Source organism: Kitasatospora sp. NPDC004614, assembly GCF_042873675.1.
Taxonomy (GTDB): Bacteria; Actinomycetota; Actinomycetes; order Streptomycetales; family Streptomycetaceae; genus Kitasatospora.
The window spans coordinates 246,277-302,874 of sequence record NZ_JBIALR010000004.1 but is presented as its reverse complement, the minus strand read 5'-3'; the positions used below and the strand labels follow the sequence as shown (position 1 = coordinate 302,874).

The window sequence follows — 56,598 nt, the reverse complement described above, 5'->3', positions numbered from 1 at the left end:
GTGATGGCCCGGATGGTGGTGGTCTTGCCCGCACCGTTCGGCCCGAGCAGCCCGAACACCTCGCCGGCCCGCACCGTCAGGTCGATGCCGTCGACCGCCCGGGTGCCGCCGCCCTTCTTCCGGCCGCGCTCGAAGGTGCACGTCAACTCCCAGGAGGTGCGCGGCAGGCAAGATCCTGGTCGGCAACGGGCAACGGGCCGACCTCCCCGAAGGGTGGCCGGCCCGTCGAAAACGGGTTCCGCTGCTGGTCGGTGGGAGATCAGCAGTCCTTGAAGGCGGTGCAGACCGGCTTGGCGATCGCGCTCAGCACGGCGCTGTCGGCGGGCGCGGACCAGGCGGTCTTCGGGTGCCCGCCCTTGGCTGCCTGCGCGTGCAGGGTGAGTTCGACGAGCGCGCCGCCGGAGGTGGTCAGGTACTCGTGCACCGTCACGGTGCCGCCGTCGGCCTGCGGCACCGTGACGGTCGCGACCAGGTGCTCGCTCTCGTCCACGGTGATCTCGGCCTTGGCGCCGGGCGCGGTGGTGGCGCAGTGCTTCACCTCGTCCTTGACGGCGCCGAGCAGGCCGAACGCGGACTGCACGGCCGCGCTGCTCTTGTTGGCGTCGCCGAAGGTGACGATGCTCTGGTCGGCCTTCCAGTCGTCGGGCGCGCCGCCCAGCGAGGCGGTGTCCACGCCGGGCACGGTGTCCGCCCAGTCGGCGGAGCGCTTGCTGTGGCAGAGCTGCTCGATCTGGAACTGGCCCTTGGCGCCCAGGCTCTTCGCCGCGGGCGCCGTCCAGTGCAGCGCCGCGTTCAGCGGCACCTGCTGCGGGTTGATCCAGGCCGCCGCCGGAACGGTCGAGGCCTTCCCGCCACCGGCGGACTGCGCCGCGCTCGGGTCGGTCTTCGGGCTGCCGGACTCGGTCCCGCCCGCGGACGGCGCCCCGCTGGCGGCGGGCGGCGCGGCGGCCGTCTTCCCGGCGTCGCCCCCGTCCGTGTTGTCGGGGTCGCAGGCGGTCAGAACGGCGACGGCGGTCAGGCAGGCCACCGCGGTGGCGGCGAGGCGGAACGGACGCACGTGGATCCTCGGATTCGAGAAGGAAGAGAAGGGTGAACGGTGGATCGTTCGGACCCCGCGCGCCGCCGCCGGCCGTGAACGGGCGGGCGCGGCGCGCGGGTTGACGACGATCAGTAACCGCGGTGCGGACGGTTCGGGTCGGCCTGCTGCACCTTGGACGCCAGGTCGTGGCCGTCCGGCGAGACGTGGTACCGGTCGCGGATGTAGTTCATCGAGGCCGCGACGTTCGCCACCGGGTCGTAGATGTCGGTGGAGGTGCCCTTGACGTGGTACGCCGCGAAGGTGGACGGAATGGTCTGCCAGCCGCCGCGCGAGCTGTTCAGCGGCGCGCCGTCGGCCTGCTTCGCACCGTGCGCGTTGGTGTCCCACAGGTTCACCTGCGAGGTGGGCGCGTTGAACGACGACTCGCGGTCGGCGATGGTCAGCATGCCCTTCGTCCACGCCGCGCGGGCCGCCGGGTCGGTCACGCCCATCGCGTCCAGCGCCTGCGCGATGTACTCGCGGCAGGCGGCCTCGCCGCTCTTGTACTGGCCCTTGCCGCCGTACGTGACCTCGCCGGTCTTGATCGCTCCGGCATGCGAGATCTCGACCTTCGGGTCGTTGCCGTGCCCGCTGCCGCCGCCGTGGTTGCCGCCGCCGTGGTCGCCGCCCTTGTTCGGGCTCTTCGGCATCGGCGCGCTGGGCTTCTTCGGCGCGGGCTTCTCCGTCGGCTTGTGGTCGCCGCCCTGGCCCGGGCTCTTCGGCATGGGCTGCGTGGGGGCCGGCTTGCGAACGCCCTCGTGGGCGCGCCTCTCGGCCTCCTCGTACCGCTTGATCACGATGCCGATCTTCTTGGTGTCCTCGGCGAGCTCCTTGGTGAGCTTCGCCTTGGTCGCCTCCAGCGCCGCGACCTGCTGGTTGATCGCGTTCACCTGCTGGCGGACCTGCGAGACCACCTCGGCGAACCCGAGGATGCTGCCCATCGCGCCGGCGGCCAGGTCGGTGCTCACCGCCTTCGCGATCGTGCCCTGGATCCGGCCGGTCTGCTGCGTCATCTCGTTCATGCGCTGCTGAATCATCGCGAAATCCCGCTGGATCTTCGCGAGCTCGCCCGCCTTGAAACCGAAACCTGCTGCCATGTCGTGTCTACTCCCCCGTCGAACCTGACGCCCGTTCAGTCGTTTATCCCACCACAAGGCGTCTCGCGGCAATCACCGGCCCCCACCGCGTGCGCGACTACCCACGGGGCCCGCCGGGCAAACCACCCGCCGGGGGTATTGCCTCGACGCTCGGCTGCCGAGATGCCGGAGTGCGACCGGCGCGCGACCATGGCAGGCGTGGACCGTCCGCGTGCGGTCCACCTCCGATCCGCCTCCGACCGCACCACCGCGACTCACTGCCGAGAGCCGCAGCCGACCGGCCGGTGTCCTACCGGAAAGGCTGGGATTCGATGTTCCAACTCCTCTGGATTCTGCTGATCGGCTTCGTGCTGGGCGTGCTGGCCAAGCTGATCCTGCGCGGACCGCAGGCCATCCCGTGGTGGCTCACCATGCTGCTCGGCGCGGCCGGCGCCCTGCTGGGCAACGCGGTGGCCGGCTGGATCGGCGTCCGCCACACCTCCGGCATCGACTGGATCCGCCACCTGCTCCAGCTCGGCTTCGCGGTCGCACTGGTCGCCTTCGCGTCCCCCGCGTGGGCCAAGTCCCACCCCAACAGATGACACACCGCCCCCGCCGGTCGCCGCTGCCACCGCCGCCGCCCGTCGACCACTGCGCTCGGCGGGCGGCGGCGTGTTTCGGCGAGTGGCGTCACGAGCTGTGCACCGGGCGGGACGAACGGATCCGGTCACGGCTACCCGGCTGCCCAGGCCACGACGACGCGAGCGCCAACGCCGCAGCAGGCGAAACCACGCAAGCGCCGGCGCCGCGTCAGGCGAACCACGCAAGCGCCAGCGCCGCGTCAGGCGAAGCGGGAGCTGCGCACCGGGCCCGATGAGCGGATCCGGTCGCGGTTGCCGATCGCCCAGGTCGTGGTGGCGCGGGTGGCGAAGGCTGCGAGGGCCTCGTCCGGGTCGGGTGGGGTCTGGCCGTCGCCCTCGTCCGGGGCGGCGGTGGCGGTGCGGATCCGGTCTGCGAGTTCCGCCGCCGGGGCGTCGTCGGCGGGCCCCTGCTCGACCTGGCCGTCCTCGTCGACCCGCAGGCGCGGCTCCCATGGCGCGGCCACGTGCTGCACCAGCAGGCCCGAGATGTCCGCCGAGACGGCTGGCGAGTCCGTCCAGCACGTCGCGTGCTCGTACAGCAGCTCGCCGGGCGCCCGCTCGTACAGCGCCTCGACGAGCTCCTGGTCGCATTCGTTCAGGTCGTACGCCACCACCAGCGCGTCCGCCGTCGCCGCGCCCGGCCGGTACGGGGCCGCGGGCAGTCCGAGCAGCGCTGCGGCTGCCAGGCCCAGCGCCTCGCTGCCCCGATCCGGCAGCAGCGCCACCGAGGACGGGCGGCGGCCGGTCGCGGCCAGCACGGTGCGCAGCCGCTCCAGGCTGTGGCGGCAGTTCTCGTAGCTGTCGCCGAGCATCGCCCAGCGGCCCGTCATGCCGGCCTGGAATCCGTGGGTCGAGAGCGTGGCCAGCAGGCCGCCGGTCAGCGTGTAGTGCCAACCCCGCAGGTCCGTCGGCCCGGCGGGCGGGACGGCCGCGGCACGGGCCAGCGAACGGCGGATCCGGTCGGCGGCGGGCGCCCAGGTGTCGCCGTCCGGCGCCTCCAGCGCCTCGAACACCTCACGGGCCAGCTCGACCCGGCCGTCCATCAGCGCGTTGTGCGCCAGCAGGTACCCGTCCGGCCAGTCTCCGGTGATCGCCCGGTGCTCCTGCAGCACGGCGACGGCCTCGGCGTGCCGCTCACCGTCCTCCAGCGCGACGGCCAGCTCCAGCAGTACCTGACGCGGGTTGACCTGCCGCCCGCCACCCCGCCCGAACAGTTTCCGCTTCGCCGGCACCGCACCCGCCCGCAACGCCTCGCGCAGCGCCGGGACGGCCAACTCCGAGAGCCCGTGCTCGATGCACGCGTACCCGTACGCGTACAGCGCGCCCGCGTCCGCCGGACGACCCGTGAGGGCGCCGGCCGCGTCCGCCAGCTCGTCGATGCCGACGGACTCCGCCAACTTCCTTACCACCGGCGCGAGTTCGGCGGCCGGAAGATTGTCGGCCACCCTCCGGAGCTCCCGCGCAGCACCCTGCGGGTCACCGGCATCGAGCAACTCCCACGCCTTGGCGAGGTCGGAACGCAAAACAGTCTCCTCGTGAACGGACGGGCGCCCCCGGACCACCCGGTTCGCACACCCGCCCGATCATCGCTTTCGCGCCGCCGCCCCGCCAACCCGATTTCGCCTCCGGCCGTACGAGGATCACCGCCGTGAACCACACCGGCGGATCGGGCACGGACGACCTCCTCGCCCTGGTCCGCGAGGCTCCCACGAGGCAGGCCCGCCCCGGGGCGTGTCCGCCCTCACCGCATAGAAACAGCGAAGCCCCCGGCGAAGCCGTCGGGGGCTCAACTGCGGGGTGTTGCGGTCACACGTTGCCGAAGCGGCCGGCCTTCACGGCGTCGATGAAGGCGTCGAAGCTTGCAGGGCTAAATCGGAGGTGCGCCCCCTCCGGGTCCTTACTGTCCCGAACAGGAACGATGCCCTCGGCGGCAACCAGGTTCCGCGCCACCTCCACGCACTCCCCGCCGTTGCTGCTGTACGACGACTTGAACCACACGGGCTCGGTCACGGCACTTCCCTCCTTAGCTGGCCGATCAGGGCCACAGACTCAGCCTGTGAGAGTGCTGTGGTCTGTAGCTGATAGTAGGCCGTCAGCACCGGTAGGACTGCACCGGTTTCTCGCTCAAGATGACCTTGTTGCGCGGACTCTGCGTAGGACATGAGGGACCTGTCCGGCAGGGTGAGCACATACACAGGAAGATCGAAGGCCCGGTCCTCGCCTATGGCGAGAGGGGCAATCTGCAACACGGTGTGCGGCATCCCGGCGAAAGTCAGCAAAGCATCCAACTGATCGGCCATGACCGCTGGCCCGCCGACCGGGCGGCGGATACAACTCTCATCCAGAACCGCATGGATCTGTGGTGGCGGTTCCCGGCGCAGGGCCGCTTGCCGACGTGCGAGGTAGGCCACCCGTTCATCGGCCTGGCCCTGCGTGATGCTGCCTCGACGGACTGCCCCTGCGGCGATGGCTCGTGCGTAGTCGATGGTCTGGAGTACTCCGGGCACGATGCCCAGGGTGAACAGGCGCAGTTCCACGGCACGAGACTCGTGCGCGACGTACTCAGGGAAGCCTTCAAGCAGTACCGAGCTGTGCAGATCCTGCGCTCGACGCTGGAATACGTTTTCGGTACCCAAAGCCTTGTCAAGTTCCCGAGAAAACCTGGGAGTTGGGGGGCGCCTGCCATTCTCCACGGCAGACACGTGCGTCCCCGAGTAGCCGGTGTGTTCGCCCAACTCCTCCTGAGTCCACTTCCTTGCCTCGCGTGAGCTGCGCAGGAATGCGCCGAACGCTGCTTCGGGCGACTCGGCGGGGTCCAGCTCAGACCGGTTCACCGTCTCAACTCCTTACTCTCCGAGCAACTTTGACAAGTTGAACACTTTGCGGCGCTGGGCCACAGTGAAGCCCCTCGGTAGTGGCTCGACTACGGAAGGGCACGACGTGATGGACGTGGACTCTAGACCCGAACCGCCGTTGGCGAAGGCCATTCGTCAGCAGCGAGCAGAGGCGCGCGCGGCGTGTGACGCCCTGGCCGAAGTTGCCGATGCATTCGACATTGAGTTGCCGGAACTCGGCGTCGACCGGTCCGAGCCCTACACGGGCGAAGTGCTGGTCGAGGTGGGCCGGGTGCCGGTGGAGTCGGTGCGGTTGCTGGCCGAACACCTGCAACTCCTCAACCTTCACTGGGACACGATTGCTGCCGCCGTCGCCGAGCCCGTCACGCCCGCCGTCCCGCTGTTCCGCCCGAACGTCGGGGACCTGGTGGTGGACACGGCGACGGGCCGAGCCGGCGAGTTCCGCGGCGAGGATGGCGACACGTGGTGTCTCGCCCCGGTGTCCGGTGACAGCGAGCCGTGGACGGCCGACCCGCTCACGGTGCGAACGGCGACCGTCAACGAGCTGGTGCGGGTAGGCATGACGGCGAGGGTCAACCGTCAGCCGAAGGCGGGGTGAGCCGTGACGCGCGTGACGCTGGTGACGGGCGTGCTGGTGTTCGGCGTCGGGGCTGTGGAGAAGCCCCGATGACCGACCCGGCAACGGGCCCCGTGCACGTGAACTACACCCGGGCCGACGGATACCTGTTGGAGATCGAGGGGACCGTCGAGAACCCGTTCGTCATGGAGTCCGACGCGATCACGCACACGAAGTCGTGCGCCGAAGACGCGGTGCGCAAGGTGCTGGGCATCCTCGCGGACGAGCCGGTCACTCTCCGCATCACCACCGATGACGACTGGCTGTTCGCACGAACGGATGCGGTGGAGCTGGCCGACGACTGACGTTCCACCAGACCCCGCCGATGCCACTCGGCGGAAGGGCGCGTTCTCTCCTGCACGCGCCGCAGTCCCGGTCCGTCCCGACGGCACCGGGCCGGGGCTGCACCTCTCGACTCCCGGCGGGGCCTGTGCCCCGTCGGGCACCAAGACCCCACCCGGTCCCACGCGCCCGGGGCGGGCACCACGAACCGATCCAGTGGAGGAACCTTGGGCGCCGCGCCCGGCCACCCGGTCACGTCGTACGTCTTGTGCACCGGTCCCGGTGACCGTCTGCTGATCGTTCAGGCTGCAGGTCTCGGAGCGTGGCACCTGCCTGGCGGTGTGGTGGAGGCGGGCGAATCTCCGCTTGACGCGGTTCGCCGCGAGGCTCGCGAGGAGCTCGGCCTGGCGCTCGATCTGTTGCCGGACGACCTGATCGGGACGGTGTGGGTGCAGGCCCGCCGCGAGGGCGCCCGGGACCGCATCGTGTTCCTGTGGGCGGGACCGATGCTCAGTGCCGCCGACACCGACCGAATCGCCTTGCAGGAACGGGAGTTGTCGGCGTGGCGCTGGGCGGGCGCGGACGACGCCCACCGGCTGTTGCACCCTGCCGTGGCTGCTCGAATCCGGACGCCTCTCCAGTGGCCCGGACGCGTTACCTATCAAGAGACCCGAAACGGAAGGACAGACCCCAATGACGGCCGAGTTCCCCGCCAGGACCCTGCGCATCGGCACGCGTAGTTCGCCGCTCGCCCTGGCCCAGACGGACATGGTGATCGCCGCCCTGCGCGCGCACGTCCCCGAGCTGGTGACCGAGATCGTGCCGGTGACCACCGAGGCCGACCTGTGGCAGGGCGACCTGGCGCAGCTCGGCGGCAAGGGCCTGTACACCAAGCAGATCGACGCGATGCTGCAAGCGGGCAAGGTGGACATGGCCGTCCACTGCGTGAAGGACGTGCCCGGCGACGTGCCCTTGCCCCGCGGGTTGGTGTTCGCCGCGTACATGGAACGTCCGGACGTGCGGGACGTGCTGCTGTTCCCCGAGGGTTCCGAGTGCCGCACGCTCACCGACCTGCCGCCGGGCGCGATCATCCTGTCGTCGGCGGTCCGCCGGAAGGCACAGATCCTGCGCGCCCGGCCGGACTTGAAGGTCGTCCGGGTTCGCGGGGCCGTCGGGAGCCGGTTGGAGAAGCTGGACGGCACGAGGAAGATCGACGTCCAGGCGCACGGCATGATCCTCGCCACCGCGGGGCTCGCCCGGCTCGGCATCGAACGGCCCGGCCACGTGCTCGGCCTCGACGAGATGCTCCCGGCCGTCGGCGCGGGTGTCCTCGGGCTGGAGTGCCGCCAGGAGGACCATGCCGTCGCCGCGCTGCTGGAGAAGGTCAACCACCCGCGCACACAGCGCGAGGTGACGGCGGAACGCGTCATGCTGCACGGGCTCCGCGGCCACTGCAACAGCCCCATCGCCGGACACTGCACCACCGAGGCCGACGGGCAACTCTCCCTGCGCGGCATGGTGTTCGACCGCGAGGGCAGCAAGTTCGCCAACGCGATGCTGTGGGACGAACACCAGGGCGACCCGGCCGTCCTCGGTGCCCGCGTCGCCGCCGAACTCCTCCGCCAGGGCGCACGAGAAATCATCTCGGGAATCCCGCACTGACCTGACGCCGCCTGGCCCCGTCCGCATGAGCAGTAGCGGACGGGGCCTCGCCGCGCAGCAGCGCCGACTACCGCCCCCACCTACACGTTCACCACCGGCCGCACCGCCGACGCCACCCCCGCGGCCACCGCCAGCGGGTCCCGTAGCGGGCGGCCCAGCAGCTTCGCCAGGGCGGGCGAAGTCCCGGCGAGGAAGCCGTGGCGGATGGTGGTGGCGAGGGAGCTGAGCATGGGGGGTTGGAAGGGGAGCAGGGCGGGGGTGGCGAGCAGGCGGGTGCGGTAGGTGGCGAGGGGGAGGGTGTGGTGGGGGACGCCGAGGGTGGTGGCGACGGCGGGCGCGGTGAGGGGGGTGCCGGTGAGGTCGTGGATGAGGCCGGTGTGGGGGGTGGGGTCGGCGGCGACCTTTGCGGCGGCATCGGCGAGGTCGGCGCGGGCGACGGCGGCCAACGCGCCGTCACCGAAGGGGGATTCGAGGCCGGAGGAGGTCCAGGTGAGGAGGCCGCCGAAGAGTTCGGCGTAGAGGCCGTTGCGGAGGATGGTCCAGGGAAGGCCGCTGTCGCGGATCAGGAGTTCGGTGGCGCGGTGGGCGGCGGCGAAGGCGAGGTGGTCACCGGCGGTGGTGAGGCTGGTGTAGACGACGTGGCCGACACCGTCGCGGACGGCCGCGTCGAGGACGGCGGTGTGCCGGGCGATGACGACGTCGTCCTCCGCGTAGCCGGCGGAGATGAGCAGGAGGGTGGTGACGCCGCGCAGGTCGAGCGTGGCGGGGTCGTCGAAGTCGAGGTGTCGCATGCCCTCGCGAGGGGTGCGGCTGCCGCCGAGTGAAGGCACGCCGGCCAGGCGCAGTGCGGCGAGCGTGGCCGCGCCGAGGTTTCCGTTCGCTCCGGTCACCAGGATCATGATCAGTCACAGCCTTTCGCGCCGTCGGCCCTGGTTCTCTTCGGTAACCAGTCGTTACGGTGATCCTCGGCCGCGCGACGACCGTCCACAAGGAGGCAGTTCGATGTCACTGACGCACACCGCGGTAACCACCCCCGCCGAGCTCGAATCCTGCGGGCGGCAGGATCATCCGGACTGCGGGATCCGGGACGTGCTGGACCGGATCGGCGACAAGTGGTCGGTCCTGGTGATCGTCGAACTCTCGGGCGGGCCAAGAAGGTTCAGGGATTTGCAGCGCGCCGTCGAGGGCATCTCGCAGCGGATGCTGACGCTGACCGTCCGGCGGCTGGAGCGCGACGGGCTGGTGCTGCGCACGGTGTATCCGACCGTCCCGGCGCAGGTGGACTACCGGCTGACGGAGACCGGCGCGGGCCTGACGCACCTGGTGAAGGCGCTCGCCGACTGGTCGCTGGCGCACCGCGCGGTGATCGCCGAGGCCCGGCACGCGTACGACCTGGAGCACCCGGAGAACGAGATCCGGTGACCCGGAAGGGCAGCGACAAGCCCTCCCGGGCGGTCGGTCAACCGGAGGTCGGGCGGTCCCGCGCGGGCGGCCGGGCGGCAGGGCGCATTCCCCTTGCCCGGGCGGTCTCCGCGGCCTCCTCGGCGGCCAGCAGGTCCAGCACCTCGCCGGCCGGGCCGGGCCGGGCGGAGGCGGTCAGGACGGCGCCGGCGAAGGTGGTGCTGATGCCCGCGTCGCCGGGCAGCGGGCCGACCACGCGCACCCCGGGCAGGTCCATCAGTTCGCTGTGCTGCTGGAAGGCGAGGTCGGCTTCGCCGGAGGCGAGCAGCGTGCCGGCCGGCACCCCGGGCGGTGCCTGGACCAGGCGGTCCCGGAGCGCCTCGGCGAGTCCCTGACGGTTGATCAGGTCGAGCACGGCGGTGCCGCTCGGGCCGGTCGAGTAGGCGATCCGACGGGCCGTCAGCAATGCTGCACGCAGGGCATCCTGACTGTCGAGGGCCGGTGCCGGGGAGCCCTCGGGAACGGCGGCGACCACCTGGGAGACCCACAGCGGGCGGGCCGTCGCGGCGAGCACCAGACCCTCGGCCGCGAGCGCTGCCAGCGCGTCCTCGGCGAGCACCAGCACGTCGCCCGCCGCCCCTTCCCGGACCCGCCGGGCCACCTCCACGCCGCCTGCCGACTCGAACCGTACCGGTATGTCGTGCGCACGCCCGATCCACTCGGACAGCTCGGCCAGGATCGGCCGGGTCGCCATCGAGGACAGGCCGACGATCTCTTCGTCCACGTCTGCTCCTTGCGTCCGGCAGATGCTACGACGGGCGATCGGGCTGTTCAACGGCGGTCTGCGACACTGCGAGGTTGACTTCCTCCCCGGCTGAAGCCGGGGGTATCCACGAAAGGACCCTGATGAACACCACCCCGAGCACCGCCGCCGGAAAGGTCCTGGACGTCCTGGCCGTCTTCGACCGCGAGCACCCGGTGCTGACCCTGTCGGAGATCGCCCGGCGGGCGGGCCTGGCCGTGAGCACCGCGCACCGGGTGGTATCCGAACTCGCGGCGTGGGGCGCGCTGGAGCGGTCCGAGGACGGCTCCTGGCACGTGGGACTGCGGCTGTGGGAGGTCGCCTCGGGCTGCCCGCGGACGCAGATCCTGCGGGACGCGGCGCTGCCGTTCATGCAGGACCTGTACGAGGCGACCCACGAGAACATCCAGCTCGCCGTGCGCGAGGGCACCGAGCTGGTCTTCGTGGAGCGGATCGCCGGGCACCGCTCGGTGGAGCTGCTGACCATGGTCGGCACCCGGTTCCCGGTGGCGTCGACGGGCATGGGCCGGGTGTTGCTGGCGCACGCGCCGGCCCAGCTCCAGGAGGAGGTGCTCGGCGCTCCGCTGCCGGCCTGGACGCCCCACACCGTCACCGAACCGAGGACGCTGCGGGCGCAGTTGGACCTGATCCGCCGCGAGCAGGTCTTCGTCAGCGACCGGCAGTTGTCGCAGAGCACGGTGGCGGTGGCCGCGCCGGTGCGGATCGGGCGGGACGGGCCGGTGAGTGCCGCGCTGGGCATCGTGATCGCGGCGCGGGACGCGGACCGGGCCCGGGGGCTGCGCGAGCCGCTGCTGCGGGCGGTGGGCGCGATCTCGGCGGAGCTCGGCCGGCGGGCCCGCACCGGGCGGTGAGCAGCCGGCGCCCCGCCGGGCGGTGAGCAGCCGGCGCCCCGCCGGGCGGTGAGCAGCCGGTGCCCCGCCGGGCGGTGAGCAGCCGGTGCCCCGCCGGGCGGTGAGCAGCCAGGCCCGCACCAGGCGGTGAGCAGCCGGTGCCCCGCCGGGCGGTGAGCAGCCAGGCCCGCACCAGGCGGTGAGCAGCCGGTGCCCCGCCGGGCGGTGAACAGCCAGGCCCGCACCGAACAGTGAGCAGCAAGCTTTCCGCCTGACGGAAAGCCGGGAGACCGGCCGCGGGTCGGGCTGCCAGCGTTCGGGGGAGGAAATCCCCCGCCGCTGTCCTGGAGATGCCATGGCCGACGCCATCCCCGCCGCCTCGATCGACACCGTCACCCGGGCCCCCGTCGCGATCGTCGGCGCCGGTCCGGCCGGTCTGATGCTGGCTCACCTGCTGGGCCGCGCCGGGGTGGAGGCCGTCGTCCTGGACACCCGGACCCGGCACGAGATCGAGACCACCCAGCGGGCCGGCATCCTGGAGGCCGACGTGGCCCGGGACCTGGTGGAGACCGGGGTCGGTGACCGGATCCTGCGCGAGGGCCACGAGCACACCGGCGTCGAACTGCGCTTCGGCGGCCGGGCGCACCGGATCGACTTCCAGGGCCTGGTGGGCGCCTCGACCTGGCTCTACCCGCAGACCGACGTGTTCATCGACCTGGCCGACGCCCGCGAACGCGACGGCGGCACCGTGCACTTCGGGGTCCGCGACACCGAGGTGCTGGACGTCGACACCGCGGCGCCCAGGGTCCGCTGGACGGCGCCCGACGGCACCCGGCACGAGGTGCGGGCCCGGTACGTGGTCGGCGCGGACGGCTCGCGCAGCATGTGCCGGGACCTGGTGCCGGAGCGGAGCCGGGTGCGCTACGGGCACGAGTACCCGTTCGCCTGGTTCGGCATCATGGCCGCGGCCCCGATGAGCTCCCCCGAACTCGTCTACGCCCACTCCGAGCAGGGTTTCGCGCTGATCAGCCAACGCACCGACACGGTGCAGCGGATGTACTTCCAGTGCGATCCGCAGGACTCGCCGGACGCCTGGCCGGACGACCGGATCTGGCAGACCCTCCAGGCCCGGGTGGCGGGCGAGGACGGCTTCCGGCTCCAGGAGGGGCCGGTGCTGGAGAAGAGCGTGCTGCGGTTCCGGTCGTTCGTGCAGGAGCCGATGCGCTGGGGTTCGCTGCTGCTGGCGGGCGACGCGGCGCACACCGTTCCGCCGACGGGGGCGCGCGGCCTCAACCTGGCGCTGCACGACGTGAAGGTGCTCGCCCCGGTGCTGCTGCGGGCGCTCGGCGCCGAGGGGGCGGCCGCGCTGGACGACTACCAGCCGCGCGCCCTGGCGCGGGTGTGGCGCGCCCAGCACTTCTCGTCCTGGATGACCAGGCTGCTGCACCTGCCGCCCGGCGCGAGCGCCTTCGACCTGCGGCGCCAACTCGGCGAGCTGGACAGCGTGGTGGGCACCCGAGCGGGTCGCGGCTACCTGGCCGAGCAGTACACCGGCTGGCCGACCCGGGGCTGACCCGGGGCTGACCCGGGGCTGGCCCGGACCGCTGACGCCCCATCGAAAAAGGACCTTCACGTGATCATCGACTGCCACGGCCATTTCACCACTGCCCCGCCGCAGCTCGCCGCCTGGCGCGAGCGCCAGCTCGCCGCCCTCGACTCGCCGTCCGACGCGCCCGACCCGGCCGGGCTGCGGATCTCGGACGACGACCTGCGGGCGGCGATCGAGCCGAACCAGCTGCGGCTGATGGACGAGCGCGGCACCGACCTGACGGTGTTCTCGCCGCGGGCCAGCTTCATGGCGCACCACCTCGGCGACTTCGCGGTGTCCGCCGCCTGGGCGCGGATCTGCAACGACCTGGTGCACCGGGTCAGCACGCTCTACCCCCGGCGCTTCGCGATGGGCGCGATGCTGCCGCAGTCCCCCGGCGTCGACCCGGCGACCTGCCTGCCGGAGCTGCGGCGCGCGGTGGAAGAGCTGGGCGCCGTCTCGGTGAACCTCAACCCCGATCCCTCGGGCGGGCGTTGGACGGCCCCGCCGCTGACCGACCGGTCCTGGTACCCGCTGTACGAGGCGCTGGTGGAGTACGACGTGCCGGCCATGATCCACGTCAGCACCTCGTGCAACCCGGCGTTCCACACCACCGGCGCGCACTACCTGAACGCGGACACCACCGCGTTCATGCAGCTGCTCCAGGGCGACCTGTTCGCGGACTTCCCGACGCTGCGGTTCGTCATTCCGCACGGCGGCGGCGCGGTGCCCTACCACTGGGGCCGGTTCCGCGGGCTGGCGCAGGCCCTCGGCGGGCCGCGGCCGGAGGACCTGCTGGGCCGCAACGTCTTCTTCGACACCTGTGTCTACCACCGGCCGGGCATCGACCTGCTGACGTCCGTCGTCCCGTCCGAGGGCGTGCTGTTCGCCAGCGAGATGATCGGCGCGGTGCGCGGGATCGACCCGCTGACGGGCCACCACTTCGACGACACCCGGCGGTACGTGGACGCCACCGACCGGCTCTCCGACGAGCAGCGGGCGGCCGTGTACGCCGGCAACGCGCTGCGCGTCCACCCCCGACTGGCCGCCCGCCTCGCCGCGTCCGGCCGCTGACCCCCAGGAGCGATGCACATGCACACCGAACTCGGTGTCGTCCGCACCACGATCGAACGGCCCGATGCGGCCGCGGTGGCCGCGCTGTCGGCGTTCGGCACGGCGACCGTCCACGAGGCGATGGGCCGCACCGGCCTGACCCGCCCCTACCTGCGGCCGGTGTACCCGTCGGCGCGGCTGTGCGGCCCGGCGGTCACGGTGCTGCTCCAGCCCGGCGACAACTGGATGCTGCACGTCGCGGCGGAGCAGATCCGGCCCGGCGACGTGGTGGTGGCGGCCTGCACGACCGAGAGCGAGGACGGGTTCTTCGGCGAGCTGCTGGCGACCTCGTTCCGTTCCCGGGGCTGCGCGGGCCTGGTGATCGACGGCGGCGTGCGGGACGTCGCGGACCTCGCGGCGATGGACTTCCCGGTGTTCTCCCGGGCGATCAACGCGCGGGGCACGGTGAAGGCGACCCTCGGTTCGGTCAACGTGCCGGTGGTGTGCGCCAACGCGCCGGTGCGCCCGGGCGACGTGGTGCTGGCGGACGCCGACGGCGTGGTGGTGGTGCCGCGCGAGCGGGCCGCCGAGGTCGCCGAGGCCTCCGCCCGGCGGGAGGCGGCCGAGGCGGGCAAGCGCGAGCGGCTGCGCTCGGGCGAGCTGGGCCTGGACATGTACGGCATGCGCGGCCCGCTGGCCGCGCTCGGACTGCGCTACGAGGACTGAGCCATGACGACCGATCAGCAGAAGACCCCCGGCTGGCTGGACTGGCACCCCTCCCCCACCCGTCCGGCGCTCGCCCTCCCGGCCGGCGCGGTGGACGCGCACTGCCACGTGTTCGGCCCCGCCGCGCAGTTCCCGTACGCGCCGGAGCGCAAGTACACGCCGTGCGACGCCTCCGCCGAGCAGCTGTTCGCCCTCCGCGACCACCTGGGCTTCGCCCGCAACGTGATCGTCCAGGCGACCTGTCACGGCGCCGACAACCGCGCCCTGCTGGACGCCCTGCACCGCTCCGGCGGCCGGGCCCGCGGCGTGGCCACCGTCAGGCCGGGGGTGAGCGACGCCGAGCTGCGGGAGCTGCACGCGGCCGGCGTGCGCGGGGTGCGGTTCAACTTCGTGCGCCGCCTGGTCGACGTGACGCCCCGCGCCGAGCTGTGGGACGTGGTGGAGCGGATCGCCCCGCTGGGCTGGCACGTGGTGCTGTACTTCGAGGCGGCCGACCTGGCGGAGCTGCGCGAGTTCTTCCTCTCCATTCCGGTGCCGCTGGTGATCGACCACCTGGGCCGGCCGGACGTCTCCAAGGACCCGGACGGCCCGGAGTTCGCCGGGTTCCTCTCCTTCCTGCGCGCCCGGGAGGACATCTGGTGCAAGGTGAGCTGCCCGGAGCGCCTGTCGCTCACCGGCCCGCCGGCCCTGGACGGCGAACGGGACGCCTACCGGGACGTGGTGCCGTTCGCCCGCCGGGTGGTCGAGGAGTTCCCCGACCGGGTGCTGTGGGGCACCGACTGGCCGCACCCCAATCTGAAGGACCACATGCCGGACGACGGCCTGCTGGTCGACTTCCTCCCGCACATCGCCCCGACCGAGGAGCTGCGCCGGCGGCTGCTGGTCGACAACCCGAACCGCCTCTACTGGCCTTCCCCGGAAGGGAGTTGACGACCATGGCAGTCGACCGCACGTACCGGCTCGTCCCCGGGACCACCATCTTCGACGCCGACCAGTCCGCAAAGGGCTACCACCTCAACCAGTTCTGCATGTCGCTGATGACGGCCGAGAACCGGGCCGCGTACCTGGCCGACGAGCGCGGCTACCTGGACGCCTGGCCGCTGCGCGAGGCACAGAAGCAGGCGCTGCTCGACCGGGACCTGAACGCGGCGATGCGCGAGGGCGGGAACATCTACTTCCTCGCCAAGTGGGGTGCCACGCTGGGGTTCTCGTTCCAGCAGATGGCGGGCTCGATGACCGGCATGACCGAGCAGGAGTACCGGGACATGATGGTCTCCGGCGGCCGCTCGGCCTCCCTCCCCGGCAACCGGATCGACCGCGCGGTACTGGAGGCCGCCCACGCCGACCAGTCGCCGACCGCGGCACACGCCGCCGTCTCGGCCGCCGTGTTCACCTCGCACGTCCCGGCGATCGGCGCGGCGATGGACCACGGAAAGACCGAAGAGCCTTACTGGCAGCCGGTGTTCGCCGGGTACGAGCACTCCCGGCAGTGGGCCCGGGAGAACGTCCCCGACGTGGTGATCCTGGTCTACAACGACCACGCCAGCGCCTTCGACCTCTCGCTGATCCCGACGTTCGTGCTGGGCACCGGCGCCGCCTACCCGACCGCCGACGAGGGCTACGGCCCGCGCCCGGTGCCGGGCATCGAGGGCGACCCGGAGCTGGCCGCGCACCTCGCGCACTGCCTGATCCGGGACGACTTCGACCTGACACTGGCCAACGAGATGCCCGTCGACCACGGGCTGACGGTGCCGCTGTCGCTGATGTTCGGCGACGTGGAGCGGTGGCCGTGCCGGGTGATCCCGCTCCACGTCAACGTGGTGCAGTACCCGGTGCCGTCCGGGGCGCGCTGCTTCGCGCTCGGGCGGGCGCTGCGCCGGGCGATCGAGTCCTACCCGCGGCCGCTGAACGTGCAGGTCTGGGGCACCGGCGGGATGAGCCACCAACTCCAGGGCCCGCGCGCCGGGTTGATCAACCGGGAGTGGGACAACGCGTTCCTGGACCGGCTGGTCGCCGACCCGGCGGGCCTGGCCCGGGTGCCGCACCTGGAGTACGTCGAGGAGGCCGGCTCGGAGGGCATCGAGCTGGTGATGTGGCTGATCGCCCGCGGCGCGCTGAGCGACGTCGACGACGGCGGCCGGGTCGACGTCGAACACCGCTTCTACCACGTGCCGGCGTCCAACACCGCCGTCGGCCACCTGATCCTGAACAACCACCCCCGCCTCGAGGAGAACTGAGATGACCACCCAGCAGCCCCTGCGGATCGCCCTGGCCGGCGGCGGCGCGTTCGGCGCCAAGCACGCGGCGGCCCTGCGCCGGATCGAGGGCGTGGAGCTGGCCGCCGTGGTCTCCTCCTCCCCGGAGAGCTCCCGCAGGTTCGCCGCCGAGCAGGGCGTCGACCGGGCCGCCGGCAGCCTGGACGAGGTCCTGGCGATGGACGACGTGGACGCGGTGATCCTGGCCACGCCGACGCCGCTGCACGCCGCGCAGACCCAGGCCTGCCTGGCGGCGGGCAAGCACGTGCAGGTGGAGATCCCGGTCGCCGCCTCGCTGCCGGACGCCGAGGCGTGCGTGGCCGAGGCGGAGCGCACCGGGCTGGTGGCGATGGCCGGGCACACCCGCCGGTTCAACCCCAGCCACCAGTGGGTGCGCCGGCGGATCACGGCGGGCGAGTTCGCGATCCAGCAACTCGACGTGCAGACCTACTTCTTCCGCCGCACCAACCTCAACGCCCTCGGCCAGGCACGCAGTTGGACCGACCACCTGCTGTGGCACCACGCCGCGCACACCGTCGACCTGTTCGCCTACCAGACCGGTTCGCCCATCGTGCAGGCCAACGCGATCCAGGGGCCGGTCCACCCGGAGCTGGGCATCGCGATGGACATGTCGATCCAGCTGAAGACGGCGAGCGGCGCGATCTGCACCCTCTCGCTCTCCTTCAACAACGACGGCCCGCTGGGCACGTTCTTCCGCTACATCGGCGACACCGGCACCTACCTCGCCCGCTACGACGACCTGTTCACCGGCGCGGACGAGCCCGTCGACGTCAGCGGAGTCGACGTCTCCCTGGACGGCATCGAACTCCAGGACCGCGAGTTCGTCGCGGCCATCCGCGAGGGCCGCGAACCCAACGCCTCGCTCGCCCAGGTACTGCCCTGCTACCGCACCCTGGCGGCCCTGGAGCGGCAGCTCGGCGTCTGACGAGAACAATTGACGAGGCGTCGGGACCACCATCTGTTTCGGTCCCGACGCCTCGTCATTTTCGTTGGTCAGGCGTAGAACCGGGAGACGCTCTGCAGCACCGCGGCCGGCTTGGTGGCGCCCTCGATCTCCACCGTGCCGTCGACGGTGATCTGCACCCCGCCCGGCACCTCCTCGACCTCGGCGAGGCGGGCGAGCAGGCGGATGCGGGAGCCGACCTTGACCGGCGAGGGGAAGCGGACCTTGTTCAGGCCGTAGTTGACCTTGGTGGTGACGCCCTCGACCTCCAGCAGTTCGGTGAACAGCGGGATGAACAGCGACAGCGTCAGGTAGCCGTGCGCGATGGGGGCGCCGAACGGGCCGGCGGCTGCCCGCTCGGGGTCGGTGTGGATCCACTGGTGGTCGTCGGTGGCGTCCGCGAAGGTGTCGATGCGCTGCTGGGTGACCTCCAGCCAGCGGCTGGTGCCGAGGTCGGCGCCGGCCAGCGACTTCAGCTCGTCGAGGCCGTTGACGGTGAGTGCCATGGGTGTTGCCTTTCGGTGGGTTCAGCTGCCGTGCCGGGCACGGAGCCGGTGCTTGAGGATCTTTCCGGAGGCGGTGCGCGGCAGTTCCTGCGCGAGCACCACGGATCGGGGGAGCTTGTACTTGGCGAGCACCCCGCTCAGCGCGGCAAGCAGCGCCGCCGGGTCGAGGTCCGCCCCGGCCTCGGGGACCACCACGGCCCGACCGACTTCGCCCCACTTGGCGTCGGGGACGCCGTAGACGGCGCACTCGGCGACGCCGGGCAGGGCGAGCAGGGCGTCCTCCACCTCGGCGGGGTAGACGTTCTCGCCGCCGGAGATGTACATGTCCTTGAGCCGGTCGGCGATGGTGACGTAGCCGTCGGCGTCGGCCCGGGCGGCGTCGCCGCTGCGGAACCAGCCGTCGTGGAAGGACTGCGCGGTGGCCTCGGGCAGACCCCAGTAGCCGGGGCCGACGTTGGGCCCGTGGACCAGGAGTTCGCCGATCTCGCCCGGCGCGGCCGGCCGGCCGTCGGGGGTGAGCAGCCGCACGTCGGTGAAGAAGTGCGGGACGCCCGCGCTGCCGGCCTTGGCGGCGGCGTGTTCGGCGTCCAGGAAGAGCACGCCGGGTGCGGTCTCCGTCATGCCGTAGCCCTGGAGGAAGGCCAGGCCGCGCCGCAGGTAGGTGTCGATCAGCGTGGTCGGCACGGGGGCGCCGCCGCAGTTGAGGACCCGCAGGCTGCTCAGGTCCGCGCTCTCCCAGCGTTCCTGAGCGGCGATCAGGTGGTACATGGTCGGCACGCCGAACAGGTAGCTGATCCGCTCGCGTTCGATGATCTCCAGCGTCGCGGCGGGGTCGAAGGACTCCACCAGGTGGCAGGTGCCGCCCTTGAGCAGGACCGGCAGGGTGAGCATGTTGAGGCCGGCCGTATGGAACAGCGGCGCGCTGACCAGGGCCCGGTCGTCGGCGGTCAGGTCCACGTCCACCAGCACGTTGTACGCGTTCCAGGTCAGGTTGCCGTGGGTGAGCACGGCGCCCTTGGGACGGCCGGTGGTGCCCGAGGTGTACATGATGATGCAGGTGTCGTCGAGCGTCACCGGCTCGTCGATCGGGGTGGGATCGGCGGTCAGCAGAGCCTCGTAGGCGGGGCCGACCTGCACCGTCAGCGACGGGCCGGCGCCCACCAGGCCCGCGCAGTCGGGGGCGTGGATCAGCGCCTTCGCCCCGCTGTCCGTCAGCTGATAGGCGATCTCGGGTGCGGCGAGCCGGGTGTTCAGCGGGACGAAGACCGCGCCGAGCAGGCCGGTGGCGAACAGGGTCTCCAGGAAGGCGGGGTGGTTGGGCCCCAGGTACGCCACCCGGTCGCCGCGGCGCAGTCCGGCGGCGCGCAGGGCCTGGGCGAGGCGGGTGGTGCGGTCGGCCAGCTGGGCGTAGCTGACGGTGTGTCCGTGGTGGACGAGTGCGGTGCGGTGCGGGGTCTTCCGGGCCCGGCGGGCGGGCCAGGAGCCGATTCCCTCGTTGCGCATGGGCGGTTGGGGCCCTTTCAGCTCAGCCCGAGCAGCCGGGCGGCGTTGTCCTTGAGGATCTTCGGCCGGACCTCTTCCTTGATCGGCAGCTTCGCGAAGTCGGCGAGCCAGCGGTCGGGGGTGAGGACCGGGTAGTCGGAGCCGAACAGCACCTTGTCCTTGAGCAGCGTGTTGGCGTACTGCACCAGTTGCGGCGGGAAGTACTTCGGGGACCAGCCGGAGAGGTCGATGTGCACGCCGGGTTTGTGGGTGGCGACGGCGAGCGCCTCGTCCTGCCAGGGGAAGGACGGGTGGGCGAGGATGATCTTCAGGTGCGGGAAGTCGGCTGCCACGTCGTCCACGTGCATCGGGTTGGCGTACTTGAGCCGGATCCCGCCGCCGCCGGGGACGCCCGCGCCGATGCCGGTCTGGCCGGTGTGGAACAGCGCGACGGTGCCGGTCTCCTCGATCAGCTCGTACAGCGGGTAGGCGAGCCGGTCGTTGGGGAAGAAGGCCTGGATGCTCGGGTGGAACTTGAAGCCCTTGACGCCGTACTCCTCGACCAGGCGCCGGGCCTGGCGGACGCCCGCCTTGCCGCGGAACGGGTCGATCGAGGCGAACGGGATCAGCACGTCGGCGTTGGCGGCGGCGGCCTCGGCGATCTCCTCGTTGGGGACGGGCGGGCGTCCGGTGGCGTGTTCGGCGTCGACCGTGAACACCACGGCGGCCATCTTCCGCTCCCGGTAGTACGCGGCCATCTCGGCGACGGTGGGCTTGCGGTCGCCGGCCACCTTGAAGTAGCCGCTGGAGGCGTCGTTCAGTTCCTCGTCCAGCGAGGCGTGGCCGTGCGCGGAGACCTCGGCATGGGTGTGGACGTCGATCGCGGTCAGCTCGGCGAGGTTCACTTCGCGCTCGCGGGGACGACCGGGGCGGGGACGACCGGGGCGGGGATGCCGACGCTCTGCGGTTCGCGGCCGACCGAGCCGGCCCAGACGGCGGCGATCGCCTCGGGGCTCCAGCCGCCGTCGGCGTACGCGGTCGCCACTTCCTGCGGGTGCGACCACAGGGCGAGCTTGTCGCCGCCGATGCCGATGCACTGGCCGGTGATGCCGGCGGCGGCGTCCGAGGCGAGGAAGGGCAGCAGCGCGGCGCAGTCCTCGGCGGTGCCGAAGCCCTCGCCCTTGCGCAGGAAGTCCGGCAGCGGCGCGCCCTGCTTCATCGCCTCGATGTAGGGGGCGAAGGCGGGGATCGTCTCGGTCATCGCGGTGGCGGCGACCGGGACGACGGCGTTGACGGTGATGCCGGCCCGGCCGAGCTCCATCGACCAGGTGCGCACCATGGCGGCGATGCCGGCCTTGGCGGCGGCGTAGTTGGTCTGCCCGAAGTTGCCACGCTGTCCGGCCGGGGAGCCGATCATGATCAGCCGGCCGCCGTCGCCCTGCTCGCGCATCCGGACGGCGGCGGCGCGGGCGCAGGTGAAGGTGCCGCGCAGGTGGGTGGCGATGACGGCGTCGAAGTCGTCGTCGGTCATCTTCCAGAGCACCTTGTCGCGCAGGATGCCCGCGTTGGTGACCATCACGTCGAGCCGCCCGAAGGCTTCGACGGCCCGGTCCACCAGCAGTTGGGCGGCTTCGGTGGTGCCGACCGCGGCGGCCTGGGCGACCGCCCGGCCGCCGGCGTCCCGGATGGTGGCGGCGGCCTGCTCGGCGGTGTCGGCGTCCAGGTCGTTGATCACGACGGCGGCGCCGGCGTGGGCGAGGGCGGTGGCGTAGGCGAGGCCGAGGCCGCGCCCGCTGCCGGTGACGACGGCGACCTTGCCGGTGAGGTCGAGGGGCTTGGCCGGGGTGGCGGAGGATTCGTGGCTCATGGCCATTGAAGCTAAGAACAATGATTGCTCTTGTCAATGATTGCTGAGGACCCAGATTTCCGGGCATGATGGGCCCCATGAGTGACGCCCCCTGGATGCACAGCCTGCAGACCGACGCCGGATACCTGCTGTACCGGCTCGGCCAACGGGCCGGCAGCCTGTTCAACGCCGCCCTCGAACAGCACGGCCTGCGTCTGCGCCACCACGCGATCCTGCGCTACCTGGCCACCGTCGACGGCGCCCGCCAGCGCGAACTCGCCGACCGCCTCGGCTACGACCCGAGCGCCGTCGTCACCCTGCTCGACGACCTCCAGCGCCTCGGCCTGACCGAACGCCGGGCCGACCCCGCCGACCGCCGCAACCGCATCGTGGTGCTCACCGAAGCCGGCCGCGAGCTGCTGCGCACGGCCGACGCCGACAGCCGCCGGGTCACCGACGACCTGCTGCACCCCCTCGACGCCGCCGACCGCGCGACCCTCCTCACCCTGCTGCGCCACCTCGCCGAACCCACCCCCTGACGGGTCAGCCGGCCCAGATCTCCCGGACGGCGCGCAGCGGGTCGTGCTCGACCCGGGCCTCGGCGCCCCACCGCATGGTGGCGCGGCCGTCGCGGTAGGGCGGCCAGGCCGGGTCGAGCTCCCGGACGAAGGCCACCCAGGCGGTGTGCACCGCGTCGGCGAGGGCCTGCGGGGGCCGGGCACCGAGGGCCTCCTCGACGCCTTCGGCGGCCAGCGCGTCGAAGGCGAACGGCAGATCGGTGCAGTGGTAGGCCTGACCGGCGCGGCCGGGGGCGCTGCCGGTCCACTCGAACTGGTAGAGCCAGGTGGGGCGCCCGAGAGCGACCCGGGCCTCGGCGTGGGCCAGCGCGGGGGCCCGGAACAGCCAGTCGGTGAGCACCTCACCCGAACCGGCCCCCGGGTTCTCGGCGTGGAACCGGGCGGCGCGCTCCGGGTCCAGGCCGAGCGCGGCGAGCATCGCGTCCACCTCCGGGCCGCCCGGTGCGGCAGGCCCGGGCGCGGCGAACTCGTGCGCGGTGAAGCCGAGCAGCAGCGGCACCTCGGACTCGGCGACCGCCTCGGCCACCGGGCGGGTCACCAACTCGCCGTCCACGCACGGGGCGAGGGCCAGCAGCGAGTCGCCGTCGTCGCCCAGCGCGTCCTGGAGCGCGAGCAGCTGCTCGTCGCTCGCGTCCTGGAGGGCTTCGGCGGTGAGCACCGCTCCGGTGCGCTCGGCCAACGCCCGGGCGACGGCCGGGGCGTCGGGTTCGAGCACCGCACCGGAGGCGGAGATCGCGGCGCGCAGCAGCCCGCGCGCCGCGGGCACCGCCAGCAGGGTCTGCACCGCGCCGCCGCCCGCCGACTGCCCGGCGACGGTGACCTTCGCGGGGTCGCCACCGAAGCCGGCGATGTTGTCGCGGACCCACTCCAGGGCGGCGACCCAGTCCCGTACGCCCCGGTTGTCGGGCGCGTCCGGCAGGTGCAGGAAACCCTCGACGCCGAGCCGGTAGCCGACCGTGACCAGCACCACGCCGTCCCGGTTGAACGCCGCGCCGTCGTACCAGGGGCTGGCGGCGCTGCCCGCGACGTAGCCGCCGCCGTGGATCCACACCAGCACCGGCAGGCCCGCCGACGGGTCGGCGGCGGGGGTGAAGACGTTCAGGTTGAGGGTGCCCGCACCGGGGATCGTCGGCTCGGGGATGGTGGTGACCTCGGCGAACGGCCGCCGCTGCGCGGTCGGCCCGTACGCGGTGGCGTCGAGCACCTCGCTCCACGGCTCGGGCGCCACGGGCGCGGCGAACCGCAGCGCCCCGACGGGGGGTTTGGCGTACGGGATGCCGAGGAAGCACGCGCTCCCGTCGGCGCGGCGCTCGCCGCGCACCGGGCCGCTGCGGGTGGGGACGACGGTCATCTGTTCTGCTCCTGGACGGGTCACGGGGTGGGCCCCTGGTGTTCGACGTAGTGGCGGACGCGGTTGAGCTCGGCCGGATCGGCCGGGCGCGCGCCGTAGGTGCGGTCGGGGGTGACGGGGGTGACGGAGATCCGGTTGTCGCGCAGCAGCGCGGTGGCGTCGGCGTCCGGCACGGTCTCGGTGCAGCGGTCACCGGGCCGGTGCTCGCACCAGCCGAGGCCGATGGCGTAGGCGCCGCCGGTGGTCGGCTCGTAGGCGTGCCAGACCTCCCGGCCGTGGCCGACGGAGGTCCACCGGGCGGGCCCGGCGGGGCGGCCGGCGGTGATGTCCGGGTAGTCCACCTTGAGGGCGAACGTGCGGCTGAGCAGGTCGTGTCCGCGCAGGCCGGCGATCAGCCGGGCGGCGTAGTCGGCGGTGGCCCGGTAGTCCGCGGTCGGGAAGTACTCGCCACTGTCGTCGCCGGTGGTGGAGAAGGCGAGCGCCGGAACGCCGTCGTCGACGGCGGCGAGCGCCGCGCCGACCGTGCCGGAGTCGTTGACCTGGGCGCTGACGTTGGCCCCGGAGTTGATGCCGGAGACCACCAGGTCGGGCCCGCCGGACCAGCCGGTCCGGTCCGCGAGGGCGGCCCGCAGGGCCAGGTGCACGGTGTCCACGGGGGTGGCGGAGGGGCTGCCGGGCCGGCACGCGTCGTCCAGGCAGACCCCGTACACGGCCCCGCCGGACGGGGCGGCGGCGCAGTCCGCGCCGTACCCGGCGGGCAGCTCGGCGCGGCGGGCCAGCGCCAGCGTGCCGCTGTTGCTGACCGCGGTGCCCTTGCCGGACTGGACCTGCCAGGGCGCCATCACCACCACGTCCGCGCCGGCCGCGCACAGGGCGCGGCGCAGCTCGTACAGGCCGAGGCCGTCGGACTGCGAGGCCTTGGCGGCCCGCATCGAGTCGTCGTTGGTGAGCAGCACCCGCAGGCCCGCCAGCGGCCGGACGGCCGGTGCGGGGGCGTCGGGCGCGGCGGCGGCGGAACCGGTCACGGCCAGGGTGCAGGCGGCGGTGGCGGCGGCGAGCAGGCGGCGGGCGGTGCGTCTCACGTGAGGTTTCCTCTCTGTCCGCGGGTCACAGGTCGAGCCCGTGGCCGAACGCGAAGACCGGGTCGGCGGTGTCGTTGGGCACGTCGGGGCGGGAGGCCGCCACGGCGGCCATCGAGCGCGGCAGTTCGAACGGCAGCCGGCCCTCGGGGCGGGCCCGGCCGAACACCACGTCGAGCAGGGCGTCGTCCTGCGCGCCGTAGTCGGCGACCAGGGCGTGCGCGCGCTCGGCGATCTCGGGGAGCACGGCCGGCCGTTCCAGGTTGATCAGCACGACGGTCGGCACGGCGTCCAGGACGGCGAGGATCCGGGCGAGTTCGTCCGCCGGGAAGTCCAGGTGCCCGGAGTGGAACAGCGACTCGAAGCGGTTCGGGCGCTGCTCGTACGGCGTGTACAGGCGCAGCACGGCGAGGTCGGCCTCGGCCGGGTCCTGGACGGCCCGGCCGTACCGGGCGACGACGGCCGCGTCCAGGCCCTCGGTGTAGAGGCGGGGCGCCGGACGGGTGACGGGCAGGGTGGCGTCGCGGTTGACCAGGACGGTCAGCGAGCGGCGCTGCGCCGCGGCCCCCTCGGCGCGGAACTCCGGGTTGCCGACGATCAGTTCGGCGGCGTCGGGGTCCACGTACCGCCGCTCGTCGAACAGGCCGAGGACGAACTTCTCCCGCAGCAGCCGTCGCACCGAGGTGTCGAGCCGCGCCTCGGTGATCCGCCCGTCGTGCAGCAGGGCGAGCAGCAGTTCGGGGCACTCCTCGCCGCCGAACTGGTCGACGCCGGCGTCGAGCGCCTTGGCGGCGCGTTCGGCCGGGGTGAGGTGTTCGACGCCCCAGGCGCGGGCGCGGTGCGGCTCGCCGAAGATCTCGTCGTCGTTGAGCAGGCCCCAGTCGGTGCACACGATGCCCTGGAAGCCGAGCTCTTCGCGCAGCAGGCCGGTGACCACGTCGCGGTTGAAGCCGAATCCGACCTCCTCCCAGTCGGTGCCGATCGGCTGCCCGTAGTAGGGCATCATCTGGGCGGCGCCGGCCGCGACGGCGGCACGGAACGGGGCGAGGTGCAGCTCGCGCATCCCGCCGGGGTAGACCTGCTCCTTGCCGTGCGGGAAGTGCGGGTCCTCGCCGTCCTTCTGCGGCCCGCCGCCGGGGAAGTGCTTGACCATGGCGGCCACGCTGTCCGGGCCGAGCCGCTCGCTCTGGAGGCCGCGGATGTACGCCTCGGCGAGTTCGGCGGTGAGGGCGGCGTCGGAGCCGAAGGTGCCGGTCTGCCGCGACCAGCGCGGTTCGGTGGCGAGGTCGAGCTGCGGGTGCAGGGCGACCCGCAGGCCTACGGCGAGGTACTCGCGGCGGGCGATGTCGGCGAAGCGGCGCACCAGTTCGGGGTCGCGGACGGCGGCCAGGCCGATCGGCTCGGGCCAGGCGGAGAACGCGCCGGCCCGGATCGAGGCGCCGATGTTGGCGGTGAAGGAGTGGCGGGGGTCGGTGGAGAGGGTGACCGGGATGCCGAGCCGGGTGCCGTGGGCGATCTCCTGGACGGCGTTGTGCCATTCGGCGATCCGGCGCGGCTCGGCGGTGCCCACCAGGTTGAAGTGGCTCAGGCCCTGGTCCCGGATCAGGCCGGTGGTGTCGGCGGGGAAGTCGCTGTCGTCGCCGTCCTCCACGGGCCGGCCGTCGGCGTGCATCGGCAGCATGGTGTGGAACATCAGGCCGGCCTTCTCCTGCGGCGTCATCCGGCCGAGCAGGTCCTCGACGCGTTCGTCCACCGGCCGGACGGGGTCCTGGTAGGGGAGGACGGTGTGGTGCATGGTGTTTCTCCGATGAAGGGGGTGAGGGGCGGTCAGCGGACGCCGCGGATCGGGACGACGGCGAGCGCGCCGCCCAGGATGATCAAGGCTCCGGCCAGGTAGAGCGCGTCGTAGCCGGCCAGGCTGACCACCGCGGAGGCGACCAGCGGGGCCAGGATCTGCGGGCCGGCGTTGGCGATGTTCAGCACTCCCAGGTCGCGGGCGGCGTCGGCGGCGCTCGGCAGCACCTGGGTGACCAGGGCGGTGTCCACGGCCATGTAGCAGCCGAACGCGATCCCGGCGAGCACGGTGTACAGCAGGATGCCGGTCCAGGTGGGCATCAGGACGGGGACGGCCATGGTGGCGGAGGCCAGCACACACGAGATGGCGATCAGCGGCTTGCGGCGGCCGAGCCGGTCGGACAGCCAGCCGCCGAGGACGGTGGCGGCGAGCGTGGAGACCGCGTCCACCGGGGCGAGGTAGGTCTGGGCGCCGGGGGCGTCCATGCCGTCGGGGAGCCGGATGTGGTCCTGCAGGATGTAGAACTGGAACAGCGAGACGGCGAAGAAGCCGAGCATCATCAGGAACCGGCCGATGAACGCCCAGCGGAAGTCGGCGACCTTCAAGGTCTCGGCGAACGCGGCGAGTTGGCGGCGCAGCGGGACGGGTTCGGTCTTCGTCGGGCGCTCTTCGCGGACCAGTGCGGTGAACAGCACGGCGGCCAGCGCCATGACGGCGCCGATCAGCAGGTAGCCGGTGTCGAGCGAGTCGGGGACGAAGTGGGCGGCGAGCAGGATGCCGACCACCGAGCCGATCGGGGTGCCGATGCCGACCATCGCGGAGGCCACTCCGCGTCGTTCGGCGGGCACCCGGTCGGGAACCACGGCGGTGATGGCGGCCTGGAAGCAGTTCATGGTGGCCTGCACCAGGCACCAGACCAGGGTGACCAGCAGGATGGTGCGGACCTGGCCGAGCAGGGCGAGCGCGCCGAAGGAGGCGAGGCCGCCGCCGAGGATCCACGGGTTGCGGCGCCCGGAGCGGTCGGAGAGCAGCCCGGCGAGCGGGTTGAACAGGGTGGCGAACACGGCGGCGACGCCGGAGACCAGGCCGAGGCTGCCGACCTTGCCGTCCGGGTCGAGCAGTTCGATCTGGGCGGGCAGCAAGACGCCGCCCACCCCGAGGTAGACCAGGTACAGCGCGGAGTTGCCGAGGGTGAGCATCGGCAGCAGGGCCCGGTCGGCGCCGGCGGCTCTCGGGTGGTCGACGGCGTCGTCGGCGGTGGTCATGACCGGCCTCCTGGGGTGGCCACGGTCCCGTGCGGCGGGAGGGTGAAGGGTGGGGGTGCCCCGCACGCGGTGCGGCACGGCGAACGGGCGGCACGTCAGGTGGCCGTCCGGCCCGATCGGGCACGGCGGCGGGGCCGGACCAGCAAAGCACGAAAACCGAGTGGTCAGTAGGTATTCATTTTGTGACCTGGGTCACACCGGGTGGGGCTCCGTGGAGGGTTGGCTAGGGCCTGTCCGGTCGATCTTGTCGGATCAGCGCGCGGCGTCGGGCGCCCGGCTGGGAGTGCCGGCGAACCGTCCTCGTACTGGGTGTACTTGGATGGTTTGCCGGTGCTTCCAGGCGGGATGATCCGGCGTCGCGCGCCCGGCAAGATCGGCCGGACAGGCCCTAAGGTGGCAGCCATGGACGTGAAGCACGAGCCGGCCCGCCGCGGCAGCTACGCGGTCGGCGACGAGCGCCGCACCCGCATTCTGGACACCGCCGTCGCGCACTTCGCCCAACTCGGCTTCCGCGGCACCTCGCTGGCCCGGATCGCCAAGGACGCCGGGCTGACCCAGGGCGGCCTGCTGCACCACTTCCGCACCAAGGAGGCGCTGCTGGTCTCGGTGCTGGAGGCCAGTGACGAGCACGACATCGAGCGGTTCTTCGCCGAGGAGTGCGCGAGCGTCGCCGAGTGGTTCCACCGCCTGGTCGACCTGGCCGCGTACAACGCCCGCCGGCCCGAGCGCACCCGGATGTTCAACGCCCTGGCCGGAGAGTCCGGCGACCCGGAGCACCCGGCGCACGCCTTCTTCGCCCGCCGCTACCGCACTCTGTCCGCCGACGCCGCGCAGTCGCTGCACCGCGGCGTGGACAGCGGGGAGCTGCGCGCCGACACGGACTGCCCCGCCCTGGCGCGCGAACTGCTCGCCGTGATGGACGGGTTGCAGCTCCAGTGGGTGCTCGACCCGCAGGCGGTGGACATGCCCGCGCACCTGCGCCGCTACCTCGACCGGCTGTACCGCGCCCTGTCGAGCACCGGCGGGCCGCTGCCGGGCGCCTGACGGCCCGGGGCGCGGCCCCCGGGCGTGCACCCTCCGGGGTGGGCCGGAACCAGGATTCGAGCACTGTGAGGCTCCGGATCTTTCCGAAGTCCCGTTCCCCTTCGCGCAGTTCCCCGCGCCCCTGGTTCCGCACCCACTCGCGTCCCTGCTCCGTCAGGCCGGTGCGGACTCTTCGGCGGTGAGCCTGCGGCGGTCCTCGGCGATCCGGTCCGGGTCCCAGCCGCGGTGCGGCACCGAGTCCAGCAGCAGCCTGGTGTACGCGTGCGCAGGGTCCGTCAGCACCTGCCCGGTGGGGCCGGATTCGACCACCCGGCCGTGCCGGAGCACCACGACCCGCTCGGTGAGGTGGCGCACCACCGCCAGGTCGTGGCTGACGAACAGCAGCGCGATGCCGCTCTCGCGGCGGATCCCGGCGAGCAGGTCGAGGATCTGCGCCTGGATCGACACGTCGAGTGCGGCGACCGCCTCGTCCAGCACCAGCACCTTCGGCCGGGCGGCCAGCGCCCGGGCGACGGCGACACGTTGGCGCTGGCCGCCGGACAGGGCGCGGGGCAGCGCGGCGGCCTCGCGGGGGCCGAGCCCGACCTGGTCGAGCAGTTCCGCGACGCGGGTGTCGGACCGCCCGCCGCCGTGCAGGCGCAGCACCTCCCGGACGGCCTCGCCGACCGGGATGCGCGGGTCGAGCGACAGGTACGGGTCCTGGAACACCAGTTGGACGCCGCGGGCGTGCGCCAGCCGGGCGGCCCGGCCGCGCGGGCGGACCAGCCGGTCCGCGCCGTCGAGGTGGACGGTGCCGCCGTCGGGCCGTTCCAGGCCGACCAGCATCCGGGCGGTGGTGCTCTTGCCGCAGCCCGATTCGCCGACCACGCCGAGCGCGCCGCCCGGCTCCAGCGCGAAGGACACTCCGTCGACCGCCCACCGGTCGGCGAAACGTTTGCGCAGCCCGTGCACGACGAGTCCAGTGGTCACGGCAGGATCCCTTCGTCGGCGCGCAGGCAGGCGGCCAGGCCGTCGCCGTACGGGAGCAGCGCGGGTTTCTCGGTGCGGCAGCGGGGTTCGGCCAGCGCGCAGCGGTCGGCGAAGGCACACCCGGTGGGGGCCTCGGCGAGCGACAGCGGCCGGCCGGGGACGGGCCGCGGCGGTGGCGCGCCCGGTTCGATCCGGGGCGTGCAGGCGATCAGCCCGGCGGTGTAGGGGTGCCGCGGGCGGGCGAACAGCTCCTCGGTGCGGCGGGTCTCGACGATCCGTCCGGCGTACATGACGTAGATGCGGTCGCAGACGGCGGCGGCGAGTTCCAGGTCGTGGGTGACGAACAGCATCCCGGTGCCGCGCCGCCGCTGCAGCCTGGTGAGGACGGAGATCACCTCGGCCTGGGTGGTGACGTCCAGCGCGGTGGTGGGCTCGTCGGCGAGCAGCAGTTCGGGCTCTCCGGCGAGCGCGGCGGCGATCACCACGCGTTGCAGCATGCCGCCGGAGAACTCGTGGGGGCGGCGGTGCAGGGCGGCGGCCGGGTCGGGGATGCCGACCGCGGCGAGCAGTTCCTCGGCGCGGGCGCGGGCGGCGCCCGCCGGGGTGCCGGCCGCGCGCAGGCCCTCGGTGAGGAAGCCGCCGATCCGGTGCAGCGGGTTGACGGCGGCGCGCGGGTCCTGGAACACCATGGCGACCCGGCGTCTGCGCACCTCGCGCAGCGCGGCCGCGTCCAGGGTGAGCACGTCGCGTCCGCCGACCAGGACCCGGCCGGTGGCGGTGGCCTTCTCGGGCAGCAGGCCGAGGACGGTGCGGCAGGCGACGGATTTGCCGGAGCCGGATTCGCCGACCAGTCCGACGGTCTCCCCGGCGTCGACGTGCAGGCCGACGCCGTCGAGCAGCGGGCGGGCGGCGCGGCCGCCGGGGAGTGCGACGGTCAGGGCGTCGAACTCCAGCAGGTGCGGGGCTGTCATGTCAGTTCTCCCGTCGGGCGAGCCGGTCGGCGATGCCCTCGCCGACGATCCCGAAGGCGACCACGGCCAGCACCAGGCACCCGGAGGGCGCGAGGGCGGGCATCATGGCGCCCTGCTGGAGGGCGGACTCGCCTTCGTTGATCATCGCGCCCCAGTCGGCGGCGGGCGGTTGGACGCCGAAGCCGAGGAAGGAGAGCGCGGCGAGGTCCATCAGCGCGTAGCCGAAGTTGATCGCGGACTGGGCGAGGACGGTCGGGGCGAGGTTGGGCAGCAGGTGGCGCAGGCAGATGCTCCACCCGGACCAGCCCTGCACCCGGTAGGACTCCAGGTAGGGCCGGGCCTTCTCCTGCTGGGCCAGCCCGCGCACCAGGCGTCCGACGTACGGCGTGTAGGCCACCGCCATGGCGATCACGGGTGCGGTCATGCCCGGTCCGGAGACGGTGACGAACATGACGGCGAGCAGCAGACCGGGGACGGCGAACACCAGGTCGAGCGAGCGCGAGAGCAGCATGTCGGCCCAGCCGCCGCACCAGCCGGCGACCGTACCGAGCAGCGCGCCGGCGGCGGTCGACAGGGCGATCACCAGCAGCGGCCCGAGCAGTCCGGTGCGGGCGCCGTACAGCAGCCGGGACAGCACGTCGCGGCCGGACTGGTCGGTGCCGAGCAGGTGGTCGACGCTGGAGCCGGCCAGCGGGTTACGCAGGTCGACGGCGTTCGGATCGTGCGGAGCGAGCACCGGGGCGAGCAGGGCGACCAGCACCAGCAGGACCAGCAGCGCCGCGGAAGCGGTGAACAGCGGCCCGCCGCCCAGCGAGCGCAGCCGGCGCAGCAGCGGCCGGCGGACCGGTGCGGTCAGTGCGGCGGTGGTCATGCGGCGCCTCCCCGGGCGGTGCGCGGATCGACCAGCGGCCCGAGCAGGTCGACGCCGAGGTTGACCAGTCCGAAGCCGAGCACCGTCAGCAGGGTGACGGCCTGGACCACGGGCAGGTCCTTGGCGGTGACGGACTGCACCAGCAGCGAGCCGACGCCGGTGGTGTTGAAGGCGGTCTCCACGATCGAGGTGGACACCAGCAGCCCGGCCAGCGTGGTGCCGCCGACGGTGACGATCGGGCCGAGCGCGCCGCGCAGCACGTGGCGGCGGATCACCTGCCGCTCCGGCACCCCGCGGGAGCGGGCCACCTCGACGTGGTCGCGGCCGAGTTCGTCCAGCATCGCGGAGCGGGTGACCCGGGCCAGCAGGCCGGCCAGCGTGACGGCGAGCGCGAAGGCGGGCAGGGTCAGGTGGTACAGCCGGTCGCCGAGGCCGCCGCCCTGCGAGCCCGGTCCGGGGAACCAGTGGAGCTGGACGGCGAACAGCGACACCAGGCCGATCGCGCTGACGAACGGCGGGGTGGCGGTGGCGACACCGGTGCCGAGCAGCACCAGCCGGTCGATCGGGCCGGGTCGCAGCGCGGCGAGCGCGCCGACCGACACGCCGCCGACGCACACCAGGACGGCCGCGTAGCCGATCAGCAGCCCGGTACCGGGCAGTCGGGAGGCGATCAACTCGCCGACGTCCTGCCGGAATTGCACGGACCGGCCGAAGTCGCCGTGCAGCGCGCCGCCCAGCCACTTGCCGTACTGCACCAGGAACGGGTCGTCGAGGTGGTACTGGGCGGCGATCGCGGCCCGCGCCTCGGGGGTGGCCGGGTGGCCCTTGAGCAGGAAGGACACCGGGTCCCCGGGGGCGAGGTGCACGGCGCTGAAGACCAGGAAGGAGGTCGCCAGCAGCACCGCGGCCAGCGCGAGGACCCGGCCGAACAGGTAGCGGGCCATCAGCGGGCGGCGCCGATCGTCGCGGCCCACGGGTAGTACAGCTGGGCGATGCCGGCGGGCGCGCCGGTGATCCGGCTGCCGAGGAACACCGAGAACGGGGCCTCGTACAGCGGGATGCTGGGCAGTTCGCGCACCGCGATCTGCTGGAGCCGGGCGGTGAGGTCGGCGCGGGCGGCCGGGTCGGTGGTGCCGACGGCCTGGTCGAACAGGCTGTCGTACTCGGGGTCGGACCAGCCCGCGTAGTTGGCGAAGTCGCCGGTGCGCAGCGACTGGTAGAACTCCAGCGGGTCGGGGGTGTTGTCGTAGCCGTTGGTGACCACCAGGTCGATGCCGGCCCGGGCGCCGGGGTCGGTGAACAGGGCGGTGTAGGCGTCGGGCGCGACCGGCCGCAGTTCGACGTCGAGGCCGATCTCGCGTCCGGCGGCCTGCACGGCGTTGCCGACGACGCTGATCTCCGGGGCCAGCGAGCTGGTCGCCATCACCAGGTGCTTGCCGCCGGCCCCGGCCTCCGCGATCAGCTGCTTGGCCTTGGCCACGTCCTGGACGGGGTCGGGCAGCTGGGAGAAGTACCCGGCGGTGCGCTCCGGGGCGAGCCCCCAGGCGTCGCGCGCCGCGGGCGCCTTGGCGGGGACGCCGACGCCGCCCGCCGCGGACTTGATCAGGCCGGGCCGGTCGATGGCCAGCGACAGCGCCTGCCGGACCTTCAGGTCCCGCAGGGTGCCCTGCAGGTCGAGCACCGCGAGGTCGGCGGCGGCGGTGTTCGGGCCGAAGTACACCTTGCCCTTGCCGGTGCCGCCCAGTTGGGCCAGGGAGGCGGAGGGCACCATGTAGCCGCCGTCCACGGCGCCGGACAGCCAGCCGTTGGCGCGGGCCGCCGAATCACCGATGAACACGAACTTGACCTTGTCGGCCTTCGGCGTGAGCGCGGTGTCCCAGTAGTCGGGGTTCTTGCGCAGCGTGATGCTGTCGCCCTGGGTCCAGCGGTCGATCGCGTAGGGGCCGGTGCAGTCGACGCCGCCGGACGGGCTGCCGTAGTCCTTGCCGGCCTTCTCCAGGTACGCGGCGCTCTCCACGGTGCCGGGCGAGGCCGCGAGCAGTTCGTTGAGCAGCGCGTCCGGCTTGCTGAGGGTGATGGTCACCTGCATCGGCCCGGTCTTGCTGACGGCGACCACGTTCTTGAACGCGGTGCCCCAGGCGGAGCCGGTGGCGGGCAGCAGGTGCCGGGTGAGCGAGGCCACCACGTCGTCGGCGGTCATCGTCGAGCCGTCGTGGAACTTCACGCCCTCGCGCAGGGTGTAGACCCAGGTCCGCGGGTCGGGGTTGGTGAAGCCGGTGGCCAGCCCGGGTTCGATCTTCATGTCCGGGGTGACCCGCAGCAGTTGCTCGCAGACGTTGGCGAGCACGGTGTTCGGCGGGTAGTCGTAGGCGAGCGCGTAGTCGAGGCTCTGCGGCTCCGCGTACAGCGACCAGGTGAACGAGGCGACGGCGCCTTTGCCCGGTGGGGTGAGCGCCGTGGTGGCGAAGCCCGTCCCGTCGGCGGAGGCGGGCGGACCCGGTTTGACGGTGGCGCCCGAACAGGCCGTCAGCAGCAGCGCGCCGGCGGCGAGCAGGGCGATGGTTCCGGAGGCGGATCTGGGGGAGCGCGGCAGAAGGCGCACGGAAGAACCCACCCCTTTCCGAGTCGTGGGGGCTGTGGGTGCTGTGGAGTATTGATGCGGGAACGTTCCCGCACAAGGAGTTTCGGGAGTGCGGTTTCGTCACGGCGCGGAAGGCCCGCCGCTGCCCGAGGGGGTGACGGACCGTCACCGGTGCTGGCAGCATCGGCCCATGAGCGCCGCGCGGCCCGCCGAGGGCCCCCTTCCCCGTGTCCGGCTGGTCGACGTGGCCCGCGAGTCCGGCCTGTCCAAGACCACCGTCTCCGCCGCACTGAACGGCACCGGCCGGATGTCCGAGGAGGTGCGCCGCCGGGCCCGCGAGACGGCCCGCCGGCTGGGCTACCGGCCCAACGCCACCGCCCGGCTGCTGCGCGCCGGGCACGCCCGGCTGATCGGCTACGCGGTCGGCGAGTTCGCGGGCGAGCCCGGCACGTACCTGACCTCCCCGTACTTCGCCCGGCTGACCAGCGCCACCACCGCGGCCGCCCTGGAGCACGGCTACGCGCTCGTCCTGCTGCCCTCCCGGTGCGGCCCCGAGGAGTGGGCGGACCTGCCGCTGGACGCCGCCATCGTCGCCGACCCGGTCGACCGCGACCCGCTGGTCGAGGACTTCCTCGCGGCCCGGATCCCGCTGTTCACCGACCGCTCCGTGGAGGGCCGCCCCGGCGCGCACTGGGTGGACGTGGACACCGAGGGGGCCGTGCGCGAGGTCCTCGACCACCTGTACGCGCAGGGTGCCCGGCGAATCGCGCTGGTCCTCCCCGGCACCGTCATCCGTTTCCACCGGGCGGCCGCCGACACCCACCGCCGCTGGTGCGACGAGCGCGGACTGACGGCCCGCCAGGCCCGCACCGACGGGGCCGGCGACGGCCCGGCGATCACCGCCGTCGAGGCCGTGCTGTCCGGGCCCGAGCCGCCGGACGCGCTGTTCGTGCTGGCCGAGGCCGGCCCGCCGCTGGTGCTGGAGGCGGTGCGCCGCGCGGGCCTCGCCGTGCCCGAGCAGCTGCTGCTGGTGTGCGCCAGCGAGGAGTCCTCCGCCGAGCACACCCGGCCGGCCGTCAGCACGCTCAGCCTGCAGCCCGCCGCGGTCGCCGAGAAGGGCATCGAGCTGCTGATCGCCGCCCTGGAGAGCGGCAGCCGCGAGAGCACCGGCGCCCTGGTGCCCACGCGGCTGGAGATCCGCGCCTCCTCGCTGCGACACTCCCGGGGCCCTTACGACAACACGGTTGACCTTGGTGGGCCGGGAACGGTCTGATGACGGCATCCGGGCCCCACACCCCCGCTCCGGGGCCCGGCGTCCCCCTGCACCGCCGAAGGAGCGCCGCCATGGCCGACCCCGTCCACGCCCTCCGGGACGCCCAGCCCGTACCGTTCTGGCTGGACTCCCCCGACCGGCCCGCGGCCGAACCCGCCCTGGTCGGCCAGACCCGCTGCGACCTGCTGGTGGTCGGCGGCGGCTACAGCGGACTGTGGACCGCGCTGATCGCCAAGGAGCGCGACCCGTCGCTGGACGTGCTGCTGATCGAGGGCCGCGAAGCCGGCTGGGCCGCCTCCGGCCGCAACGGCGGCTTCTGCGAGGCCAGCCTCACCCACGGCCTGGCCAACGGCCACCAGCGCTGGCCCGGCGAACTCGCCGTCCTGGAACGCCTCGGGCAGAGCAACCTCGACGCCATGCAGGAGACCGTCCGCCGCCACGGCATCGACTGCGACTGGCAGCGCAGCGGCTCCCTCAGCGTCGCCACCGAGCCCCACCAGGTGGACGAGCTGCGGGAGTTCGCCGAGCTCGCGGCCCGCTACGGCAGCCACCTCGACGTCCTCGACCGGGACGCCGTGCGCGCCGAGATCGACTCCCCCACCTTCCTCGGCGGCCTCTGGGACCGCGACGGCGTCGCCATGCTCGACCCGGCCCGCCTCGCCTGGGGCCTCAAGCGCGCCTGCCTCGACCTCGGCGTCCGCATCCACGAGCACACGCCCGCCACCGCCCTCGCCGACACCCCCGGCGGCCTGGCCGTCCGCACCCCCTACGGCCGGATCACCGCCCGCCGCGCCGCGCTCGCCACCAACGCCTTCCCGTCGCTGCTGCGCCGCCACCGGCCGTACACCGTCCCGGTCTACGACTACGCGCTGATGACCGAACCGCTGACGGACGCCCAACTCGCCTCCGTCGGCTGGCAGAACCGGCAGGGCTGGTCCGACAGCGCCAACCACTTCCACTACGTGCGACTGTCCGCCGACAACCGGATCCTGTTCGGCGGCTACGACGTCGTCCACCAGTACCGCGGCCGGGTCAGCGCCGAGCGCGACCAGCGGCCGGAGACCTTCGCGACCCTGGCCCGGCACTTCTTCCGGACCTTCCCGCAGTTGGCGGGCCTGCGCTTCACCCACGCCTGGGGCGGCGCGATCGACACCTGCACCCGGTTCTCGGCCTTCTTCGACCTGTCCCACCGCGGGAAGGTCGCCTACGCCGCCGGGTTCACCGGTCTCGGCGTCGGCGCCACCCGGTTCGGCGCCGAAGTGATGCTCGACCTGCTCGCCGGGGAACGCACCGAGCGCACCGCGCTGGAGATGGTCCGCCGCAAGCCGCTGCCGTTCCCGCCGGAGCCGGTCCGCTCGGTCGGCATCGGCATCACCCAGTGGGCCCTCACCCGGGCCGACGCCAACGCCGGGCACCGCAATCTGTGGCTGCGCACCCTCGACCGTTTCGGCCTGGGCTTCGACAGCTGAACGCTCCGGGAGGGCGGCGCAAGGGCCGCCCTCCCGGAGCGGGGCGTCAGCCGGGGATCCGCCGGATCCCGTTGCCCGCCGCCGAAACCTGCAGCGGGTCGGAGACGGACTTGACGGTCATGCTCGGGAACTGTCCGCCGTAGCCGACGGCGTTGAGCGCGACCACCCGGTAGCTGTACGAGTTCGTCGCCGCGGACGTCATGTCGACGAAGGTACGGCTCTGGTGGATGTTGGGCTGGTCGAGCGGCGAGGCGATCGTCCCGACGTCGGTCCAGTTCGTGCCGTCGGTGGAGCGCTGGACGGTGAACGAGGTCTCGGTGATCGAGTTGTCCTGCCACTGGAGCTGGACCTTGGCGTTGCTGCCCTGGCCGACCACGGCGGCGCTCAGTCCGTCGGGTTTGGCCGGGGGCAGGGCGAGCGATTCGGGCCGCATCATGTCCATCTCCTCGTGGCTGAGGATGTGGCAGTGGATGACGTACTCCCAGCCGAAGTTGACCAGTTGGTTGGTGATGGCGTTGGTCGGGTTGCCCTGCGGGTCGGTGTTGTTGAACATCGAGGTGTCACCGGCGGGCATCGCCGGGTCCAGCAGCCGTACCGAGTTGGGTACTTCGAAGGGCACGGTGGGCACCACGGGTCGCAGCGCGACGATGGTGTCCTCCAGTGGGCTCATCCGTACGGTGTCCTTCCAGCCGAGTTCGTTGGCGTCCGGCCGGATGATGATGTTGTCCCAGGTCACCCGGTTGAGCACTTGGACGTCGTAGAGGTGGAAGTGGATCGGATGGGTGTCGACGCCGTTGTGAGTGAACCGCCAGATCTGGGTGCCGTCGGCGGCGTTTCCGATCGGGGTGACCTTGACGTCTCCTCTTGGTAGCGAGGTGCCGTCGATCAATTCGGTCTGTGGGTTGACGTAGGGGTACAGGGTGGCGTTCTGGGCTCCCGGGGTGGGTGGTTGGGCTTCGACGCCGAGGGTGGCCTGCATGCGGCCGTAGGCGTCGAAGGTGGTGGAGTTCATCTCGTCGTGGATGGCCTTGGGTTGGAGTGGCAGGGTGGTTTTCGACGTCGGCGCTTTGAGCGTGTTGAAGTTGAACGCCGTGGTGTCGTTGACCCGGACCAGTCCGTCGCAGTTGTTCTGCGTCGAGTTCGCGGTGTTGCAGTTGCTGCCGGCGGAGAAGCTGGTGCCGTAGGCCGAGTTGTAGGCCACCTGGCCGACGATCACCGGGTGCTGGCCGGATTCGAAGACGCCGGAGCCGTCCGCGTGGTGGCGGAAGGCGGCCTGGAGCTTCGACAGGTTGAACGCGGGGGCGGGGGCGGTGTTGGCGACGGTCACCTGCATGACGGTGCGGGTGTTGGGGCCGTAGCCGGGCATGATCTTCGGGGCGCCGGCCGGGGCGAGGTCGGGGGCGCCGGTGTAGTAGTCGTAGGAGGCGACCCGGGCGGGGTAGGCGGCGGGCGCGTCGTTGTAGAGGATCAGGGTCTTGCCCGCGAACTTCGCGAAGTCGACCAGCACGTCGGCCCGTTCGGCGGGGGCGAGGGTCAGGGAGTGCTTGTCCACGTTGCCCACATCGAAGCGGGTGGGGTCGGTGATCCAGGTGGTCGGCTGCTGTCCGTCGATGACGGCGGGGGCGGGCAGGAAGCCGCCCTCGCTGGCGATCTGGATCCAGCTCGGCCCGGCGGCCGCGTTGTGCGCGTCCTTCGGGGTGGGCGACACGTTGGGGTCGGTCTGGGCGGCCTTCAACTCGTCGGGGTTGAGGGCGACTTCGGTGGTGCCGTCACCCTGGTTCGGGTCTGCGGTGTACCACTGGAAGTTGAAGAACCGGTCGTTGGCGGCGTTGAGCATCCGCAGCCGGTAGGTCTTCGGCTGGACGGTCAGCTTCGGGTAGGCGACGCCGTTGACGATGGGGGTGTCGTTGAACTGCTCCATGCCCATGGAGATGTTCGGGGTGCCGGGGATCTGTTCCGGCTCGCAGTAGGGCGCGGCCTGGTACTGCCAGGTGGTCGGGTCGTCCAGCTTGCAGTGCGGGTCGTGGTACGGGTTGGGAATCGGCCCGTACGTGGTGTTGCCGGCCGGCGGCCAGAACCACGGCCCGTACATCCAGCGCCCGTAGGAGCTCATGCCGCTGGAGTCGCCGGGGTTCTGCGCGGGCATGTAGACGTGGTGGTACCAGAAGCTGCCCTTTCCGCCCCAGCGTTTGGCGTCCCAGGTCGGGTCCTGGCCGTAGGTGACCCGGTCGCCGCCCGCGTCGAACTGGTCCTTGAGCTGGGTGTCGTCGGGCACGAAGGTGCGGTCCTGGACCAGCAGCGGAATGGTTGACGCGGCGTCGGGGATGGTGCCGCTGCTGATCAGCGCCTTCTCGGTGTCGTCGGTGATGGTGTAGCCGGCCGCTTCGCCCGCGTACACGTTCAGGCGGGTGATGCCGTAGGAGTGGTCGTGGTAGAACATCAGCCGCGCGCTCTGCTGGTTCGTGTAGTAGAACGTCGAGCAGCCGTCGTCGGCGGCGGCGCACAGGGTCGCGCCGGAGCCGTCCACCATGTCGGGCACGTTCTGCACGCCGACGCCCTGCGGCCAGTCGGTGTGCTCACCCGCGGGGGTGATCCACTGGTGCGGGGTGCCGTCGCTGATCCACGGGGTGATGCCGCCGTGCAGGTGCAGGTTGGCCCGGTTGTCCGTGTAGCAGCCGGACTTGGCGTTGGTGCAGGGCGGGTTGCGCACCTCGTCGGTGACGGTGGAGCTGTTGCCGGGGGCGGGCATCGTCATCGGGCCCATGCCGGCGCCCATTCCGGTGCTGTCGGACGGCAGGAACAGGTCTCCGGCGGCGCCGGTGGGCAGCAGGTTGCGGAACACCACCCGCACCGGCCGGTCCTTGGTGGCGGCGATCAGCGGGCCCATCCACTGCGGTGCGGCGACGCCGGTGTACGGCAGTTGCTGCCGGGTGCCGTCCATCAGCTCGTTGTACAGCGGGACCTTGCGGCCGGGCACCGCGTCGGTGGAGAGCTGGACGTAGCCGCGCACCAGGGTGGGCGGCAGGTCGGAGGAGAACCGGGTGCGGTACTGCACCAGGGCGATGACGTACTGGTCGGCCTGCTTGCCGCCGGTGGTGACGGTCTCCGGCACCGCCTCGGGGATGAACTTGGCCGCCGGGTCGGTGCTCGGGTCGGTCAGCTGCTGCACGTCCGGGCAGCCGGTGCCGTTCGCACCCGGGTTGCAGGTGACGGGCAGCTTGTCCTGGAACTTCTTGATGCCGGGCGTCAGGTAGCCGGCGCCGGGGCTGGTGACGCTGATCGAGCTGATCGCGCCGAGGTTGGTCACGGCGCTCGCCGTGGCCCCCGAACCGCCGTGGCCGGTGGGGTCGGTGACGGCGACGTCGGGCGTCGAGGCGTAGCCGGAGCCGGGCGTGTCGACGGTGAGGGCCAGCAGCTTCAGTCCGCTGCTCGCGGCGGCCGGGGTGGCGCCGGCGATCGGATCGGCGAGGGTGCCGTTGCGGATGGTGACGCCGGGCGCGGCGGTGTAGCCGCTGCCGGGGTCGTCGACGATCACCTTGGCGACGCCGCCGCTCGCGGTCAGGTCGGCCGGGTCGACGTGGCCCTTGGCCACCGTGCCGTCCGGCTGGGCGGGCAGGTCGAAGTCGACGGTCGGCATGGTGTAGCCCGCGCCGCTGTCGGTGACGTTCACGGCCGCCACGCCGCCGGACGCGGTGGCCGCGGCGCCGCTCCCGCCGCCGCCGGTGACGGCGACCTCGAAGCCGCCGTAGCCGCTGCCGCCCGCGCCGACCTTGTAGTCGACCACGCTGCGGGTCTGCTGGATGGCGGCGGTGGCGGTGGCGGCCGTGGTGCCGCCCTCGACGGTGACGGTGGTCGCGCCCTCGGCGTAGCCGTGGCCGGGCGTGGTCACCTCGATGCTCGCGATGCCACCGGTGCGCGGGTCGACGGTGGCGGTGGCCTCCGCGCCGCCGCCGCCGGCCAGCGCGACCTGCGCGCCGAAGGAGTACGTCCGGTCCTGCGTGGCGTAGCGCTCCCAGCCGGGCGCGCCGACGGTGAGGGTGGCGTCCTTGGCGGGGGCGACTCCGGTCGCCGGGCTGGTGCTGTTGTCCGCGCCGGCCGGGTACACCAGGGTGTCGGCCGGGTGCTCGACGCCGGTGTCGACGGGGACGCCCTCGCCGTAGAAGGCGATCAGGTCGCCGGCCTGGACAGGCGTGTCCGGCATGTCGTACGTGGTGATCTCGCCGCCTGCGGTGCCCGCCGCGGGCACCGTGCGCAGTCCGCTGTCGGCGACCACCGTGTACGTGTCGGCGGTGCCGGTCGGGCGCAGCACGTAGCCGTGGAACAGGCCGCCCTCGGAGCTGCTGGGGCTGTTGCCCGGGGTGGTCTGGTTCCAGCTGCGGAAGTTCTTGAGGGTGCCGGCGGGCAGCGGGGTGCTCGTCAGGATGACGAACACCGGCCCGAGTTGGCCCTTCGGGGTGGCGTAGTCGGTGGCGTAGGCCCGGGCGGTCAGCGGGTTGCCCACGGCCACGGTGGTGACGTTGCTGCTGATGTGGACCTTGGCCCGGGACGTCGTGAGCGGGCTGTTCGCCCAGTTCGGCCAGGGGCCGAAGTAGTGCGGGACCTTGCTCTGGTCGGTCGGCCCGGACGGGCCGGCGGCGGCCGCCTGCTGGGTCTGGGCCGGGGGCAGTCCGAGCAGGGCCGCGACCACGGCCCAGACGCCGGCCATCGCGACGAGGTGCCGCCGCTTGCGGCCTGGCGGCCTCGTTGTCTGGCGCGTGAACACGCCGTTTCTCCTTCCGTCGGCACCCGGCCGCCGTCGCGCGGGTCCGTCCCTTCCGGCTCGGCGGGAGCGGCGGGTGCCACGGGGGTGTGCGGGCCGCGTCGCCGGCCGGCGACTAGGGGCTGTCTTCAAACCCGCGGCACAGCCCCGCGGCGTCTGGTGCGTGCTCTCGGCGTGCCGGGTGGAAGGCCTCGTACTGGGTGTACTTGGTCTTTCGCCCGGTGCGGCGAGAGTGCGTGCCAGGCGTTGTGGGGCAGGCGGGGGTTTGAAGACAGGCCCTAGCGGCGGCGGATGCGGCCCCAGTGTGGGGACGGCCGCCGGGCGGGCCGGGGAAGATGACATTCCCGTCATGAAGCCGTCATGACGGCACATCAGCTCCGCAGCGCACACACAAAGTGCGATAATCATCCGCAACTTGGGCGCGATTGCCGCCCAGCGGGCGGGGGAGGCAGTACCGAGCATGGCACGACTGCTGGTCGTCGAGGACGAAGCCCGCCTGCGGGCCTACCTGACCCGCACCCTGAGCGCGGACGGCCACCTCGTCCACGGCGCCGCCACCGGCCCCGAAGCCGTCCAGCGCCTGCGCGACCAGGCGTACGACCTGGCCGTGCTCGACCTGATGCTGCCCGGCTTCGACGGCTTCGAAGTGATGCGCCAGACCTTCGAGCTACGCCCCGAACAACGCGTGTTGGTACTGTCCGCCGTGGTCGACGTGGCCACCCGGGTGCGCTGCCTGCGGATCGGCGCCGTCGACTTCCTCGGCAAACCCTTCGCCACCGCCGAACTGGTCGAACGCGTCCGCTCCCGGCTGCGCACCGCCCCCGCCGGCGCACCCCAGCGCTGGCTGCGGGTCGGCGACGTCGCGCTCGACCTCGAACGGCAGGCGCTCGGCATCGACGGGCGCCAGATCCCGCTCTCGCACCGGGAGTTCATGCTGCTCGGCCACCTGATGCGGCAGGCCGGACAGGTGTGCAGCCGGCATGAACTGCTGGCCGGCGTCTGGGGCTACAGCGACGACCTGGCCAGCAACGTGGTCGACGTGACGGTCCGCCGGATCCGCGGCAAGGCGCCGCGGCCGATCATCGAGACGGTGCGCAACGTCGGGTACGCGTTCAGTGCCTGCTGACCGCACCGCGCGGGATCGCGCGCTCTTCGCGGGCTGGGTGCTGTTCGTCGCCTGCACCCAACTCGTGCTGCTGGTCGCGCCCGAGCTGGAGACGGTGGCGTTCCACCTGGTGTGGATCAGCATGTCCATCGTCTACGGCTTCCAGGCCTGGTCCACCCGCCGGACGGCCGTGGTGCTCACCACCGTCGCCCTGGTCACCGGCGGCACCATGGCCGGGTACGCCGCACACGGCCACCTCGGCTGGGACGAACTCGCCGAAGTCCCGCTGATGGCACTGGTGTTCCTCGCCATGGCCTGGCACGTCCGCCGCCGCGCCGCCGCCCTCGCCGAGGTCCGCGCCGCCGCCGAACGGGAGCGCCGCGCCCAGCAGGACAAGGAGCTGTTCGTCCGCACCTGCTCGCACGAGATGCGCACCCCGATCACCGTCGCCCGCTGCTACGCCGAACTCGTCCAGGGCGAACTGCCCGCCGGGGCCGGGCGGGAGGACCTCGACGTGGTCCTCGACGAACTCGACAAGCTCGCCCGCCTGTCCGGCCGGCTGCTGGTCCTCGCCGACGCCTACCACCCCGCCGAACCCGAGCACGGCCCCGTCGACCTCGACGCCCTGGTGCACCGCACCGTCCAGCGCTGGCGGCCCGCGACCGACCGCCACTGGCACCTGGACGCGCCCGCCGTCCGCATCGAGGGCGACGAATCCCGCCTGGAGGCCGCCCTCGACGCCCTGGTCGAGAACGCCGTCAAGTACACCGCCCCCGGCGACGCCATCACCCTGCGCTGCCGCACCGGCCGGGACGGCGCCGAACTCGACGTCGAGGACACCGGCGTCGGCTTCGCCCACTCCCCCGCCACCGGCCTGTCCGGCACCGGCCTGGGCCTGGCCATCGTCCGCGCCGTCCTCGACGCGCACGCCGGCGACCTCACCATCTCCCCCGCCCCGCACGGCGGTTCCCTGCTCCGCCTGCGCTTCCCCGGCTGACCGGCCGCCGGGCACGGCCCTCAGGACCCGGTGGCGAGGGCGATCCGCAGGGTGCGGATCTCGAACGGGCGGAGGGTGAGGACCGGCCCGGGCCGGTCGGCGGCGTGGACGGGCTCGGCGTCCGGCAGCGGCCGCTCCAGCAGGTCGGTCTCGGTGACGGTGCGCCAGGGGACGGAGACGGCCAGGGTGGTACGGGCCCGGCCGCCATGGGCCTCGTAGAGGCGGACCACCAGGTCGCCGGACGCGTCGTCGGCGAGTTTGACGGCCTCGATCACCACGGCGTCGTCCGCGACGGAGACCAGCGGGGCCACCGCCGTACCACCGGGCACGGCCCGCTCCGCGAGGTTGAGGGCGTAGCCCTCGCGAACGGCGTCGGCGACCGAGGCGCCGAGCAGCAGGCCGTACCGCAGGCGGTGGGTGCCCTGGTCCGCGTCCGGGTCGGGAAAGCGCGGGGCGCGCAGCAGCGACAGCCGCACGGTCGTGGTGGTGCCACCGTCGGGGCGCACGTCGCGGGTGACGTCGTGGCCGTAGGTGGAGTCGTTGACCAGGGCCGCGCCCCAGCCCCGTTCGCCGACGTGCAGGAAGCGGTGGGCGCAGATCTCGAACCTGGCCGCGTCCCAGCTCGTGTTGGTGTGGGTGGGGCGCCGGACGTGGCCGAACGGGATCTCCGCGGTGGAGTGGTCGGCCCGCACGTCCAGTGGGAAGGCCGCCTTGAGGATGCGTTCGCGCTCGTGCCAGTCGATCTCGGTGTCGATGTCGAGGCGCCGGGCACCCTCCCGCAGGGACAGCCGCTGCCGGATCCGCGAGCTGCCGAAGCTGCGGCGGACCTCGACGCCGCCGGGCACGGCCGTCACCTCGTCGGCCACGTCCAGGTCGCGGACGGTGTTGCGGTAGAACGCGTCGAGGTCCCAGGCGTCGTACTCGTTGGGGAAGTCCTGGTGGAGCTGGAGCAGGTTGGCCGCGGCGCCGGGCGGCAGGGCCTCGCGGCCGGCGGCCAGGTCGACGGCGGAGACCACCAGGCCGCGGGCGTCGACGGTGAACCGGACCAGCCCGTTGTCCAGCACCAGGCGGCCGTCCCCGTCCGGCACCGGGTCGACCTCGGGCGCCGGCTCCCCCGCGCGCGGCGCCGAGCCGAACGCGGGGACGCCGCCGCGGGCGTGCGGCGCGCCGTTGAAGACCACCGTGCCGTCCCCGGGGCCGGCCAGCGCCCGCTGCGCCGCATCGACGATCCCGGTCAGTTCGGCGTGGACGGCGGCGTACGTCTCCTCGGCCTGCCGGTGCACCCAGGCGATGGACGAGCCGGGCAGGATGTCGTGGAACTGGTGCAGCAGGACGGTCTTCCACAGCCGGTCGAGCGCCTCGTACGGGTACGGCAGGCCGCGGTGCACGGCGGCCGTGGCGGACCACAGTTCGGCCTCGCGCAGCAGGTGCTCGCTGCGCCGGTTGCCCTGCTTGGTGCGCAACTGACTGGTCAGCGTGCCCCGGTGGAACTCCAGATAGAGCTCGCCGAGCCACACCGGCGCGTCGGGGTACTCGGCGTGGGCGCGCGCGAAGAACGCGGCGGGCGGTTCGATCTCGACCCGCGGCGAGCCCTCCAGGTCGGCGAGCCGCTCGGCGCGGGCCAGCATCTCCCGGGTGGGCCCGCCGCCGCCGTCGCCGTACCCGAACGGCAGCAGCGACCGGTTGGCGGGCCCCTTGTCCTGGAAGTTGCGGACGGTGTGGGCGAGTTCGGCGCCGGTCAGCTCGCCGTTGTAGGTGTCCGCGGGCGGGAAGTGGGTGAAGATCCGGGTGCCGTCGATGCCCTCCCACCAGAAGGTGTGGTGCGGGAACTTGTTGGTGGTGTTCCAGGAGATCTTCTGGGTGAGGAACCAGCGCACCCCGGCGAGTTTCAGCAGCTGCGGCATCGCCGCCTGGTAGCCGAAGGTGTCGGGCAGCCACAGCTCCTCGGTCTCGACGCCGAACTCCTGCGCGTAGAACCGTTTGCCGTGGACGAGTTGGCGGACGAACGCCTCCCCGCCGGTGATGTTGGTGTCGGGTTCCACCCACAGGCTGCCCACCGGGAGGAACTGCCCGCTCGCGGCCTTCTCCCGGACCCGGGCGTAGAGCGCCGGGTGCTGCTCCTTCAGCCAGGCCAGCTGCTGCGCCTGGGACATCGCGAAGCGGAAGCCGGGGTGATGATCCATCAGGTGGGTGACGTTCGAGACCGTCCGGGCGACCTTGCGGGCGGCCTCGCGCAGCGGCCACAGCCAGGCGGTGTCGATGTGGGCGTGCCCGACCGCGGAGATCCGGTGGGCGCCGGCGGTCGCGGGCGCGGCCAGGGCCGGGCGCAGGACGGCCCGGGCGGCGGCCGCGGTGGCCGGGACGTCCTGCACGTCCACGGCGTCCAGGGCCCGTTCGAGGGTGTGCAGGAGCTGCCAGCGGCGCTCCGCGCCCTCGGGCAGGGCGTGCATCAACTCGCCGAGCACGTCGAGGTCCTGGGCGAGCTCCCAGACCTCCCGGTCGAAGACGGTCAGCTCGGCCCGGCGCAGCCGGTAGAGCGGGTCGCCGCCGGCGGCCGCCGCGCCGGTCAGCCAGGCCGGCCGGTCCCCGGCCCGGGTCGGCGCGTGGTGCGCCTCGCCGGGCAGCGGCACGGTCGGGTTGGCGGCGGCCTCCACGTAGTACGTGAAGCGCTCGCCGCCGCTCGCCGGGTCGGCGACGGGGATCCAGGCGTTGCGCGGATTGAGCGCCTTCACCACGCTGCCGTCGGGGCGGTGCACCAGGCCCTCGGTGGAGAAACCGGGGCCGGTGACGTCGAAGCCCAGGTCGAGCACCGCCTCGATCCGCTGCCCCGCCCAGTGGGCGGGGACTTCGCCGCTGATCCGGAACCAGCTGGTCGACCAGGCCGGCCCCCACCGGTGCCCGACCGCGACGGGCCGGTACGGCGCGGCGATCGCCTGCGCGGCGGGCACCGGCTCTCCGGGGGCGTTCCAGATCTCCACCGTCAGCGGCAGCGCGCGGGCGTGGACGGCCGGGCGGACGCGCTGCGACAGGACGCGGGCGAGCCGCTGCTCGGTCAACCGCTGCTTGCTGTGCACAGGGGTGCTCCCTTCGTGGCGGGGCGGGGCGCGGGCGTGGGCGTGGGCGGGTCGGTTCGGTTCGGTTCGGCGGACGGGTCAGTTCAGCGGGCGGCACAGCAGCGCGTCGGGCACACCGCCGTGGTTCCACTTCCAGGTGTAGGCGACGCCCGCCAGGTACTCGTTGTCGGCGCACTGGCCCTTGTAGTAGCCGGGCGCCCAGTCGCTGGCCGCCGAACCGCCGGTGGCGGGCCGGTTGTCGCCGCTGTCGAACCACACGTTGCGCCCGGTCAGGGGCAGCGCGTTGGCGGCGGGCGCGCACAGCAGGGCGGACATCGCGTTGCGGTTGACGCTGTAGCCGACGGCGAAGGTGTTGTCCGGGCACTGGAGCTTGTTGTAGCCGCTCGCCCAGTCCCCGTGGGTGACGTAGCGCTCGTCGGTGACGGTCGTCCAGGCGCCGGCACCCTTGGCCGGCCGGCCGGCATCGGTGCACAGGCCGCGGCTGTCGCTGCGGCCGAGGCCGGCCAGGCGCTGGGTGTCGGGGCAGTTGCCCTTGCGGTTGCCGTAGGACCAGTCGGGCCCGGCCAGCATGGCGGCGGACAGGTTGGCGTCGTAGTGGTCGAGGTTGAGCATGTTCCAGCGCGGGCCGTCGGCGACCGGTCCGCTGCGGGCGGGGGCGCCGATCAGCTTGTTCCAGTCGGCGGCGCGCCAGTCGCCGGTGTCCATGACGCCGAGCCGGGTGCCGTCCGCCGTGTAGTTGACCATCGCCCAGTTGTCCTGCGGCGTTCCGGTGTTGTCGCTCCAGCCGACCAGCGGCCAGATCGCGAAATCGGTGTCGTTGCGCACCAGGATGTCGGTGAAGTTGTCGAACCAGGCGCGTTCGCGGGCGTCGGCGGGGCCGCGGCCGGCGGCGCCGAACTCGCTGATCCACACCGGTGCGGTGAAGTGCTGGCCGGTGCGGGTGACGAACAGCGCCTCGTCGTCGACCGCCTGGGCGAGCTGGTCGGGGGTGAGTTCCTCGTAGCGCGGGTCGTGGGTCTCGCCGGTGCCGGTGGCGCCGGTGTGCCTGGGGCCGGTGTAGCCGTAGAAGTGCGCGGAGTAGACGAGTTTGTCGGAGCGGATCAGGGTGTTGGACAGGGTGGCGACGGGGGTGAGCGTCGGGCGCCAGTGCGGGGTCAGGTCGGTCGGGATGCCCTGCCAGTTGATGCCTTCCATGACGATCAGCAGGTCGGGGTCGGCCTGCAGGATCCGGTTGCCGGCGTCCTCCAGCGCCTGGTTGAGGTCGTGGTCGTCGCCCCAGCCCCAGTTGGCGTCGTTCCAGGTGTCGCGGCGGACCTCGTTGCGCAGGTCGGCGCCGACCACCCGCTTGTTGTCCTGGTACCGCTTGGCCAGGAACACCCAGTCGTCGATCCACTGCTGGGTGGACTGCCCGCTGTTCCAGCGTTCGTTGCCGTCCAGGCCGCAGCAGAACCGGTAGCTGGTGGTGTGGTTGTTGAGGATCACCGCGAAGCCGTCCGCGGTCAGCGCCGCGACCACGGCGTCCATCACCTGCAGCGGTATCTTGCCCCTGAGCTGCGGGTTGGCCGCGACGGCCGAGTCCGGGACGGCGGTGGTGTCGTGGACGAGCGCGTTGGCGAACGGCAGCCGGATGCTGTTCAGGCCCATGGTGTGGAAGTCGGCCAGGATCCGGGCGATCGGGGTCCGGTCCAGGCCCAGCGGAATGTTGTTCGACATCTGCCGGGCCTGGTGGTTCGCCGGGTCGCGGACGTCGCCGCTGCCCTGCCAAGTGCCTTGGGCTCCGGCCCAGTTGCCGGACTTGAGCTTGAACCGGTCGCCGTTCGCGTCGACCACGTACCGGCCCCGGGTGGACAGCGGGCCGGCCCAGGAGGCGGCGAGCTGCGGGCCGGTGAGGACGGGTGCCGCGACGGTCGGAATGTCGGCGGCGGACGCGGCGGACGCGGTGGGGGTGAGGGTGCCGAGCACGAGGGCGCACGCCGCGGCGAGGGCGGCGGACGTACACCGGAGCACGGTGGGGCGAGGTTTCACGGAACGCTCCTGACGAGGGGGAGAGGTGCGTCTTACCTTGCGCGATGCGGTGGTGCGGTGGTGACGCCGGGTCAGCCCTTGAGGCCGCTGGAGGCGATGCCTTCGACGATGTACCGCTGGGCGACCAGGAACATGACGACCAGCGGCGTGATGGTGACCACGGCGCCGGCGAACAGCCCGGGAAGGTTGATGGTCTGCGAGGTGAGGAAGGTGGACAGCGCGATCTGCGCGGTCCAGGCGGACGGGTCCTGGCCGATCACCAGCGGCCACAGGAAGGCGTTCCAGCTGTCGATGAAGGCCAGTGCCCCGAGCGAGGCCAGCATCGCCCCGGAGCTGGGCAGCGCGATCCGCCGGTAAAGGCCGAGCCAGCCGAGGCCGTCGAGCCGGCCGGCGTCCTCGATCTCGCTCGGGAACTGCAGGTAGAAGTTGCGGAACAGCAGCACCGCGAACGGGTTGAACAGGCCGGGCGCGACGATGCCCCACAGCGTGTTGACGCCCCCCATCGAGCCGACCACGACGAACGTCGGCACGAAGGTCGCCGAGCCGGGGATCATCAGCGTCGCCACCACCAGCGCCAGCACCACGCCGCGCCCGCGGACGGGAATCCGGGCCAGCGCGTACCCGGCGGCCGAGGCGAGCAGCGTGGACAGCGGCGCGGTGACGGCGGCGACCAGCAGCGAGTTGCCGAGCGCCGGGCCCATCGCGACGGACGGGTCCTGGAACAGCGCGGTGAAGTTGTCGAAGTGCATGGTGGACGGCCACCACGTCCACTCCGGCGCCGTCAGACCCCGGCTGTCCATCAGCGCGTTGCGGAGCATCAGGTAGAAGGGCGCCAGGAAGACCGCGGTCAGCAGGCCGATCAGCAGGCCGCGGACGGTGACGCGGGCGGCCCGCAGCGGGGCGGACAAGGTGCTCATGCGGCGCTCACTCCCCGGCCCGGCCGAAGCCGGTGACCCGGCCCTGGATCAGCGTCACCCCGACGATCAGGGCGGTCAGCAGAAACGCCCCGGCGGAGCCGACGCCGTAGTTCTGGCTTCCCAGCGCGGTGTTGTAGAGGTGGACCAGCGGGGTCTGCACGGGCGCCGTCCCGGTGCCGGACATGCCGCTGCTGAACAGGTTGTAGAACTCGTCGAAGGCCTGGAACGCGGCGATGAACAGCAGCATCAGCACGGCGACGGAGGTGTTGCGCAGCATCGGCAGGGTGACGCCGGTCAACAGCCGTCTGCCGGAGGCCCCGTCGAGCGCCGCGGCCTCGTACACCTCCCGCGGAATGGCTTGCAGGCCGGCCAGGAACAGCACCATGTAGAAGCCGACCTGGAGCCAAAGCCGCAGCGTCACCAGCACCACCCAGTACAGCGGTGGCGAGACGGTCTGCAGCCAAGGCACGGGCTCGGCGCCGAACCAGCCGCCGATCAGGTTGGCGACACCGGTCGGCAGCCCGTTGAACAGGCACATCTTCCACAGCAGCGAGGCCGCCACGTACGAGACGGCGGTCGGGATCAGGAAGGCGGTGCGCAGCAGTGCCCGGCCGCGCCGGACGCGGTGCACGAGCAGGGCGAGGCCGAGCGAGGCCGCGAAGGTGACCGGCACGATGAACGCGGTGAACAGCAGGATCGTCAGCAGCGAGTCGCGGAAGGCATGGTCGGCCAGCAGCGTGCGGTAGTTGTCGAGTCCGACCCAGTGGCCGAGGGCGATGCTGCCGCGCGCCTCGCTGAGGCTGAGCAGGAAGCTCCAGCCGATCGCCAGGTACTTGAAGAGGCCGAGCCCGATCAGCATGGGCGCGGTGAGCAGGGCGAACGCGAGCCGGCCGGAACGGCTCGCCCGGGCGGCCCGGGCGGTGCGGGCCCGTCGGCCGGCCGCGGGACGGGTCCTGTCGAGGGCGGGGATCATCGGCCGAGCTGCTTGTCGATCTCGCTCTGGGCCTTGCCCGCCGCGTCGGCGAGCAGGGCGGCGGGGTCGCCCTGGCCGGTGGCGATCTTCGCCGCGGCCGCGTTGAAGGCGGTGCTGACCGCGGTGTTCCAGGTGCCGGGGTTGTGCCGGCCGTACTTCAGGGCGAGGTCGACGGTCTCCTTCGCGGGGCCGGTGGTGAGCTTGGTCGCGGTGGCGGCCACCGAGGTGCGCGGCGGCACGTGCAGGCCGTAGCTCTCGGCGAAGTCCCGCTGCAGGTCGGAGTTCTGCACCCACAGCCACTGGACGAACTTCTTCGCCGCGTCCACGTGCTGGCCCTTGGCGTTGACGCAGCTGGTCCAGCCGCCGACCCGCAGCACGGGGGTGCCGCCTTCACGGAACGCGGGCCACGGCATGACGCCGAAGTCGTCGCCGAGCGCGGTCCGGACGGCGGGCATCGCCCACAGGCCGCACCACTGCATCGCCGCCATGCCCTGGGTGAACGCGGACGGGTCCCACCAGTCGGTGGTGAAGCCGAGCAGCAGCGACTTGTCGTCGTGCAGGCGCTTGAAGGCGGTGAGCGCCTCCAGGGCCTGCGGCGAGCCGAACGCCACCTTGCCCTCGCGGGTGACCAGTTCGCCGCCGGTGGACATCACGGCGATGGCGGGGCCGTCGCCGGTGCCGTCGGTGCCCAGGTACAGGCCCTTGGACTTTCCGGTGCTCAGCGCCTTCGCGGCGGCGGCCAGGCCGTCGAAGGTGGTGGGCGGGGTGATTCCGGCCGCGGCCAGGACGCTCTTGCGGTAGTAGACCATCAGCACGTCGTCGATCATCTTGACGCCGTACAGCTTGCCCTCGACGGTGACGGTGTCGAGGGCGGCGGCGTTGAAGTCGGCCTTGGCGTCGCCGTAGAGGTCGTCGAGCGGGGCTATCTGCCCGCGGTGGGCGAGGCCCTCGTCGAAGTCGCCGATCTCGAACACGTCGGGGGCCGCGTCTGTCAGCAGGCTGGCGTAGAGCTTGCCCGCGTAGTCGCCCGGGACCCAGGTCACCTTGACCGCGATGTCCGGGTTGGCCTTGGTGAAGGCGGTGGCGTAGCGGAGCACTGCCTGCTGGGTGCCGGCCTCGCCGTAGGCGTGGTACCAGACGTTGAGGGTGGTCCTACCGCCGGAGGACCCGCCGGTGGGATCGGTACTGCAGGCGGTGCTGACGACCGCTCCGGCGGCGATCAGCAGCGATCCGGTGAGGAACCTGCGTCGGTCGATCTGGGGCGCGGGGGTGTTCATGGGGCGCGTGTCCTTGCTGTGAGGGGGTTGCAGGGCACTTGCTCACCCCGACCGGCTCGTCGCCGCTGCCTGCCGGCCCGGGCGGGCGGCGGGCGGAGGTCGGGGGTCAGGAATCGGGGGCCGAAAGGTCGGCGGTCGGACGGTCGGGAAATCGGTGGACGGGGGCCGGCGGTCAAGGGGCCGAGAGGTCGGCAGTCCGGCAGTCGGCAGTCCGGCGGTCGGCAGTCGGGCGGTCGGCAGTCGGGAATCGGTGCCGAGGAGTCAGCGGTCGGGCAGTCAGAGACCGGGAAGTCGGGGGCGGGGTCGGGAAGTCGGAGGGTCGGGCCCGGCTGCGGGTCAGCCGCCGGCCGGCGGTTGCGGGAAGAGCGCCTGGATGGCCACCGCCGCGCCGCCGCAGGCCGGGAATCGGTGCCGAGAGATCGGCGATCGGGGACTCGGTGGTCGGGAATCGGGGGCCGAGGGATCGGCAGTCGGGCGGTCGGCGGTCTGGGTGTCGGCAGTCGGACGGTCGGGGCGGGGTCGGGAAGTCGGAGGGTCGGGCGCGGCTGCGGGTCAGCCGCCGGCCGGAGGTTGCGGGAAGAGCGCCTGGATGGCCACCGCGGCGCCGCCGCGGGCCCATTCCTGCCAGGGCAGCGGGCGCAGCGACAGCGGGCAGCGGGAGGCCGCGCCGAAGGCGTGCGCCGCGTACGCGTCCTGGATGTGACGGCTGAACAGGTCGTAGGCGTCGACGCCCTCGCCGCTGACCACCACCCGCTCCGGGCCGATCAGGTTGACCAGCGCGGCGATGCCGGTGCCGATCGCCTTCCCGGCCCTGGCGAACGCCTCGCGGGCCTCGGGCCGGCCCTCGCGGGCCATCCGGACCACCTCGGGGAAGGTGAGCCGCGGATCTCCGGCCGCCTGCCGGACGGTGTCGAGGATGACGTCGATCGATCCGATCGCCTCGACGCAGCCCCGGGCGCCGCACCGGCAGCGCGGCCCGGCCGGGTCGACGCACAGGTGGCCGACCTCGCCCGCGACGCCGTACGCGCCGCGCATCAGCTGGCCGTTGACGACCAGGGCGGAGCCGATGCCCGAACCGATGGTGACCAGGGCGAAGTAGCCGGTGCCGATGCCTTCGCCGAACCAGTGCTCGGCGACCGTCAGCGCCCGCACGTCGTTCTCCACGGTGACGCTCAACCCAGTTGCGGCCTCCAGTAGTTCGGCCAGCGGGACGTTGCGCCAGCCGAGCAGGCCGGAGTGCCGCAGCCGTCCCCGGTCGCGGTCCACGTCGCCGTTCACCGCGATCCCGAGGTGGCGGGTGCGGGCCCGGAACCCGGGCTCGGAGTCGAGCAGTTCGTCGACCAGTTCGGCGAGCAGCGCAGTGACGGCCTCCGGGGTGCAAACCTCCACCGGCCGGACTGCGGTGTCCCGGATGCCCGCCCTCAAGTCGCATACCGCGCCGAAGAGTTGGTCGGCGCTGATCTTTACGCCGAGGAAGTACTCGCGGTCCCGGTCCACCGCGAGCGGGTACACCGGCCGGCCCGCACCGGGGGCGGTGCGCTCGGGTGGCAGTTCGTACAGGTAGCCACCGTCGATCAGCGGCCGGGCCGCCTTGGTGACGGCCGTCGAGGAGAGCCCGGTGCGGCGCGCCAACTCGACTCTGCTGAGCGGCCCTTCGGCCAGCAGACGGGAAAGGATCGCGGTCTCGGCCGGGGCGCTGACAAGGGGTTGCGAGCGTTGTCGGGACACGTGGGCAATCTAGAGCAAATAAATAACTTCCGACAGTATTGATTCGGGAACCGGGACCGCCCTACGCTCGGGAGCCGCCTCCGGCCGGACGCCACCCAACTCCCTTCGCGCGTCAGGGGTTTCACTCGTGCCCGCCACGCCTCCGCCCGTCAGCTTCGACCCCGACCGCGGCCTCGCGGTCCTGCGCACCCCGAACAGCGTGTACGCCCTGCGCCTGCACCCCGACGGCAGCCCCCGGCACCTGTACTGGGGCGCCCCGCTCGACACCGCCGCCCTGGCGGCGCTGCCCGCCGCCGGCTCCCCCGCCGACAGCAGCTTCGAGGACGACGCCGCCGCCGACGAACTCGCGCCGCAGACCGGCGCGCGCTTCGGCCCGGCCGGCCTCCAGGTCCGCTTCGCCGACGGCACCCGCGGCGCCCAGTGGCGCTTCACCGGCCACCAGGTCGACGGCGGCGAACTGCGGCTGCGCCTCCAGGACCGCCGCCGCCCGCTGCGCGCCGAACTCTGCTACCGCGTCCGGCCCGACAGCGACGTGATCGAGCGCTGGACCGAACTGACCCACCTCGGCCCCGCGGACGGCCCCGACGAACCGATCACCGTCGACCGGCTCGACTCGGCCGCCTGGCGGACCCCCGCGCTGGCCGACTACCGGCTCAGCCACCTGGTGGGCGGCTGGAACAGCGAGTTCCAGCTGCGGCGCGACCGGCTGCCGGTCGCCGAGACCGTCCTCACCAGCCGCCGGGGCCTGACCGGGCACCACGCGAACCCCTGGCTGGCCGTGGACGACGGCACCGCGGCCGAGGAACACGGCGAGGTGTGGAGCACCGCACTGGCCTGGAGCGGCAGTTGGCGCATCACCGTGCACCGCGACCCGGTCGGCCGCACCGGCTGGACCGGCGGCTTCGGCCACGACGGCACCACCTGGACGCTGCGGGCCGGCGAGCGGCTGCACACCCCCGTGTTCGCCGGCCTGTACACCGCGCACGGCTTCGGCGCGTCCAGTGCCGCCTGGCACGACCACGTACGCAGACACGTCCTGCCGCGGCCCGAACAGGACCGGCCGGTGCTGTACAACTCCTGGGAGGCCACCGGCTTCGACGTCTCCGAGGCCGGCCAGCTCCGCCTGGCGCGGCTCGCCGCCGGGCTCGGCGCCGAACTGTTCGTGCTGGACGACGGCTGGTTCGGCACCCGGCGCGACGACCGCTCCGGGCTCGGCGACTGGACGCCCCGGCCCGCCGCCTTCCCCCGCGGGCTGCGCCCGCTGGCCGACGAAGTACACCGGCTCGGAATGGAGTTCGGACTCTGGGTGGAACCGGAGATGGTCAACCGCGACAGCGAGCTGTACCGCACCCACCCCGACTGGGTGGCGCACTCCCCGCACCTGGACGCCACCGAGCTGCGCCACCAGCTGGTGCTGAACTTCGCCCGGCCGGAGGTCGAGTCCTGGGCCCACGGCACGCTCGACGCCCTGGTCCGCGAACACGCCGTCGACTGGCTGAAGTGGGACGCCAACCGGCCCTTCACCGAAGCAGGTTGGGACGGCCACCCGGACCCGGACCGGCTGTGGATCGAACACACCCGGGCCGTCCACCGGATCATGGACCGGCTGCGCGCCGACCACCCGGGCCTGCGCATCGAGGCCTGCGCGGGCGGCGGCGGCCGGGTCGACCTCGGCATGCTCGCCCGCACCGACCAGGCCTGGACGTCCGACAACACCGACCCGGTCGACCGGATCGGGATCCAGCACGGCTTCTCACAGCTCTTCCCCGCCCAGGCGATGGCCGCGTGGGTCACCGACAGCCCCAACCCGGCGACCGGGCGGAGCACCCCGCTGCGGTTCCGCTTCCACGTCGCGATGGCCGGGGCGCTCGGGATCGGCGGCGACCTGACGTCCTGGTCGGCGGAGGACCTCGCCGAGGCCGCCGAACTCGTCACCCGCTACAAGCAGATCCGCCCGCTCGTCCAGCGCGGCGTCCAGCACCGGCTCGCGCCGCCCGGACCGGTGGGCGCCGTCCACTACGCCTCCCACGACGGCCGGGACCACGCGCTCCTCGTCTGGCGCCCCACCACCCGCTTCGGGCACCCGCCCGCCCCGATCCGCCTGCCCACGCTCGACCCCGCCGCCAACTACCTCGACCTGGACCGGAACCGGGAGTACAGCGGCGCCGTCCTGGTCCACCGCGGCATCGAGCCACCGCTGCCGGCCGGCGACTACGCCAGCTGCCTGGTCCGCCTGTGCCGCGCCGACGACTGACCACCGGCGGCTGACCGGCTGCCGCGCAGCGGTCTGCCGCGCAGCCGTGTAACGCGCAGCGGTCTGCCGCGCAGCCGTGTAACGCGCAGCGGTCTGCCGCGCAGCCGTGTAACGCGCAGCGGTCTGCCGCGCAGCGGTGTGGCGGCGCGCCCAAGGCCCCTGCCTCGCGGGAGGATTGCGCGGCAGTTGTGCGGGCGGGTGGGAGGTGAGTGCCGGTGCGGACCGACCGCAGCGAGGACGGCGCGGGGTACGGGGTCGGCAAGGTGGGGCGGGTGGTGTCGCTGGGGACCGCCGTCCTGATGTACTGCGTGATGGTCGGCCTGCAGTTCGCGCCGGACGGCTGGCAGACGCCGTCGGTGGTGGTCGCGGTGCCGGCCCTGGTGTCGATGGCGTTCCGGCCGCCGATGATCCTGGCGTCGGCGGTGCTCGCGATCGGCACCCGCTGGGCCTTCGTCCCGGACGAACCGGGCCGGATCGGCGCCGCGATCGGCACCACCTCGGTGATCGTCATCATCGCCGCGCTGGGCGTCTACCTGGTGCACCGTCGCGAGCAGGCGGC

At 72.8% G+C, this 56,598-nt stretch carries 48 protein-coding genes and 1 pseudogene (2 of these 49 cut by a window edge); 21 read left to right on the top strand and 28 right to left on the bottom strand.

Features of this window, described 5'->3' with window-relative positions:
• The 3 genes and pseudogenes from ACFYST_RS13550 to ACFYST_RS13540 form a co-directional block, all read right to left on the bottom strand.
• A pseudogene (locus tag ACFYST_RS13550) lies at nt 1–167 on the bottom strand (ATP-binding cassette domain-containing protein); its annotated part reaches 142 nt to the left of the window's first position; the annotation flags it as partial.
• Between the two features lie 92 nt (nt 168–259).
• The gene (locus tag ACFYST_RS13545; RefSeq protein WP_387642729.1) at nt 260–1,057 is read right to left on the bottom strand and encodes a hypothetical protein; all 798 of its coding nucleotides are present in this window, start codon (nt 1,055–1,057) and stop codon (nt 260–262) included.
• Between the two features lie 110 nt (nt 1,058–1,167).
• Complete coding sequence (locus ACFYST_RS13540; RefSeq protein ID WP_387861851.1) at nt 1,168–2,175, bottom strand: transglycosylase SLT domain-containing protein; 1,008 nt, start codon at nt 2,173–2,175, stop codon at nt 1,168–1,170.
• 311 nt (nt 2,176–2,486) lie between these two features.
• Here ACFYST_RS13540 and ACFYST_RS13535 point away from each other — a divergent pair, with 311 nt between their 5' ends.
• On the top strand, nt 2,487–2,756 hold the full coding sequence (locus tag ACFYST_RS13535) for a GlsB/YeaQ/YmgE family stress response membrane protein (protein ID WP_387642731.1): 270 nt from the start codon (nt 2,487–2,489) through the stop codon (nt 2,754–2,756).
• A gap of 239 nt (nt 2,757–2,995) precedes the next feature.
• On the opposite strand, the gene ACFYST_RS13530 is transcribed toward ACFYST_RS13535, so the two are convergent.
• The 3 genes from ACFYST_RS13530 to ACFYST_RS13520 all read right to left on the bottom strand — a co-directional run bounded on the left by ACFYST_RS13530 (nt 2,996) and on the right by ACFYST_RS13520 (nt 5,629).
• Complete coding sequence (locus tag ACFYST_RS13530) at nt 2,996–4,318, bottom strand: hypothetical protein (protein WP_387861849.1); 1,323 nt, start codon at nt 4,316–4,318, stop codon at nt 2,996–2,998.
• A gap of 283 nt (nt 4,319–4,601) precedes the next feature.
• Nucleotides 4,602–4,805, bottom strand: a complete 204-nt coding sequence (locus tag ACFYST_RS13525; RefSeq protein ID WP_387861848.1) for a DUF397 domain-containing protein — start codon at nt 4,803–4,805, stop codon at nt 4,602–4,604.
• Nucleotides 4,802–5,629, bottom strand: coding sequence for a Scr1 family TA system antitoxin-like transcriptional regulator (locus ACFYST_RS13520; RefSeq protein WP_387642734.1), 828 nt, complete (start codon nt 5,627–5,629; stop codon nt 4,802–4,804). The genes ACFYST_RS13525 and ACFYST_RS13520 overlap by 4 nt, the downstream gene beginning before the upstream one ends.
• Before the next feature lie 106 nt (nt 5,630–5,735).
• Here ACFYST_RS13520 and ACFYST_RS13515 point away from each other — a divergent pair, with 106 nt between their 5' ends.
• From ACFYST_RS13515 to hemC, 4 genes are all read left to right on the top strand, one after another.
• The gene (locus ACFYST_RS13515; RefSeq protein WP_387861847.1) at nt 5,736–6,248 is read left to right on the top strand and encodes a hypothetical protein; all 513 of its coding nucleotides are present in this window, start codon (nt 5,736–5,738) and stop codon (nt 6,246–6,248) included.
• Between the two features lie 68 nt (nt 6,249–6,316).
• Nucleotides 6,317–6,571, top strand: coding sequence for a hypothetical protein (locus ACFYST_RS13510; protein WP_387861845.1), 255 nt, complete (start codon nt 6,317–6,319; stop codon nt 6,569–6,571).
• A 204-nt stretch (nt 6,572–6,775) separates the two neighbouring features.
• Complete coding sequence (locus tag ACFYST_RS13505) at nt 6,776–7,288, top strand: NUDIX domain-containing protein (protein ID WP_387861843.1); 513 nt, start codon at nt 6,776–6,778, stop codon at nt 7,286–7,288.
• A complete protein-coding gene (hemC, locus tag ACFYST_RS13500) occupies nt 7,242–8,210 on the top strand; it encodes a hydroxymethylbilane synthase (RefSeq protein ID WP_387861841.1) in 969 nt (322 codons plus the stop codon). The genes ACFYST_RS13505 and hemC overlap by 47 nt, the downstream gene beginning before the upstream one ends.
• An 80-nt stretch (nt 8,211–8,290) precedes the next feature.
• Here hemC and ACFYST_RS13495 read toward each other — a convergent pair whose 3' ends face one another.
• On the bottom strand, nt 8,291–9,109 hold the full coding sequence (locus ACFYST_RS13495) for an NAD(P)H-binding protein (RefSeq protein ID WP_387642738.1): 819 nt from the start codon (nt 9,107–9,109) through the stop codon (nt 8,291–8,293).
• 103 nt (nt 9,110–9,212) lie between these two features.
• On the opposite strand from ACFYST_RS13495, the gene ACFYST_RS13490 reads away from it, so the two are divergent.
• On the top strand, nt 9,213–9,632 hold the full coding sequence (locus tag ACFYST_RS13490; protein WP_387861840.1) for a winged helix-turn-helix transcriptional regulator: 420 nt from the start codon (nt 9,213–9,215) through the stop codon (nt 9,630–9,632).
• A 37-nt stretch (nt 9,633–9,669) separates the two neighbouring features.
• Here the strand turns inward: ACFYST_RS13490 and ACFYST_RS13485 are convergent, their stop codons facing one another.
• Nucleotides 9,670–10,395 (bottom strand): substrate-binding domain-containing protein, encoded by a 726-nt coding sequence (locus tag ACFYST_RS13485; RefSeq protein WP_387861838.1) that lies wholly within the window; start codon nt 10,393–10,395, stop codon nt 9,670–9,672.
• Nucleotides 10,396–10,517: 122 nt separating this feature from the next.
• Here ACFYST_RS13485 and ACFYST_RS13480 point away from each other — a divergent pair, with 122 nt between their 5' ends.
• The 7 genes from ACFYST_RS13480 to ACFYST_RS13450 all read left to right on the top strand — a co-directional run bounded on the left by ACFYST_RS13480 (nt 10,518) and on the right by ACFYST_RS13450 (nt 17,832).
• Nucleotides 10,518–11,285 (top strand): IclR family transcriptional regulator, encoded by a 768-nt coding sequence (locus tag ACFYST_RS13480; RefSeq protein ID WP_387642741.1) that lies wholly within the window; start codon nt 10,518–10,520, stop codon nt 11,283–11,285.
• A gap of 334 nt (nt 11,286–11,619) precedes the next feature.
• The gene (locus tag ACFYST_RS13475; RefSeq protein ID WP_387861836.1) at nt 11,620–12,837 is read left to right on the top strand and encodes a 4-hydroxybenzoate 3-monooxygenase; all 1,218 of its coding nucleotides are present in this window, start codon (nt 11,620–11,622) and stop codon (nt 12,835–12,837) included.
• Nucleotides 12,838–12,897: 60 nt separating this feature from the next.
• Nucleotides 12,898–13,926: an amidohydrolase family protein gene (locus ACFYST_RS13470; protein WP_387642743.1), complete on the top strand. Its 1,029-nt coding sequence runs from the start codon at nt 12,898–12,900 to the stop codon at nt 13,924–13,926.
• An 18-nt stretch (nt 13,927–13,944) separates the two neighbouring features.
• Nucleotides 13,945–14,631, top strand: a complete 687-nt coding sequence (gene ligK / locus ACFYST_RS13465) for a 4-carboxy-4-hydroxy-2-oxoadipate aldolase/oxaloacetate decarboxylase (RefSeq protein WP_387861834.1) — start codon at nt 13,945–13,947, stop codon at nt 14,629–14,631.
• A 3-nt stretch (nt 14,632–14,634) separates the two neighbouring features.
• Nucleotides 14,635–15,561, top strand: coding sequence for an amidohydrolase family protein (locus tag ACFYST_RS13460; RefSeq protein WP_387861832.1), 927 nt, complete (start codon nt 14,635–14,637; stop codon nt 15,559–15,561).
• A gap of 5 nt (nt 15,562–15,566) precedes the next feature.
• On the top strand, nt 15,567–16,868 hold the full coding sequence (ligA, locus tag ACFYST_RS13455) for a protocatechuate 4,5-dioxygenase subunit alpha (RefSeq protein ID WP_387861830.1): 1,302 nt from the start codon (nt 15,567–15,569) through the stop codon (nt 16,866–16,868).
• Nucleotide 16,869: 1 nt separating this feature from the next.
• On the top strand, nt 16,870–17,832 hold the full coding sequence (locus tag ACFYST_RS13450) for a Gfo/Idh/MocA family oxidoreductase (protein ID WP_387861828.1): 963 nt from the start codon (nt 16,870–16,872) through the stop codon (nt 17,830–17,832).
• Nucleotides 17,833–17,900: 68 nt separating this feature from the next.
• On the opposite strand, the gene ACFYST_RS13445 is transcribed toward ACFYST_RS13450, so the two are convergent.
• Genes ACFYST_RS13445 through ACFYST_RS13430 form a run of 4 tightly spaced genes read right to left on the bottom strand, consistent with a single transcriptional unit; the run spans nt 17,901 to nt 21,705 of the window.
• Complete coding sequence (locus ACFYST_RS13445; RefSeq protein WP_387642750.1) at nt 17,901–18,356, bottom strand: MaoC family dehydratase; 456 nt, start codon at nt 18,354–18,356, stop codon at nt 17,901–17,903.
• 21 nt (nt 18,357–18,377) lie between these two features.
• Nucleotides 18,378–19,859 (bottom strand): long-chain fatty acid--CoA ligase, encoded by a 1,482-nt coding sequence (locus ACFYST_RS13440; protein ID WP_387861826.1) that lies wholly within the window; start codon nt 19,857–19,859, stop codon nt 18,378–18,380.
• 17 nt (nt 19,860–19,876) lie between these two features.
• Entirely contained in the window at nt 19,877–20,743 is an 867-nt protein-coding gene (locus ACFYST_RS13435) for an amidohydrolase family protein (RefSeq protein ID WP_387861824.1), read from the bottom strand.
• Nucleotides 20,740–21,705 (bottom strand): SDR family NAD(P)-dependent oxidoreductase, encoded by a 966-nt coding sequence (locus tag ACFYST_RS13430; RefSeq protein ID WP_387861822.1) that lies wholly within the window; start codon nt 21,703–21,705, stop codon nt 20,740–20,742. Before ACFYST_RS13430 ends, ACFYST_RS13435 begins: the two co-directional genes overlap by 4 nt.
• A 77-nt stretch (nt 21,706–21,782) precedes the next feature.
• On the opposite strand from ACFYST_RS13430, the gene ACFYST_RS13425 reads away from it, so the two are divergent.
• A complete protein-coding gene (locus ACFYST_RS13425; RefSeq protein WP_387861820.1) occupies nt 21,783–22,223 on the top strand; it encodes a MarR family winged helix-turn-helix transcriptional regulator in 441 nt (146 codons plus the stop codon).
• Nucleotides 22,224–22,227: 4 nt separating this feature from the next.
• Here the strand turns inward: ACFYST_RS13425 and ACFYST_RS13420 are convergent, their stop codons facing one another.
• Genes ACFYST_RS13420 through ACFYST_RS13405 form a run of 4 tightly spaced genes read right to left on the bottom strand, consistent with a single transcriptional unit; the run spans nt 22,228 to nt 27,752 of the window.
• Nucleotides 22,228–23,613, bottom strand: coding sequence for a carboxylesterase/lipase family protein (locus tag ACFYST_RS13420; protein ID WP_387861818.1), 1,386 nt, complete (start codon nt 23,611–23,613; stop codon nt 22,228–22,230).
• A 20-nt stretch (nt 23,614–23,633) separates the two neighbouring features.
• Nucleotides 23,634–24,695 (bottom strand): 5'/3'-nucleotidase SurE, encoded by a 1,062-nt coding sequence (gene surE, locus ACFYST_RS13415; protein ID WP_387861817.1) that lies wholly within the window; start codon nt 24,693–24,695, stop codon nt 23,634–23,636.
• Nucleotides 24,696–24,720: 25 nt separating this feature from the next.
• Complete coding sequence (locus ACFYST_RS13410) at nt 24,721–26,487, bottom strand: glycoside hydrolase family 3 protein (RefSeq protein ID WP_387861815.1); 1,767 nt, start codon at nt 26,485–26,487, stop codon at nt 24,721–24,723.
• 32 nt (nt 26,488–26,519) lie between these two features.
• Nucleotides 26,520–27,752 carry an MFS transporter gene (locus ACFYST_RS13405; protein WP_387861813.1) on the bottom strand — a complete coding sequence of 411 codons (1,233 nt, stop codon included), beginning with the start codon at nt 27,750–27,752 and terminating at the stop codon, nt 26,520–26,522.
• 402 nt (nt 27,753–28,154) lie between these two features.
• Here ACFYST_RS13405 and ACFYST_RS13400 point away from each other — a divergent pair, with 402 nt between their 5' ends.
• Nucleotides 28,155–28,796: a TetR/AcrR family transcriptional regulator gene (locus ACFYST_RS13400; protein ID WP_387861811.1), complete on the top strand. Its 642-nt coding sequence runs from the start codon at nt 28,155–28,157 to the stop codon at nt 28,794–28,796.
• Nucleotides 28,797–28,949: 153 nt separating this feature from the next.
• On the opposite strand, the gene ACFYST_RS13395 is transcribed toward ACFYST_RS13400, so the two are convergent.
• The 5 genes from ACFYST_RS13395 to ACFYST_RS13375 are packed head-to-tail and all read right to left on the bottom strand — an operon-like array spanning nt 28,950 to nt 34,209.
• Entirely contained in the window at nt 28,950–29,765 is an 816-nt protein-coding gene (locus tag ACFYST_RS13395; RefSeq protein ID WP_387642760.1) for an ABC transporter ATP-binding protein, read from the bottom strand.
• Nucleotides 29,762–30,736, bottom strand: coding sequence for an ABC transporter ATP-binding protein (locus ACFYST_RS13390; RefSeq protein ID WP_387861809.1), 975 nt, complete (start codon nt 30,734–30,736; stop codon nt 29,762–29,764). Before ACFYST_RS13390 ends, ACFYST_RS13395 begins: the two co-directional genes overlap by 4 nt.
• Nucleotide 30,737: 1 nt before the next feature.
• Nucleotides 30,738–31,607, bottom strand: a complete 870-nt coding sequence (locus tag ACFYST_RS13385) for an ABC transporter permease (protein WP_387642762.1) — start codon at nt 31,605–31,607, stop codon at nt 30,738–30,740.
• Nucleotides 31,604–32,551 carry an ABC transporter permease gene (locus ACFYST_RS13380; protein WP_387861940.1) on the bottom strand — a complete coding sequence of 316 codons (948 nt, stop codon included), beginning with the start codon at nt 32,549–32,551 and terminating at the stop codon, nt 31,604–31,606. Before ACFYST_RS13380 ends, ACFYST_RS13385 begins: the two co-directional genes overlap by 4 nt.
• Nucleotides 32,551–34,209 carry an ABC transporter substrate-binding protein gene (locus ACFYST_RS13375; RefSeq protein WP_387861807.1) on the bottom strand — a complete coding sequence of 553 codons (1,659 nt, stop codon included), beginning with the start codon at nt 34,207–34,209 and terminating at the stop codon, nt 32,551–32,553. Before ACFYST_RS13375 ends, ACFYST_RS13380 begins: the two co-directional genes overlap by 1 nt.
• A 169-nt stretch (nt 34,210–34,378) precedes the next feature.
• Between ACFYST_RS13375 and ACFYST_RS13370 the strand changes: the two genes are divergently transcribed.
• Nucleotides 34,379–35,461 carry a LacI family DNA-binding transcriptional regulator gene (locus tag ACFYST_RS13370; RefSeq protein ID WP_387861806.1) on the top strand — a complete coding sequence of 361 codons (1,083 nt, stop codon included), beginning with the start codon at nt 34,379–34,381 and terminating at the stop codon, nt 35,459–35,461.
• 71 nt (nt 35,462–35,532) lie between these two features.
• Complete coding sequence (locus ACFYST_RS13365) at nt 35,533–36,930, top strand: NAD(P)/FAD-dependent oxidoreductase (RefSeq protein ID WP_387861804.1); 1,398 nt, start codon at nt 35,533–35,535, stop codon at nt 36,928–36,930.
• Between the two features lie 46 nt (nt 36,931–36,976).
• Here ACFYST_RS13365 and ACFYST_RS13360 read toward each other — a convergent pair whose 3' ends face one another.
• The gene (locus ACFYST_RS13360) at nt 36,977–41,692 is read right to left on the bottom strand and encodes a multicopper oxidase domain-containing protein (protein ID WP_387861802.1); all 4,716 of its coding nucleotides are present in this window, start codon (nt 41,690–41,692) and stop codon (nt 36,977–36,979) included.
• 457 nt (nt 41,693–42,149) lie between these two features.
• On the opposite strand from ACFYST_RS13360, the gene ACFYST_RS13355 reads away from it, so the two are divergent.
• On the top strand, nt 42,150–42,815 hold the full coding sequence (locus tag ACFYST_RS13355; protein WP_387642767.1) for a response regulator transcription factor: 666 nt from the start codon (nt 42,150–42,152) through the stop codon (nt 42,813–42,815).
• The gene (locus ACFYST_RS13350; RefSeq protein WP_387642768.1) at nt 42,805–43,791 is read left to right on the top strand and encodes a sensor histidine kinase; all 987 of its coding nucleotides are present in this window, start codon (nt 42,805–42,807) and stop codon (nt 43,789–43,791) included. The genes ACFYST_RS13355 and ACFYST_RS13350 overlap by 11 nt, the downstream gene beginning before the upstream one ends.
• Before the next feature lie 20 nt (nt 43,792–43,811).
• Here ACFYST_RS13350 and ACFYST_RS13345 read toward each other — a convergent pair whose 3' ends face one another.
• The 6 genes from ACFYST_RS13345 to ACFYST_RS13320 form a co-directional block, all read right to left on the bottom strand.
• On the bottom strand, nt 43,812–46,865 hold the full coding sequence (locus ACFYST_RS13345; protein WP_387642769.1) for an alpha-mannosidase: 3,054 nt from the start codon (nt 46,863–46,865) through the stop codon (nt 43,812–43,814).
• A gap of 78 nt (nt 46,866–46,943) precedes the next feature.
• A complete protein-coding gene (locus ACFYST_RS13340) occupies nt 46,944–48,890 on the bottom strand; it encodes a glycoside hydrolase family 5 protein (protein WP_387861800.1) in 1,947 nt (648 codons plus the stop codon).
• 71 nt (nt 48,891–48,961) lie between these two features.
• On the bottom strand, nt 48,962–49,807 hold the full coding sequence (locus ACFYST_RS13335; protein WP_387642771.1) for a carbohydrate ABC transporter permease: 846 nt from the start codon (nt 49,805–49,807) through the stop codon (nt 48,962–48,964).
• A 7-nt stretch (nt 49,808–49,814) separates the two neighbouring features.
• Nucleotides 49,815–50,780, bottom strand: coding sequence for a carbohydrate ABC transporter permease (locus ACFYST_RS13330; protein WP_387642772.1), 966 nt, complete (start codon nt 50,778–50,780; stop codon nt 49,815–49,817).
• Nucleotides 50,777–52,057 (bottom strand): ABC transporter substrate-binding protein, encoded by a 1,281-nt coding sequence (locus ACFYST_RS13325; protein ID WP_387642773.1) that lies wholly within the window; start codon nt 52,055–52,057, stop codon nt 50,777–50,779. Before ACFYST_RS13325 ends, ACFYST_RS13330 begins: the two co-directional genes overlap by 4 nt.
• A 552-nt stretch (nt 52,058–52,609) precedes the next feature.
• Entirely contained in the window at nt 52,610–53,785 is a 1,176-nt protein-coding gene (locus ACFYST_RS13320) for an ROK family protein (RefSeq protein ID WP_387861798.1), read from the bottom strand.
• A gap of 127 nt (nt 53,786–53,912) precedes the next feature.
• Here ACFYST_RS13320 and ACFYST_RS13315 point away from each other — a divergent pair, with 127 nt between their 5' ends.
• Nucleotides 53,913–56,039: an alpha-galactosidase gene (locus tag ACFYST_RS13315; protein WP_387861796.1), complete on the top strand. Its 2,127-nt coding sequence runs from the start codon at nt 53,913–53,915 to the stop codon at nt 56,037–56,039.
• 215 nt (nt 56,040–56,254) lie between these two features.
• A protein-coding gene (locus ACFYST_RS13310; RefSeq protein WP_387861795.1) for a PP2C family protein-serine/threonine phosphatase crosses the window boundary here: on the top strand, nt 56,255–56,598 show its 5' portion. 805 nt of this gene lie beyond the right edge of the window; the window shows 344 of its 1,149 coding nt (coding positions 1–344); its start codon is at nt 56,255–56,257; its stop codon lies off the right edge, out of view.

What these genes read in the sequence shown, in the direction of transcription:
- ACFYST_RS13410 (WP_387861815.1), bottom strand. Translation starts at nt 26,487, where the DNA reads ATGCACCACACCGTCCTCCCCTACCAGGACCCCGTCCGGCCGGTGGAC.
- ACFYST_RS13510 (WP_387861845.1), top strand. Translation starts at nt 6,317, where the DNA reads ATGACCGACCCGGCAACGGGCCCCGTGCACGTGAACTACACCCGGGCC.
- ACFYST_RS13355 (WP_387642767.1), top strand. Translation starts at nt 42,150, where the DNA reads ATGGCACGACTGCTGGTCGTCGAGGACGAAGCCCGCCTGCGGGCCTAC.
- ACFYST_RS13370 (WP_387861806.1), top strand. Translation starts at nt 34,379, where the DNA reads ATGAGCGCCGCGCGGCCCGCCGAGGGCCCCCTTCCCCGTGTCCGGCTG.
- ACFYST_RS13460 (WP_387861832.1), top strand. Translation starts at nt 14,635, where the DNA reads ATGACGACCGATCAGCAGAAGACCCCCGGCTGGCTGGACTGGCACCCC.
- ACFYST_RS13405 (WP_387861813.1), bottom strand. Translation starts at nt 27,752, where the DNA reads ATGACCACCGCCGACGACGCCGTCGACCACCCGAGAGCCGCCGGCGCC.
- ACFYST_RS13540 (WP_387861851.1), bottom strand. Translation starts at nt 2,175, where the DNA reads ATGGCAGCAGGTTTCGGTTTCAAGGCGGGCGAGCTCGCGAAGATCCAG.
- ligK (WP_387861834.1), top strand. Translation starts at nt 13,945, where the DNA reads ATGCACACCGAACTCGGTGTCGTCCGCACCACGATCGAACGGCCCGAT.
- hemC (WP_387861841.1), top strand. Translation starts at nt 7,242, where the DNA reads ATGACGGCCGAGTTCCCCGCCAGGACCCTGCGCATCGGCACGCGTAGT.
- ACFYST_RS13445 (WP_387642750.1), bottom strand. Translation starts at nt 18,356, where the DNA reads ATGGCACTCACCGTCAACGGCCTCGACGAGCTGAAGTCGCTGGCCGGC.
- ACFYST_RS13450 (WP_387861828.1), top strand. Translation starts at nt 16,870, where the DNA reads ATGACCACCCAGCAGCCCCTGCGGATCGCCCTGGCCGGCGGCGGCGCG.
- ACFYST_RS13490 (WP_387861840.1), top strand. Translation starts at nt 9,213, where the DNA reads ATGTCACTGACGCACACCGCGGTAACCACCCCCGCCGAGCTCGAATCC.
- ACFYST_RS13365 (WP_387861804.1), top strand. Translation starts at nt 35,533, where the DNA reads ATGGCCGACCCCGTCCACGCCCTCCGGGACGCCCAGCCCGTACCGTTC.
- ACFYST_RS13420 (WP_387861818.1), bottom strand. Translation starts at nt 23,613, where the DNA reads ATGACCGTCGTCCCCACCCGCAGCGGCCCGGTGCGCGGCGAGCGCCGC.
- ACFYST_RS13330 (WP_387642772.1), bottom strand. Translation starts at nt 50,780, where the DNA reads ATGATCCCCGCCCTCGACAGGACCCGTCCCGCGGCCGGCCGACGGGCC.
- ACFYST_RS13380 (WP_387861940.1), bottom strand. Translation starts at nt 32,551, where the DNA reads ATGGCCCGCTACCTGTTCGGCCGGGTCCTCGCGCTGGCCGCGGTGCTG.
- ligA (WP_387861830.1), top strand. Translation starts at nt 15,567, where the DNA reads ATGGCAGTCGACCGCACGTACCGGCTCGTCCCCGGGACCACCATCTTC.
- ACFYST_RS13400 (WP_387861811.1), top strand. Translation starts at nt 28,155, where the DNA reads ATGGACGTGAAGCACGAGCCGGCCCGCCGCGGCAGCTACGCGGTCGGC.
- ACFYST_RS13440 (WP_387861826.1), bottom strand. Translation starts at nt 19,859, where the DNA reads ATGCGCAACGAGGGAATCGGCTCCTGGCCCGCCCGCCGGGCCCGGAAG.
- ACFYST_RS13475 (WP_387861836.1), top strand. Translation starts at nt 11,620, where the DNA reads ATGGCCGACGCCATCCCCGCCGCCTCGATCGACACCGTCACCCGGGCC.
- ACFYST_RS13480 (WP_387642741.1), top strand. Translation starts at nt 10,518, where the DNA reads ATGAACACCACCCCGAGCACCGCCGCCGGAAAGGTCCTGGACGTCCTG.
- ACFYST_RS13495 (WP_387642738.1), bottom strand. Translation starts at nt 9,109, where the DNA reads ATGATCCTGGTGACCGGAGCGAACGGAAACCTCGGCGCGGCCACGCTC.
- ACFYST_RS13385 (WP_387642762.1), bottom strand. Translation starts at nt 31,607, where the DNA reads ATGACCACCGCCGCACTGACCGCACCGGTCCGCCGGCCGCTGCTGCGC.
- ACFYST_RS13430 (WP_387861822.1), bottom strand. Translation starts at nt 21,705, where the DNA reads ATGAGCCACGAATCCTCCGCCACCCCGGCCAAGCCCCTCGACCTCACC.
- ACFYST_RS13325 (WP_387642773.1), bottom strand. Translation starts at nt 52,057, where the DNA reads ATGAACACCCCCGCGCCCCAGATCGACCGACGCAGGTTCCTCACCGGA.
- ACFYST_RS13390 (WP_387861809.1), bottom strand. Translation starts at nt 30,736, where the DNA reads ATGACAGCCCCGCACCTGCTGGAGTTCGACGCCCTGACCGTCGCACTC.
- ACFYST_RS13425 (WP_387861820.1), top strand. Translation starts at nt 21,783, where the DNA reads ATGAGTGACGCCCCCTGGATGCACAGCCTGCAGACCGACGCCGGATAC.
- ACFYST_RS13535 (WP_387642731.1), top strand. Translation starts at nt 2,487, where the DNA reads ATGTTCCAACTCCTCTGGATTCTGCTGATCGGCTTCGTGCTGGGCGTG.
- ACFYST_RS13335 (WP_387642771.1), bottom strand. Translation starts at nt 49,807, where the DNA reads ATGAGCACCTTGTCCGCCCCGCTGCGGGCCGCCCGCGTCACCGTCCGC.